Origin of the sequence: Desertibacillus haloalkaliphilus (genome assembly GCF_019039105.1) — a bacterium.
Lineage (GTDB): Bacteria > Bacillota > Bacilli > Bacillales > KJ1-10-99 > Desertibacillus > Desertibacillus haloalkaliphilus.
Genome location: NZ_JAHPIV010000019.1, coordinates 1 through 56,539 on the forward strand (window position 1 = coordinate 1; position 56,539 = coordinate 56,539).

General features: G+C 40.2%; 72 protein-coding genes and 2 other annotated features (1 of these 74 cut by a window edge). Of the genes, 2 read left to right on the plus strand and 70 right to left on the minus strand.

Annotated elements, in window-relative coordinates; all coding sequences use genetic code 11:
* Nucleotides 1-231: 231 nt before the first annotated feature.
* Nucleotides 232-459, minus strand: a complete 228-nt coding sequence (locus KH400_RS18360; protein WP_217227167.1) for a hypothetical protein — start codon at nt 457-459, stop codon at nt 232-234.
* A gap of 130 nt (nt 460-589) precedes the next feature.
* On the opposite strand from KH400_RS18360, the gene pdaB reads away from it, so the two are divergent.
* A complete protein-coding gene (pdaB, locus tag KH400_RS18365) occupies nt 590-1,351 on the plus strand; it encodes a polysaccharide deacetylase family sporulation protein PdaB (protein WP_217227169.1) in 762 nt (253 codons plus the stop codon).
* A gap of 28 nt (nt 1,352-1,379) precedes the next feature.
* On the opposite strand, the gene KH400_RS18370 is transcribed toward pdaB, so the two are convergent.
* Nucleotides 1,380-1,979, minus strand: a complete 600-nt coding sequence (locus tag KH400_RS18370) for a KinB-signaling pathway activation protein (RefSeq protein WP_217227171.1) — start codon at nt 1,977-1,979, stop codon at nt 1,380-1,382.
* A 147-nt stretch (nt 1,980-2,126) separates the two neighbouring features.
* Here KH400_RS18370 and gerD point away from each other — a divergent pair, with 147 nt between their 5' ends.
* On the plus strand, nt 2,127-2,741 hold the full coding sequence (gerD, locus tag KH400_RS18375; RefSeq protein WP_217227173.1) for a spore germination lipoprotein GerD: 615 nt from the start codon (nt 2,127-2,129) through the stop codon (nt 2,739-2,741).
* Between the two features lie 32 nt (nt 2,742-2,773).
* On the opposite strand, the gene salA is transcribed toward gerD, so the two are convergent.
* From salA to KH400_RS18715, 68 genes are all read right to left on the minus strand, one after another.
* The gene (salA, locus tag KH400_RS18380; protein WP_217227175.1) at nt 2,774-3,832 is read right to left on the minus strand and encodes an iron-sulfur carrier protein/transcriptional regulator SalA; all 1,059 of its coding nucleotides are present in this window, start codon (nt 3,830-3,832) and stop codon (nt 2,774-2,776) included.
* A gap of 93 nt (nt 3,833-3,925) precedes the next feature.
* Nucleotides 3,926-4,642 (minus strand): N-acetylmuramoyl-L-alanine amidase CwlD, encoded by a 717-nt coding sequence (cwlD, locus tag KH400_RS18385; protein ID WP_217227177.1) that lies wholly within the window; start codon nt 4,640-4,642, stop codon nt 3,926-3,928.
* Between the two features lie 65 nt (nt 4,643-4,707).
* Nucleotides 4,708-5,145 carry a YbaK family protein gene (locus KH400_RS18390; protein WP_217227179.1) on the minus strand — a complete coding sequence of 146 codons (438 nt, stop codon included), beginning with the start codon at nt 5,143-5,145 and terminating at the stop codon, nt 4,708-4,710.
* Between the two features lie 219 nt (nt 5,146-5,364).
* On the minus strand, nt 5,365-6,504 hold the full coding sequence (locus KH400_RS18395) for a mannitol-1-phosphate 5-dehydrogenase (RefSeq protein WP_217227316.1): 1,140 nt from the start codon (nt 6,502-6,504) through the stop codon (nt 5,365-5,367).
* A gap of 5 nt (nt 6,505-6,509) precedes the next feature.
* A complete protein-coding gene (locus KH400_RS18400; protein WP_217227181.1) occupies nt 6,510-8,597 on the minus strand; it encodes a BglG family transcription antiterminator in 2,088 nt (695 codons plus the stop codon).
* 101 nt (nt 8,598-8,698) lie between these two features.
* Entirely contained in the window at nt 8,699-10,615 is a 1,917-nt protein-coding gene (locus KH400_RS18405; RefSeq protein WP_312889265.1) for a PTS mannitol transporter subunit IICBA, read from the minus strand.
* Between the two features lie 335 nt (nt 10,616-10,950).
* Nucleotides 10,951-11,343: a 30S ribosomal protein S9 gene (gene rpsI, locus KH400_RS18410; protein WP_217227185.1), complete on the minus strand. Its 393-nt coding sequence runs from the start codon at nt 11,341-11,343 to the stop codon at nt 10,951-10,953.
* A gap of 20 nt (nt 11,344-11,363) precedes the next feature.
* Nucleotides 11,364-11,801, minus strand: a complete 438-nt coding sequence (gene rplM / locus KH400_RS18415; protein ID WP_217227187.1) for a 50S ribosomal protein L13 — start codon at nt 11,799-11,801, stop codon at nt 11,364-11,366.
* 152 nt (nt 11,802-11,953) lie between these two features.
* Nucleotides 11,954-12,697: a tRNA pseudouridine(38-40) synthase TruA gene (gene truA, locus KH400_RS18420; RefSeq protein WP_217227189.1), complete on the minus strand. Its 744-nt coding sequence runs from the start codon at nt 12,695-12,697 to the stop codon at nt 11,954-11,956.
* A 14-nt stretch (nt 12,698-12,711) separates the two neighbouring features.
* Nucleotides 12,712-13,509: an energy-coupling factor transporter transmembrane component T family protein gene (locus tag KH400_RS18425; RefSeq protein ID WP_217227191.1), complete on the minus strand. Its 798-nt coding sequence runs from the start codon at nt 13,507-13,509 to the stop codon at nt 12,712-12,714.
* Nucleotide 13,510: 1 nt separating this feature from the next.
* Nucleotides 13,511-14,380: an energy-coupling factor ABC transporter ATP-binding protein gene (locus KH400_RS18430; protein ID WP_217227192.1), complete on the minus strand. Its 870-nt coding sequence runs from the start codon at nt 14,378-14,380 to the stop codon at nt 13,511-13,513.
* Nucleotides 14,356-15,195, minus strand: a complete 840-nt coding sequence (locus KH400_RS18435; protein ID WP_217227195.1) for an energy-coupling factor ABC transporter ATP-binding protein — start codon at nt 15,193-15,195, stop codon at nt 14,356-14,358. Before KH400_RS18435 ends, KH400_RS18430 begins: the two co-directional genes overlap by 25 nt.
* A gap of 382 nt (nt 15,196-15,577) precedes the next feature.
* The gene (gene rplQ / locus KH400_RS18440; protein ID WP_217227197.1) at nt 15,578-15,940 is read right to left on the minus strand and encodes a 50S ribosomal protein L17; all 363 of its coding nucleotides are present in this window, start codon (nt 15,938-15,940) and stop codon (nt 15,578-15,580) included.
* A gap of 70 nt (nt 15,941-16,010) precedes the next feature.
* The gene (locus KH400_RS18445; RefSeq protein ID WP_217227200.1) at nt 16,011-16,955 is read right to left on the minus strand and encodes a DNA-directed RNA polymerase subunit alpha; all 945 of its coding nucleotides are present in this window, start codon (nt 16,953-16,955) and stop codon (nt 16,011-16,013) included.
* Nucleotides 16,956-17,146: 191 nt separating this feature from the next.
* Nucleotides 17,147-17,539, minus strand: coding sequence for a 30S ribosomal protein S11 (rpsK, locus tag KH400_RS18450; RefSeq protein ID WP_217227203.1), 393 nt, complete (start codon nt 17,537-17,539; stop codon nt 17,147-17,149).
* Between the two features lie 19 nt (nt 17,540-17,558).
* Entirely contained in the window at nt 17,559-17,924 is a 366-nt protein-coding gene (gene rpsM, locus KH400_RS18455; protein ID WP_217227206.1) for a 30S ribosomal protein S13, read from the minus strand.
* A gap of 22 nt (nt 17,925-17,946) precedes the next feature.
* The gene (gene rpmJ / locus KH400_RS18460; protein WP_003322638.1) at nt 17,947-18,060 is read right to left on the minus strand and encodes a 50S ribosomal protein L36; all 114 of its coding nucleotides are present in this window, start codon (nt 18,058-18,060) and stop codon (nt 17,947-17,949) included.
* Nucleotides 18,061-18,157: 97 nt separating this feature from the next.
* Nucleotides 18,158-18,376 (minus strand): translation initiation factor IF-1, encoded by a 219-nt coding sequence (gene infA / locus KH400_RS18465; RefSeq protein ID WP_010896341.1) that lies wholly within the window; start codon nt 18,374-18,376, stop codon nt 18,158-18,160.
* A gap of 4 nt (nt 18,377-18,380) precedes the next feature.
* On the minus strand, nt 18,381-18,689 hold the full coding sequence (locus KH400_RS18470) for a KOW domain-containing RNA-binding protein (RefSeq protein WP_217227208.1): 309 nt from the start codon (nt 18,687-18,689) through the stop codon (nt 18,381-18,383).
* 17 nt (nt 18,690-18,706) lie between these two features.
* Nucleotides 18,707-19,453, minus strand: coding sequence for a type I methionyl aminopeptidase (gene map, locus KH400_RS18475; protein WP_217227211.1), 747 nt, complete (start codon nt 19,451-19,453; stop codon nt 18,707-18,709).
* A complete protein-coding gene (locus KH400_RS18480) occupies nt 19,450-20,103 on the minus strand; it encodes an adenylate kinase (protein WP_217227213.1) in 654 nt (217 codons plus the stop codon). The genes map and KH400_RS18480 overlap by 4 nt, the downstream gene beginning before the upstream one ends.
* A 71-nt stretch (nt 20,104-20,174) precedes the next feature.
* Nucleotides 20,175-21,467, minus strand: coding sequence for a preprotein translocase subunit SecY (gene secY, locus KH400_RS18485; protein ID WP_217227215.1), 1,293 nt, complete (start codon nt 21,465-21,467; stop codon nt 20,175-20,177).
* On the minus strand, nt 21,467-21,907 hold the full coding sequence (rplO, locus tag KH400_RS18490) for a 50S ribosomal protein L15 (protein ID WP_217227217.1): 441 nt from the start codon (nt 21,905-21,907) through the stop codon (nt 21,467-21,469). Before rplO ends, secY begins: the two co-directional genes overlap by 1 nt.
* A gap of 32 nt (nt 21,908-21,939) precedes the next feature.
* Nucleotides 21,940-22,128: a 50S ribosomal protein L30 gene (gene rpmD / locus KH400_RS18495; RefSeq protein WP_217227219.1), complete on the minus strand. Its 189-nt coding sequence runs from the start codon at nt 22,126-22,128 to the stop codon at nt 21,940-21,942.
* Between the two features lie 12 nt (nt 22,129-22,140).
* Nucleotides 22,141-22,638, minus strand: a complete 498-nt coding sequence (gene rpsE, locus KH400_RS18500) for a 30S ribosomal protein S5 (protein WP_217227221.1) — start codon at nt 22,636-22,638, stop codon at nt 22,141-22,143.
* Between the two features lie 20 nt (nt 22,639-22,658).
* On the minus strand, nt 22,659-23,021 hold the full coding sequence (rplR, locus tag KH400_RS18505; RefSeq protein ID WP_217227223.1) for a 50S ribosomal protein L18: 363 nt from the start codon (nt 23,019-23,021) through the stop codon (nt 22,659-22,661).
* Nucleotides 23,022-23,048: 27 nt separating this feature from the next.
* Nucleotides 23,049-23,585: a 50S ribosomal protein L6 gene (rplF, locus tag KH400_RS18510; RefSeq protein WP_217227226.1), complete on the minus strand. Its 537-nt coding sequence runs from the start codon at nt 23,583-23,585 to the stop codon at nt 23,049-23,051.
* A 31-nt stretch (nt 23,586-23,616) separates the two neighbouring features.
* Entirely contained in the window at nt 23,617-24,015 is a 399-nt protein-coding gene (gene rpsH / locus KH400_RS18515; protein ID WP_217227229.1) for a 30S ribosomal protein S8, read from the minus strand.
* Between the two features lie 29 nt (nt 24,016-24,044).
* Nucleotides 24,045-24,230 carry a 30S ribosomal protein S14 gene (rpsN, locus tag KH400_RS18520; protein WP_217227231.1) on the minus strand — a complete coding sequence of 62 codons (186 nt, stop codon included), beginning with the start codon at nt 24,228-24,230 and terminating at the stop codon, nt 24,045-24,047.
* Between the two features lie 30 nt (nt 24,231-24,260).
* Nucleotides 24,261-24,800, minus strand: a complete 540-nt coding sequence (gene rplE, locus KH400_RS18525; protein WP_217227233.1) for a 50S ribosomal protein L5 — start codon at nt 24,798-24,800, stop codon at nt 24,261-24,263.
* 26 nt (nt 24,801-24,826) lie between these two features.
* Nucleotides 24,827-25,138 carry a 50S ribosomal protein L24 gene (rplX, locus tag KH400_RS18530; protein ID WP_217227318.1) on the minus strand — a complete coding sequence of 104 codons (312 nt, stop codon included), beginning with the start codon at nt 25,136-25,138 and terminating at the stop codon, nt 24,827-24,829.
* A gap of 61 nt (nt 25,139-25,199) precedes the next feature.
* Nucleotides 25,200-25,568: a 50S ribosomal protein L14 gene (gene rplN / locus KH400_RS18535; protein ID WP_217227235.1), complete on the minus strand. Its 369-nt coding sequence runs from the start codon at nt 25,566-25,568 to the stop codon at nt 25,200-25,202.
* 38 nt (nt 25,569-25,606) lie between these two features.
* The gene (gene rpsQ / locus KH400_RS18540; RefSeq protein WP_217227237.1) at nt 25,607-25,870 is read right to left on the minus strand and encodes a 30S ribosomal protein S17; all 264 of its coding nucleotides are present in this window, start codon (nt 25,868-25,870) and stop codon (nt 25,607-25,609) included.
* A 20-nt stretch (nt 25,871-25,890) separates the two neighbouring features.
* Nucleotides 25,891-26,094 carry a 50S ribosomal protein L29 gene (gene rpmC / locus KH400_RS18545; RefSeq protein WP_217227239.1) on the minus strand — a complete coding sequence of 68 codons (204 nt, stop codon included), beginning with the start codon at nt 26,092-26,094 and terminating at the stop codon, nt 25,891-25,893.
* Nucleotides 26,084-26,518, minus strand: a complete 435-nt coding sequence (rplP, locus tag KH400_RS18550) for a 50S ribosomal protein L16 (protein ID WP_217227241.1) — start codon at nt 26,516-26,518, stop codon at nt 26,084-26,086. Before rplP ends, rpmC begins: the two co-directional genes overlap by 11 nt.
* Nucleotides 26,519-26,520: 2 nt before the next feature.
* Nucleotides 26,521-27,180 carry a 30S ribosomal protein S3 gene (rpsC, locus tag KH400_RS18555; protein WP_217227243.1) on the minus strand — a complete coding sequence of 220 codons (660 nt, stop codon included), beginning with the start codon at nt 27,178-27,180 and terminating at the stop codon, nt 26,521-26,523.
* A gap of 3 nt (nt 27,181-27,183) precedes the next feature.
* The gene (gene rplV / locus KH400_RS18560; RefSeq protein ID WP_217227245.1) at nt 27,184-27,525 is read right to left on the minus strand and encodes a 50S ribosomal protein L22; all 342 of its coding nucleotides are present in this window, start codon (nt 27,523-27,525) and stop codon (nt 27,184-27,186) included.
* A gap of 20 nt (nt 27,526-27,545) precedes the next feature.
* On the minus strand, nt 27,546-27,824 hold the full coding sequence (gene rpsS, locus KH400_RS18565) for a 30S ribosomal protein S19 (RefSeq protein WP_217227247.1): 279 nt from the start codon (nt 27,822-27,824) through the stop codon (nt 27,546-27,548).
* A gap of 57 nt (nt 27,825-27,881) precedes the next feature.
* Nucleotides 27,882-28,712, minus strand: coding sequence for a 50S ribosomal protein L2 (rplB, locus tag KH400_RS18570; protein WP_217227249.1), 831 nt, complete (start codon nt 28,710-28,712; stop codon nt 27,882-27,884).
* A 28-nt stretch (nt 28,713-28,740) separates the two neighbouring features.
* A complete protein-coding gene (gene rplW / locus KH400_RS18575; protein WP_217227251.1) occupies nt 28,741-29,031 on the minus strand; it encodes a 50S ribosomal protein L23 in 291 nt (96 codons plus the stop codon).
* Nucleotides 29,031-29,654, minus strand: coding sequence for a 50S ribosomal protein L4 (gene rplD / locus KH400_RS18580; RefSeq protein ID WP_217227253.1), 624 nt, complete (start codon nt 29,652-29,654; stop codon nt 29,031-29,033). Before rplD ends, rplW begins: the two co-directional genes overlap by 1 nt.
* A 25-nt stretch (nt 29,655-29,679) precedes the next feature.
* The gene (gene rplC, locus KH400_RS18585) at nt 29,680-30,309 is read right to left on the minus strand and encodes a 50S ribosomal protein L3 (RefSeq protein ID WP_217227255.1); all 630 of its coding nucleotides are present in this window, start codon (nt 30,307-30,309) and stop codon (nt 29,680-29,682) included.
* 91 nt (nt 30,310-30,400) lie between these two features.
* Nucleotides 30,401-30,709, minus strand: coding sequence for a 30S ribosomal protein S10 (gene rpsJ, locus KH400_RS18590; protein WP_217227257.1), 309 nt, complete (start codon nt 30,707-30,709; stop codon nt 30,401-30,403).
* A 352-nt stretch (nt 30,710-31,061) separates the two neighbouring features.
* On the minus strand, nt 31,062-32,252 hold the full coding sequence (tuf, locus tag KH400_RS18595; RefSeq protein ID WP_217227259.1) for an elongation factor Tu: 1,191 nt from the start codon (nt 32,250-32,252) through the stop codon (nt 31,062-31,064).
* A 119-nt stretch (nt 32,253-32,371) separates the two neighbouring features.
* Nucleotides 32,372-34,453 carry an elongation factor G gene (fusA, locus tag KH400_RS18600; RefSeq protein WP_217227261.1) on the minus strand — a complete coding sequence of 694 codons (2,082 nt, stop codon included), beginning with the start codon at nt 34,451-34,453 and terminating at the stop codon, nt 32,372-32,374.
* Between the two features lie 47 nt (nt 34,454-34,500).
* A complete protein-coding gene (gene rpsG, locus KH400_RS18605; protein WP_217227263.1) occupies nt 34,501-34,971 on the minus strand; it encodes a 30S ribosomal protein S7 in 471 nt (156 codons plus the stop codon).
* 39 nt (nt 34,972-35,010) lie between these two features.
* A complete protein-coding gene (rpsL, locus tag KH400_RS18610) occupies nt 35,011-35,430 on the minus strand; it encodes a 30S ribosomal protein S12 (RefSeq protein WP_217227265.1) in 420 nt (139 codons plus the stop codon).
* Nucleotides 35,431-35,540: 110 nt separating this feature from the next.
* On the minus strand, nt 35,541-35,789 hold the full coding sequence (locus KH400_RS18615; RefSeq protein ID WP_217227267.1) for a 50S ribosomal protein L7ae-like protein: 249 nt from the start codon (nt 35,787-35,789) through the stop codon (nt 35,541-35,543).
* Nucleotides 35,790-35,874: 85 nt separating this feature from the next.
* Nucleotides 35,875-39,501, minus strand: a complete 3,627-nt coding sequence (gene rpoC, locus KH400_RS18620; RefSeq protein WP_217227268.1) for a DNA-directed RNA polymerase subunit beta' — start codon at nt 39,499-39,501, stop codon at nt 35,875-35,877.
* 163 nt (nt 39,502-39,664) lie between these two features.
* On the minus strand, nt 39,665-43,216 hold the full coding sequence (gene rpoB / locus KH400_RS18625) for a DNA-directed RNA polymerase subunit beta (protein WP_217227269.1): 3,552 nt from the start codon (nt 43,214-43,216) through the stop codon (nt 39,665-39,667).
* A 271-nt stretch (nt 43,217-43,487) separates the two neighbouring features.
* Entirely contained in the window at nt 43,488-44,087 is a 600-nt protein-coding gene (locus tag KH400_RS18630; protein WP_217227271.1) for a class I SAM-dependent methyltransferase, read from the minus strand.
* A gap of 153 nt (nt 44,088-44,240) precedes the next feature.
* Nucleotides 44,241-44,603 carry a 50S ribosomal protein L7/L12 gene (gene rplL, locus KH400_RS18635; RefSeq protein ID WP_217227272.1) on the minus strand — a complete coding sequence of 121 codons (363 nt, stop codon included), beginning with the start codon at nt 44,601-44,603 and terminating at the stop codon, nt 44,241-44,243.
* A gap of 68 nt (nt 44,604-44,671) precedes the next feature.
* A complete protein-coding gene (gene rplJ, locus KH400_RS18640; protein WP_217227274.1) occupies nt 44,672-45,169 on the minus strand; it encodes a 50S ribosomal protein L10 in 498 nt (165 codons plus the stop codon).
* Nucleotides 45,170-45,207: 38 nt separating this feature from the next.
* Nucleotides 45,208-45,334 (minus strand) — a sequence feature (ribosomal protein L10 leader region).
* A 78-nt stretch (nt 45,335-45,412) separates the two neighbouring features.
* Complete coding sequence (gene rplA, locus KH400_RS18645) at nt 45,413-46,153, minus strand: 50S ribosomal protein L1 (protein ID WP_312889269.1); 741 nt, start codon at nt 46,151-46,153, stop codon at nt 45,413-45,415.
* Nucleotides 46,154-46,229: 76 nt separating this feature from the next.
* Entirely contained in the window at nt 46,230-46,655 is a 426-nt protein-coding gene (gene rplK / locus KH400_RS18650; RefSeq protein ID WP_217227279.1) for a 50S ribosomal protein L11, read from the minus strand.
* Between the two features lie 153 nt (nt 46,656-46,808).
* Nucleotides 46,809-47,342, minus strand: a complete 534-nt coding sequence (gene nusG, locus KH400_RS18655; protein ID WP_217227281.1) for a transcription termination/antitermination protein NusG — start codon at nt 47,340-47,342, stop codon at nt 46,809-46,811.
* Nucleotides 47,343-47,421: 79 nt separating this feature from the next.
* Nucleotides 47,422-47,616 carry a preprotein translocase subunit SecE gene (gene secE / locus KH400_RS18660; RefSeq protein ID WP_217227320.1) on the minus strand — a complete coding sequence of 65 codons (195 nt, stop codon included), beginning with the start codon at nt 47,614-47,616 and terminating at the stop codon, nt 47,422-47,424.
* Nucleotides 47,617-47,739: 123 nt separating this feature from the next.
* Complete coding sequence (rpmG, locus tag KH400_RS18665) at nt 47,740-47,889, minus strand: 50S ribosomal protein L33 (protein WP_217227283.1); 150 nt, start codon at nt 47,887-47,889, stop codon at nt 47,740-47,742.
* A 252-nt stretch (nt 47,890-48,141) separates the two neighbouring features.
* Nucleotides 48,142-48,792 (minus strand): RNA polymerase sporulation sigma factor SigH, encoded by a 651-nt coding sequence (sigH, locus tag KH400_RS18670; protein ID WP_217227285.1) that lies wholly within the window; start codon nt 48,790-48,792, stop codon nt 48,142-48,144.
* 72 nt (nt 48,793-48,864) lie between these two features.
* Nucleotides 48,865-49,377 (minus strand): NYN domain-containing protein, encoded by a 513-nt coding sequence (locus KH400_RS18675; protein WP_217227287.1) that lies wholly within the window; start codon nt 49,375-49,377, stop codon nt 48,865-48,867.
* A 1-nt stretch (nt 49,378) separates the two neighbouring features.
* Nucleotides 49,379-50,128, minus strand: a complete 750-nt coding sequence (gene rlmB / locus KH400_RS18680; RefSeq protein WP_217227289.1) for a 23S rRNA (guanosine(2251)-2'-O)-methyltransferase RlmB — start codon at nt 50,126-50,128, stop codon at nt 49,379-49,381.
* Nucleotides 50,129-50,144: 16 nt separating this feature from the next.
* Nucleotides 50,145-50,552: a Mini-ribonuclease 3 gene (locus tag KH400_RS18685; protein ID WP_281418748.1), complete on the minus strand. Its 408-nt coding sequence runs from the start codon at nt 50,550-50,552 to the stop codon at nt 50,145-50,147.
* Between the two features lie 6 nt (nt 50,553-50,558).
* Nucleotides 50,559-51,962 carry a cysteine--tRNA ligase gene (gene cysS, locus KH400_RS18690; protein WP_217227293.1) on the minus strand — a complete coding sequence of 468 codons (1,404 nt, stop codon included), beginning with the start codon at nt 51,960-51,962 and terminating at the stop codon, nt 50,559-50,561.
* Nucleotides 51,963-52,010: 48 nt separating this feature from the next.
* Nucleotides 52,011-52,667 (minus strand): serine O-acetyltransferase, encoded by a 657-nt coding sequence (gene cysE / locus KH400_RS18695; RefSeq protein WP_217227323.1) that lies wholly within the window; start codon nt 52,665-52,667, stop codon nt 52,011-52,013.
* 146 nt (nt 52,668-52,813) lie between these two features.
* Nucleotides 52,814-53,026: a binding site (T-box leader), on the minus strand.
* A gap of 9 nt (nt 53,027-53,035) precedes the next feature.
* The gene (gene gltX / locus KH400_RS18700) at nt 53,036-54,493 is read right to left on the minus strand and encodes a glutamate--tRNA ligase (protein WP_217227295.1); all 1,458 of its coding nucleotides are present in this window, start codon (nt 54,491-54,493) and stop codon (nt 53,036-53,038) included.
* A 93-nt stretch (nt 54,494-54,586) separates the two neighbouring features.
* Nucleotides 54,587-55,060, minus strand: a complete 474-nt coding sequence (gene ispF / locus KH400_RS18705) for a 2-C-methyl-D-erythritol 2,4-cyclodiphosphate synthase (RefSeq protein WP_217227297.1) — start codon at nt 55,058-55,060, stop codon at nt 54,587-54,589.
* The gene (ispD, locus tag KH400_RS18710; RefSeq protein WP_217227299.1) at nt 55,057-55,749 is read right to left on the minus strand and encodes a 2-C-methyl-D-erythritol 4-phosphate cytidylyltransferase; all 693 of its coding nucleotides are present in this window, start codon (nt 55,747-55,749) and stop codon (nt 55,057-55,059) included. Before ispD ends, ispF begins: the two co-directional genes overlap by 4 nt.
* Nucleotides 55,750-55,776: 27 nt before the next feature.
* Nucleotides 55,777-56,539, minus strand: the 3' portion of a protein-coding gene (locus KH400_RS18715) for a PIN/TRAM domain-containing protein (RefSeq protein ID WP_217227301.1). Its footprint extends 338 nt past the window's final position; 763 of the gene's 1,101 nt are visible here — the last part of the coding sequence; its start codon lies off the right edge, out of view; it ends in the stop codon at nt 55,777-55,779.

Below are 56,539 nucleotides of genomic sequence, written 5' to 3' on the forward strand. Positions count from 1 at the left end.
TAGCTCAAAAATAATAATTGACGAGATATCATGTATCTCTTTTTCGCTTGGCTTTTTGTTCAGTTTTCAAAGAACAACCATGTCGTGTTGACGACAATTAACAATTTACCATAACTAGTATGAGATGTCAAATTGTTTTTAATAATTTTTTTTGATTGAATGAACTATTTGTCAATCATCCTATCAACAAGCTTGACCAAAGTCAACTTTTATTATACATACTATTTTAAGTTAATACGATTTTTTGTCGTATTTATAACGGATATATTTTGCGCAATCTTTCGGTGATGCAACACGACGGTAAATCCCAAACGTAATCTGATACTTCTCTTCCATTGCTCGCTTGACTACATCATCGATTCTCGGATCCGTTAAATCTAATAACAGTTCCTCCATCTCCTTCTTTAACAAATACTCAATCTCTTGCGCCTCTTTATGATTCAAAAGAAATCCTAGCACATTCATCACCCCTTGACATTATCTTAAAAAAGTAACTCCTATGATTATTTTCCACAATGTCCAATTTTATTCATATACATTTTCCCTGTGCATAAAGTTATCTTAGAGGATTTGGACAGGGAGGTTACTTATGAAATTTATTTGGGTTTGGAATGGGAAAAAGATAAAACAGCTATCAATTATTCTTATTGCCGCCTTTTTTACCGCAGGATTACTTTACGTCGAGCGCGATCAATTGATGGTCTTCTCTACTTCAGAAGGCCCACAGGCATTTTACAAAGCTGATATTGAAGAAAAAAAAATTGCTCTTACCTTCAACATTAGTTGGGGAGATAATCGAACACTTCCAATTTTAGATGTATTAAAGGATCGAGACGTAGAAAACACAACTTTTTTCCTTTCAGGTGCATGGGCTGAACGGCACCCTGATGTCGTTGAACGCATCGTAGAGGATGGCCATGAAGTTGGAAATCACGGGTTTCAGTATAAAGACTATCCTGGATGGGATGATCAGAAAATCCGCCGTGACATACGTACAAGTCATGACATTCTATCTGAAATGATTGATGATAATCCGACATTACTACGGCCACCAAACGGAAATTTTGATAAGGATGTTTTAAACCTTGCCGATGCCGAAGGATATACAATTGCACACTGGAGCATAGATTCTAAAGATTACACAAATCCCGGTGTTGATCAAATTGTTGACAATGTTTTACAACAGGTCGATCCTGGTGAAGTCATTTTAATGCATGCATCTGACTCAGTAAAACAGACACATAAAGCTCTACCAATTATCATTGATCAACTCAAAAATGAAGGATATGAGTTCGTTACGATAAGCGAATTAATTGCAAGTACAGACACAAAAACTGAAGAAATCGACTAAAAAAAGAAGGTTGATCTTCTATTAAAGATCAACCTTCTTTCTGATTAACTCCAGTTAAACGATGTAAAATTAAAAGTTGCCATGTATTTGCTGCAAGCAATGGCGCAAAATATAACCATAGCCACTTAGGGTCATTAACTGTAAGTGCAGGCACCCATTCAACCGTTGTGATTACGATGATAAAAAACAACGCGGGAATAAAGGCTCCTTGATGAGTATCTTTACTTTTCAAGTAAGCAACAATCAAACCATAAATCAATAAAAAGGCAGGTGTAATCATATAGCCAAAGATTGTCTCAGTTTCAGTGGCAAAGGCTACATAACGAAAATATACTAAATCAAAAATCACAAATGCGATAAGTAAAACTTGTACACGATTCCAGAGTCTATGCGACTTAAAAAGACCTAACGCTAAACGATGAACGGTTAAATAGGCGAAGAAGCCCATCTGACTAATTAAACTAAACGTTGCACTAATTCCAAGCAACCAGATCAGTCCAACAAAGAAATTCATAAAACCTTCGCCTGTATAGGTCGACCAGTCAATCACAAGTCCGACAATAACCCCACTTATTGAACCAACTAAAAGTGTTGAAAAAAATAAATAAACAACTTTACGACTATTCACGTTGTTGTTCCTCCAAAATTATTACTTTATTGCAATTTCGATTGTACCAATGACAGCTCTAAAAAGCTAGGCACAGTCAGTCGCAATGTATAATTTTTCGCTAAATATTTCATATTAATGACAAAATGGTTGAAAGGAGCAGAGGGTATGCGAAAAATTGTGAAACTGCTCATCATTTCTACTTTATTCTCAGTAATTGTCGGGTGTGCCGCAGCAGATGATGGAGGGAATAACGGCTCACCAGATTATGAAAGCACGAAAAATATGATGGTTGATATGTTGAAAACTGATGATGGAAAGCAGGCAGTTCAAGAGGTTATTAGTGATGAAGAGGTACAAAAAGAATTGATTATGGATCAAGCCCTTGTAAAACAAACGATCCAAGACACATTAACATCTGAAGAGGGAAAGCAATTTTGGCAAGAAACGATGCAAGATCCTGAATTTGCAAAAACATTTGCTGAAACAATTCAAGAAGAAAATGAACGTTTGTTAAAATCACTTATGAAAGATCCTGAATACCAAGCAATGATGACCGACATTCTAAAAGCACCAGAGATGGAAGAAGAATTTTTAGAGATTATGAAGACAAAAGAATATCGCCAACAAGTTATGACTGTCATGTCAGACGCCTTCGAAAGTCCATTTTTCACCGCCAAAGTTAATGAAATTCTTTCAAAAGTAGCTGAGGAACAAATGAAAAAAGAGGACGAAGGAGGAGAAGGCGAAGGTAGCGGTGACGGTGGAGGTGGCGGCAGTTAAAGCAAAAGCTCCTCAAATGAGGAGCTTTTTTCTTATTTCTGGTCTTTTTCTATAATTCGTTCTGCAATCTGACTATAAATTTGACCAATTGGGTGTTCCTTACCATAAACGGATGGAGCAAAATCCTTTTCATCAATTTCTGGTTGTCCTAATGGTATTTGGCCAAGTACTTCTGTTTTCAACTCTTCTGAAAGCCGCTCACCGCCACCTTGTCCGAACACATATTCACGTTCTCCAGTAAGCTTGCTTTCAAAGTATGACATATTCTCAACGACACCTAGGATTTCATGGTGTGTCTTAATCGCCATTGCTCCTGCTCTAGCCGCTACAAATGCAGCTGTTGCATGTGGTGTCGTCACAATGATCTCCTTGCTGTGCGGAAGCATCGTATGAATATCTAACGCAACATCTCCAGTTCCCGGTGGAAGGTCAAGGATTAAGTAATCTAATTCTCCCCACTCTACTTCACTAAAAAAGTTATTTAACATTTTACCTAGCATCGGACCACGCCAAATAACTGGAGCATTATCTTCGACAAAGAAGCCCATAGAAATAACCTTAACACCAAATCGCTCTACAGGGTGAATTCGTTCTCCGACCACTTTAGGGCGCTCTTCAATCCCCATCATATCCGGTACACTGAAACCATAAATGTCAGCGTCAATAATACCGACCTTCTTCCCAAGGCGGGCAAGCGTTGTCGCTAAGTTCACTGACACTGTTGACTTACCAACACCACCCTTACCACTCGTTACAGCGATAAAGGTTGTTTTTGTCCCTTCAGATAGTAACGAATCTCCTCCAGGTTGTGACTGAGTATCGGCACCACCATGCTTTTTCACTTCTTCATCTGATAATTGTTCAAAGCGTAATCCAACAGACTCAGCCCCCGCTCCTTTAACAGCGTTTACAATTTGCTGTTGAAGCTGCATTTGCTCTGGTGTTCCTGTTCTTGCTAATGCGATCTTCACGCTGACATTGCTGTCTTTAATTTTCATCTCACGAATGCCATCAGTTTCAACAATGCTTTTATTTAAATCGGGGTCGATTACGTCCTTTAACGCATCCAAAACTTGTCCTTCAGTTAACATCTAGACACCATCCTTTGTCAATTCAATTACATCCCTAGTATAGCATAACATGATGTTTGAATACTTTAGGAAGTCTTTGAATTCAACGTAAAATTATGAGGATGGTATAGGTTCATCGGTATGATAGCGTAAAATCCCCTGATAAATCGAGGCGGCAACTTTTTGCTGATATTCGGTCGTTTCCAGCAATTCTGCTTCACTTGGGTTCGATAAAAAGCCAACTTCAATAAGTACCCCAGGTATTTGGGCTCGTTTTAATAAGTAGACACTTCCAATTGGCTTTGCGGAGCGATTTGTATTTTCTAGGTTTCGTCTAATCTCGTCTTGTACAAATTTTGCCAAAGGTTCATTCTCTTCTATCGCTCGATTATAGAAGGTCTGTGCACCTCTCCATTTCGGTGAAGGTATCGCATTAAGATGGACACTAACGAACATATCACCATCCGACTCATTCACTAATTGAACACGTCGTTTTAAATCTTGGACTTTACGATTGCGGATCCCTTGCAAATCTCCATCAGCAAGGTCTTGGTCTTCCTCTCTGGTCATTAACACCAATGCCCCTGCTTCCTGTAAATAATCACGTAATTGAAGACTAATATCCAATGTAACATCCTTTTCTAGTAGACCACTTTTAGATACTGCCCCCCCATCAACACCACCGTGGCCAGGATCCAAAATAATCACTTTACCCGATAACGGTAAGCGCCATGTAGACCAAGAATCATTACTTAAAAACTGATATTGTATAATGAATAACAAGGTGACAACCCCGAGAGCAAAAGCTCCACCTTTCAGCCACTTCTCCATCTCTTCCCCTCCTATATAGCTTCTAATTATATATATAGGGACAAGGGGAATTTTATGAAATGAATTTAATGAAGGCGGAGCCTATATCTTTTTTCACCCTCACTAAAGCCTTTTTCCCACCAGTGATACACATACGTCTCAACAGCGACAAATAGCGAATCCGCAACAAAATCTGCTTGATATGTCCACCCTTGTAATAGCTCAAACAGTGAACTAATTAACTCATGAATATCAGGAAAACACCGCTTCCGCACCTGATTCATCGTTTCACCGTAATAACCAAAACGGCTAAATTCAGCACCTAATAAATAGGCATCAATCGCTATATCAATACATGGATCTTCTAAGAATGGATGACGTAAGTATTGGGTTGGAAATAAATATTTAAAATGCTCTTTCACGCCTTCACTTATTTCTTTTAATGACAACTCTCGGAGGACTTTCCGTTCAAATAACCAACGCTTCTTTCTTTGCTTCTCCGCAAACGTTGTAATAACTGTCATCCCTACTCACCTCTTCCTTTTTTCGTTTAGTATCAAGCAAATATTCCAACCTCATGCAATGGAAATACTGTTGAAACTAACCAGTAAAGGGAGCTCAAGATTTTTAGGTGGGGCAGTATACAAAGTGCAGATGTAAAGGTACAGAAAAATTTTAAAGAGGATAGGACAACAGGTTCGTTTTTACCTTTTGTCCCATCCTCAATCTTTCCAAGTATACTATTATCCCTTTAATATTTCATATTGGCGAATCACTTCTTTTGTAATTTCACTATCTTCGTTAAGGTTACTTACAGACTTCAAGACAGCTGCTACTCCGTTCTCCTCAATCATCCCCTGCAGCTCAACTGCTTGCTTATCCTCAGGGTCATCAAACATTAGTGCAGCAGCAATCGCCTTGGCTAAATTTGAATAGGATAGCCCTTCTTTGTATGCCTCTGTTATTGGACGAACCAATCTGTCTTCAGGCCCTAACTTACGAATTGGTGCTCTTCCTACTCTCGTTACACTATCATTCAAATAAGGGTTTTTAAAGCGGTCAATGTTCTTATTAATATAAGATAAATGCTCTACTTCATCCATTGCATAGCGTTTAATTAAATAAGCACCCGTCTCCTTAAGAGTCTCTTCGACCTGATTTGCAATCTCTGGATCTGCTAACGTTTTATCTATCGTTTCCTTACCTTCAATGTATCCGAGGTAAGCAATAACTGCGTGACCCGTGTTTACAGTAAATAATTTTCGTTCAATAAACGGGGCAAGATCCTCAACAATTTTCATGCCTTTGACAGGAGGAATACTTTCCTTCGTTTCTACAACCCATTCATAGTAAGGCTCAACTAACACATCTAGTGAATCTTGATTTTGAATTGGCACAATACGATCAACAGCGGAATTAAAGAAGTAGACCCTTCCTTCCAATAATCCCTTTATTTCTTCGTTTAGATGATCTAATATATGCTTCTTTAAAATGTCAGTTGCTCCGATTTGATTTTCACATGCAATCACATATAGCTTTTCTTCGGTTTTAACAACGCGCTCCGCTATCCCACGAGCAATTAATGGTGCAATTCGTGGCAAAATGTCTGGACCAATAGCTGTCGTTACGTAAGTTGCGTCTTGAATCGTTTTTACTACCTCATTCTCTTGGGTCATATTATTTAATCCAGACACATGATCAACCTGCATTACCTCTTCCTGTTCAGTCGCTAATTTTACTTGATAACTGTTTTCCTCATTTAATTTGTTAATGATCTGTTCGGCTATATCAATAAATGTTACATGATAGTTAGACTGAGAAAATAATGCTCCTATAAAACCTCTACCTATGTTTCCTGCTCCAAAGTGGACGGTTTGCTTCAACATCATCATTCCTTTATCAAGTTATTTTGTAGGTAATCTAAAAACAAATCTTCCAACTTCTTTCGTATCATTGCTTTGTTTGAAGATGAATATATGATCATCGTCGCATCACTTTCAATCAAGCTTGTACTGATGATACTAAGTATTTCCTTTTCTCTACTACTCATGCTCTTAGGTGCCAACATGAGAAGAACCGTTTTCATTTGTATTTTCTCTCCATCCATCCCTTTAATTGTACTAGGCTGACCTAAATGAGCAACTTGGAATAGTAGTTCCTGAACACTTTCATCACTACAATGATACAGACCCATATTTGTGTTGGGTATACCTAGACCACCTTTGCGCTCTCTTTCCTCTAACTGCTTAATCACAGCATCCGTATTTTTAACTAAACCAACTTCTTCAGCTTCTCCGACCATGTCTCTTAGAACCTTCCAGTGGTCCCGAGCATCAGGTAATCGATAAACCCTTAGATTATTTAGAATCGCGTCCATACTCGAATGAACATCTTTAATTTCTTGCAACAGGTCATTTACATTTAACTGGTTTCTTCTCGTTACGGCCTCCTGCGGTTTCTCAGGGTTTAAATATTGTTTTTTGCTTGTTACACTCTCTAAGTTCGTCTGTAAATAATTTCGAATAAAACCGATATCTTTTTCACTTAACAACGGGCTTACAAGAATATAATCAACATCTGTAAATGGAAGTCGAATCGTTGAAATGACAATATCATATTCATTAAGATTTGCAGATTGAAAATCTTTAATCGACAAAATATCGATAGCAGCAATCTCGACTAACTCTTTCTTGATACGGCTAGCGAGCATTTTAGAGGCTCCAATGCCTGTAGGACAAACAACCACAGCCTTGATCCTCACGTTCTCTTCATTCATTAGCAGAGCCGAACCAAAATGAAGAACGATAAAAGCAACTTCCTCGTCTGGAAAGCTAATGTCCGTAAACTCCTTTTCGAGACTTTGTCTTACTGCTATAAATAAAACAGGATACTTCTTTTTGATTTCTTCTGTTAAAGGGTTAAACAAATCCATCTTCTGTTTTAAGCGGAAGATCGAAGGCTCCATATGTGCCAATAAGCCTTGATACAAAGAAAAATCATCCGATAAATCGACAAGAAGCTTGGATGAGACATCCTGGATAACATTTTGAATCATCCGGCTTAGTAATATACTGTCATAATATACGACATCTTCTACACCGACCTTCGAACCTGATAATATCATGGTCAAGAAAGCGATATCGCTATCAATGATCTCAACCGATAGTTTTTCTTGCAGCTTCTCACAAATCATTTCCATTAACTTATGTTCATAGGTACGCTCTTCGTCTGATTGCGGTTTGTTCTCCAAGTCAAAATTGTTCTCCGTTCGCTGAATGGCTATACAAATATGTACAATAAGTCCTACATAATCACTATCAATTAGTTTGAGTTGTCCCTTGTTCAGCCTTTGACTAACAACTTGATCAACGACAGCTAGGTATTGTGGAGAAAAATAACCTAACACTTGTTCAGCAATTTGATCTCCTTTTTGCATCAAATATAAGCTTTCAATTAAATCCTCATAAAAGTAGACTAAAAAATAGCTAGCAAGAGCATGGCGTTTGTTAGCTTCAGTTCCTATTAGCTCTATTCCTACCCCTCTTTTTCTCGTAAGGATAATTGAAGAATGACTCAACCAACCTGCCAAATCATCCATATAAGTCGTTAACGTTGCTGAGCTAATTCCTAACTGATTCGCAAGCACTTGCTTTTTAAACGTAGGCCCTTCATGAAATAAGATTAGTAACAAACTCAACTTTCTTTTTTCAGGGCTTTCATCTGTTGGACTAACACCCGTTAAATGTTGCATTAATCTATAAATATGTTCATTTTTGCCTTTAATAAAGTATCGATCATGATCGGTACGTTCTAGCGTTAACTCAAATTGTCTTAAAACCTTATCAACAGATTTTAAATCCCTTTGAATTGTTCTCACACTAACGTTTAAGAATGAAGCTAGAGTGTGAACGGTATGGTTTTTTGACGTTCGAACAATTAAATCGATGATAGCCTTTTCCCTTGACGTAATAAACATTCTTTCCACTCATTTCTTTTATAAGCGCTTTTATTACATTAGAAAACCGTGTAAAAAGAAGAACAGAAAGGCAGGAGTCCCCGCCTTTCTTATTTGTTTGTTTATTTACTATTGATGATATCCTTTAATTCTTTTGCGGTTTTAGCTTGTACCATTTGATCTACATTCTCTTGTTCTGAACAAATGACTGCGATTCCTGAAAGGATCTCTAAGTGTGTTCCATCTTTTCCAGCAATTCCGAAGATCATTTTGGCTTTTTCCCCGTTAAATTCTACTCCATTTGGTACTTGAATAACTGTAAAACCAGATTTGATCACGGCTTTTTTCGCCTCTTCAGTCCCATGTGGAATTGCTACATTATTGCCCATGTAAGTTGTTGTAATTCCCTCTCGTTCAATCATTGCATCAACATAGCTATCTTCTACGTATCCAGCCTTAACTAACGCTTCTCCCGCAAATCGGATCGCTTCTTCTTTTGTAGCAAACTCCTGACCGATAAAGATGTTCTCCTCTAGCAATAGATCATCATCTTCATCCATGTTTGGTTCGACATCAACTGCATCTTTCTCAGATTCCTCGACAAGCTCGGCTTGTTCTTCAGTGATACCACCTTGTAGAGTTGCGATTAGTTTGTCGTATTCAGGGCTTGATAAGAAGTTATCAACTGAAATGTGGTATGCATCTGGTAGTTTGCTCGTAGCACGAGGTGTCAATTCTTCCTGAGTAATGACAACTTGAGCATCAGCTGGAAGGTTACTAATTGCTGTATTCGTAACCGATATATCCAATCCAGCTTCTTTAACCTTTTTACGAAGTAATGAAGCCCCCATCGCACTTGAACCCATACCAGCATCACATGCAAAAACAATTTTATTAACTTCTCCTGGTAGCTTTCCTGGATTCTCAGCAGATACCTGCCCAGCTACAGAGCTTTTCTTACCTTTCATTTGTTCCATCTTCTGCGCAGCTTGATTAATATCCTCGTCTTGTTTCTTGCTTGTTTTCAACACGATTGCTGAAATTATGAATGATACCGCACCTGCTACGATGACAGCTGCAAAGTTTGCTACATAAGCCATTCCTTCTGGAGGAGTGACCGCTGTAATCGCTAGGATACTTCCTGGAGATGCCGGTGCAACCAGTCCTCCACCTAATAAGACTAATGTAAAGACTCCACTCATTCCACCAGCGACAACAGAAACAAGAAGCATTGGTTTCATTAGAACATACGGGAAGTAAATCTCATGAATTCCACCAAAGAAGTGAATAATCGCTGCTCCTGGGGCTGATTGTTTAGCAGTACCTCTACCAAACAACATGAAAGCTAAAAGTACGCCTAGACCAGGTCCCGGATTTGACTCTAGCAAGAATAAAATTGACTTTCCAGCCTGCTGTACCTGCTCCAAACCGATTGGTGTTAGCACACCATGATTAATCGCGTTATTTAAAAATAAAATTTTCGCGGGTTCGATTAAAATACTCGTTAATGGCAATAACCCCGCATCAATCAGCCAGTCAACACCTGTAACAAGTACGGCTGTAAAAGCATTAACCGCCGGACCAACTCCTAAGAGCGCCAGTACGGCAAGGATACCACCAAGAATTCCAGCAGAAAAGTTGTTAACGAGCATCTCAAATCCAGACCTTACTTTTCCTTCAATCGCTTGGTCGAATTTTTTTATGACATAAGCTCCTAATGGTCCCATCACCATGGCACCTAAAAACATCGGAGTATCTGGTGCCCCAACAATGACCCCCATTGTAGCAATTGCACCAACTACTCCACCACGTTGATCATGAACAAGCTTACCGCCCGTGTAACCGATTAATAAAGGTAACAGGTAGGTAACCATTGGACCAACTAAGGCAGCAAGGGTTTCATTCGGAAAGAAACCTGTTGGAATAAATAATGCTGTAATTAATCCCCAAGCTATAAAAGCACCAATGTTCGGCAAAACCATTGAGCTCAGGAAGTTACCAAACTTCTGTACTTTAACTTTAATATTTGATTGCGCCACTTTATTTCTCCCTTTCATAAAAAATGATAATAACTAACTGTTTTAATCATAGGTTACATAATGTAACTGGTTCAACCATTATGAAAGCTAACTTTGTCGCGAATGTACTGACAAACCTATTGTTTCTCAAATGCGAGTCCCTATTCTTCTAATTCAAGAAATCAATTGTAGTCATCAGCGTTTTTTTACTCCGTGCTTTTACTTCTAGTTCCAATCTAAGGCGGCGCGAGTAAGCCAACTTTGCCGATTGTCCATCCTTGCGGCGCACTCCGTACCCTTTTCATAATAAAAAAGACCCCCAAACCAAAAGGTTTGAGAGCCTTGAAACGCCTGTATTAACGTTTTGAGAACTGAGGTGCACGACGTGCTGCTTTAAGACCGTATTTCTTACGTTCTTTCGCACGAGCATCACGTGTTAAGAAACCAGCGCTCTTTAGTGCTGCGCGGTACTCAGGATCAGCTTGTAATAATGCACGAGCTACACCGTGACGGATTGCTCCAGCTTGTCCTGTGTATCCTCCACCATTAACAGTAACTAGAACATTGTATTGTCCTTCTGTTTCAGTTTCAACAAGTGGTTGCTTAACGATTAATTTTAAAGTTTCTAATCCAAAGTATTCATCTAACTGACGACCGTTAATAACGATGCTTCCATCACCAGGAACTAAACGTACACGAGCAACAGAATTCTTGCGTCGACCAGTACCGTAGTATTGTACTTGTGCCAAAGTAATACCCTCCTTATAAATTATCCACGAAGTTCGTAAACTTCTGGTTTTTGTGCTTGATGGTTATGCTCACTGCCTGCATAGACATGTAATTTCATACCTTGTTTACGTCCAAGTGTATTCTTAGGTAGCATACCTTTAATAGATTTCTCAAGTAATCGCACTGGGTTCTTTTCACGTAACTCACCAGCAGTGATTGACTTAATTCCACCTGGATGTCCAGTGTGACGGTAGTAAACTTTATCTTTAGCTTTATTACCTGTTAACTCAATTTTTTCTGCATTAATAATAATAACATGATCTCCTGTATCCACATGTGGAGTAAATGTAGGTTTATGTTTACCACGAAGGATAGAGGCAACTTCACTTGAAAGACGACCTAAAGTTTGACCTTCAGCGTCAATTACATACCATTTACGTTCAACTTGGTTTGGCTTTGCCATATATGTCGTACGCATGATTTTCCCTCCTAAAACGTTCACTTTCAAATTTTATTTATATCCGTTGTCTTTTGAAACATTCCGAAACCCGGGGCTAGTGGGTTTTTAGAATTACCATAGTTCATATTATAACATTTAAACACCCATGTCAATGTTTTGTTACACAAGGATCAGTTGTTATATTCAACCCGCCATAAATATAACCCTTGACCTGGTGCTGTTTTTCCAGCTGACTCTCTTCTCTTAGCTTCTAAAATATTTTTTATATCATCGGGATGCCTTTGTTTATTCCCTACTTCTAGCAATGTTCCAACTAGAATTCTCACCATATTATACAAAAAACCATTACCAACAAAACGCATGACTAACTCGTCTTCCGTTTCATACAGTTCAACCTCATAGATTGTTCGAACTTTGTCTATGACCTCTGTTCGTGGCGTACAGAACGATGTAAAGTCATGAGTGCCTTTTAACAAGTCTGTAGCCTTCTTCATCGCCTCTACATCTAATGGGTACGGATAATGATACGTATAATGACGGCGAAATACATCACGTTCAGACCGACGTAAAATACGATACCGATATTCTTTTCGTTCCGCGCTATAACGAGCATGGAAATCTTTTGATACATAGGTAGCAGAATGAATAACAATATCATCTGGGGTGACGGCTTGAAGCGCTAGTGGCCAGCGCTCTTCTGGAATCGCAAGCGGTGAGTCAAAATGAATCACTTGCCCCACAGCATGAACCGAAGCATCTGTTCTCCCAGATGAATGTACAACAACCTTATTGCCCTTATGAATTTTTGTTAACCCATCCTGAACTGATTCTTGTACCGTTCTCGCATTCGGTTGAATTTGATAACCTGAAAATTGAGTCCCATCATAAGAAATCACACACTTAATTCGTTGCATGTCTTCCACCTGCTTTATAACCGTAAAATTAATAAAATAATAGCGATAACTAGGATAAAAATAAAGAGAACAGTATCATTTCTCCGCCATTGCAACTGGCGTAGTTTCGTCCGTCCCTCTCCTCCTCGGTACCCTCGCGATTCCATCGCCAATGCCAGCTCTTCAGCACGTTTAAATGAGCTTATAAATAAAGGGATCAGCAACGGGATTATTGCCTTTGCTCGTTCTTTAAAGGGCCCTGTCGTAAAATCTACACCGCGGGCCATCTGTGCTTTACTAATCTTCTCTGTTTCTTGTAATAACGTCGGGATAAATCGCAATGCAATTGACATCATCAGTGCCAACTCATGAGCAGGTAGCCCGACCCGCTTTAATGGATTCAACATAAACTCTAACCCATCTGTAAGGTCGATCGGTGTTGTCGTTAGTGTCAACAGAGAAGTAATCATCACAAGTAATAGTAAGCGCAAAGAAATAAACGCCCCTTGCATGATCCCTCCTTCATAGACCTCAAACCACCCGACTGTAAAGATTAATTCCCCTTCTTTTGTTAGTAAAAGATGAAGTAAAAAAGTAAATATAATAATAATAAAAATCGGCTTTAACCCTTTATAAATAAAACGAACCGGGACTTTTGAGAGCAAAATAGCAACCACAGCTACACTAGCAAGTATTCCATAAGATAGCCAATTGTTTGCTAAAAAGGTAATAATAACGAGTATGAAGATCGCTGCAAGCTTTGCTCTCGGATCGAGTCGATGGATCACTGATTCCTTAGAAACATATTGACCAATAATAATATTTTGAAACATATTAATTCCTCTTTTTGCTATCGAGTAAATGCTTAATTGCAACAGCGGCATCCTTCACTGTAAAACCATGCCGAGGTATGCTAATTTTAAACCTTTTTTCTAGTTGCAATAGAATCGCAATCGTTTCCGGAAGATCTAGTCCCACTTCATGCAACTGATCTGTTTCTTGGAATATCTCTTCTGGAGTGCCCTCCATATAAACACTCCCCTGCTTCATCATATAGATGTAATCAGCATACAGGGCAGCATCTAACATATTGTGAGTGACCAAAATTGTCGTCATTTTCTTTTCATGGTGAAGGTTATAGAACATCTCCATCATGTCCTTGTGCCCCTGCGGATCTAATCCAGCTGTTGGTTCATCTAAGATTAATACACTCGGTTCAGTTGCAAGTACCCCAGCAATCGCTACTCGCCTCATTTGTCCACCACTTAAGTCAAAGGGCGACTTCTCCAAAATGTCAGTTGAAAGCCCAACCTGTGGCAAGAGCCCTTTGGCTCTTCTCGTTGCCACTGATTCGCTAACACCAAAGTTTACAGGACCGAACGAGATGTCCTTTTCAACCGTCTCAGCAAACAACTGATGTTCCGGATACTGAAATACCATGCCTACTTGTCGACGAAGAGCTTTTAAGTCTTTATTTTTTTTATTTGCCTCAATACAAAAATCACCGATCGACACTTCTCCGTTCGTCGGCTTCAATAAACCATTCATATGCTGCATTAACGTTGATTTACCGGATCCTGTGTGCCCAATAATAGCAATAAAAGATCCAGACTTAATTGATAGATTGATATCATCAAGTGCGAGTCGCTCAAATGGTGTATTAATCATATACCTATGTTCTACATTTTTGAATGTAATGTCCATAATTCATCCACCAATTCCTCTTGTGTTAGCCCTGTAGATGACACTTGCACACCCAACAGTCGCAACTCTTCGCGGAGTTGAACCGTAAAAGGAAGATTTAGTCCAACTTCAACTAATGTTTCCCTATGTTCAAACACTTCTTCTGGGGTGCCTTGAAGCAAGATTTTTCCTTGCTTTAAAACAATAATTCGGTCAGCAAGCACTGCTTCGTTCAAATCATGAGTGATTGAAACAACAGACATCTGCTCATTTTTATTTAAGTCGAGCATTGTTTCAATCACTTCTTTTCTCCCTATCGGATCTAACATTGACGTAGCTTCATCTAAGACAAATAGCGACGGCTGCATAGCCAAAATCCCAGCAATGGCAACCCTTTGCTTCTGTCCACCAGATAAACGATGCGGTTCGTGGTCAATAAAGGCACTCATATTCACCTTCTTTAGGCTAGTATCGATGCGCTCATTCATTTCCTCCCGATTGACACCTAGGTTTTCAAGGCCAAAAGCAATATCATCTCTCACTAATGTAGCAACCATTTGATTATCAGGGTTTTGAAAAACAATTCCTACATGCTTTCTAATCTCCCATAGCGCCTCGGGGTCTGATGTGTCATAACCCTTAACTTGAACAGAGCCTTTATCGGGAAGAAGAAGACCATTCAACATTCTCGCTAAGGTTGATTTACCTGAACCATTATGACCAACAACTGCAACCCACTCACCCTCAGCGATTGATAGATCAAGTCCATCTAACGCCGGGACGTTAGCACCATTATACGTAAATGTAACATCATTTACAGCCACAAGTTCATTCATCAGCGCCTCAATCCCTTACAAAAACTTTGACAACTATAAAACATGAGGTCAACTAGCTCTCAAAAGTAACGTTTTCCTCTCATTTAATACGGATCTAAACCTAATACAAATTGGTGCAAATATGTCAACTCCACTAGCTCTCCTTTTAGGTCTTCCGCACCCCTTTTACACATAAAAAAAGGGCTTAGATTCAGTATCTGTCCTCAGATCCTAACCTTGCCCTTTAATAAGTACAAAAGTGTTTAAAAAAGGGCTAAAGACACTTACAATCAGGCGCTGACTCAAAGGATAACCGACTGCTTTTGAAAAGCACTCATAGTCGAACACGCAAAGATGTATAGTGAATTTTAGCACCTTTTTAAACAACCTCTATCAATCGTTGTTATACTAGCTCAATAATAGCCATGTTTGCACCGTCACCACGACGAGGACCTACTTTAAGAATACGTGTATATCCTCCCTGACGATCTTCATAACGAGGTGCAATATCAGAGAATAACTTTTGAATTGCATCTTGACCTGCATCTTCATCAGCTACTTCACGACGGATAAATGCTGCAGCTTGGCGTCTTGCATGAAGATCTCCGCGCTTCCCAAGTGTAATCATCTTTTCAACAATTGAGCGTAATTCTTTTGCTTTTGCTTCCGTTGTTTCAATTCTTTCATTGATAATTAAATCAGTAGCTAAGTCACGAAATAATGCTTTACGAGCTGCACTATCACGTCCTAATTTTGCGTATGACATTAGAGTTTCCCTCCTTTTTTCGGAATAGTATAGATCATACCTCAATCAAACACATGAAATTGAAGAATATCTATTCTTCTTTTCTTAATCCTAAACCAAGTTCTCCAAGTTTTTCTTGGACTTCTTCTAATGACTTGCGCCCTAGGTTTCTAACCTTCATCATGTCTTCTTCTGACTTATGCGTAAGCTCTTGAACTGTATTAATTCCAGCACGCTTTAAGCAGTTGTAAGAACGAACAGAAAGATCAAGTTCCTCAATTGTCATTTCAAGAACTTTTTCTTTTTGATCTTCTTCTTTTTCAACCATGATTTCAGCATTCTGTGCTTGATCAGTTAGACCTACAAAGATGTTTAAGTGTTCAGTTAAAATTTTTGCACCAAGAGAAACAGCTTCTTCCGGACGTATACTTCCGTCAGTCCATACATCAAGGGTAAGTTTATCATAGTTTGTTATTTGACCTACACGTGTATTTTCAACTTGATAGTTCACACGTGAAACGGGTGTATAAATCGAATCAACTGGAAGAACCCCAATCGGTTGGTCTTCATCTTTGTTTCCATCTGCAGGAACATATCCACGGCCACGTTTAGCTGTTAAGCGCATGCGAAGGTGAGCTCCTCGTCCTAAAGTAGCAATATGAAGATCAGGGTTTAAGACATCAACATCACTATCATGTGTAATGTCATTAGCTGTAACAATCCCTTCGCCTTGCACATCAATTTCTAATGTTTTTACATCATCAGAATAAATTTTCAGTGCTAATTGCTTTAAATTAAGAATAATTGTCGTTACATCTTCTACAACACCTTCAATGGTAGAGAACTCATGTAAAACCCCATCGATTTGTACATTCGTTACTGCAGAACCAGGAAGTGATGATAAGAGGATACGACGTAAGGAGTTTCCTAAAGTTGTTCCATACCCACGTTCAAGCGGCTCAACAACAAATTTCCCATAATTAGCATCTTCGCTTATCTCAACCGTTTCAATATTTGGCTTTTCTATTTCAATCATTAAACAAACCCTCCTTCAAAACGTCGAACTCCGGTAGACTGTCAGGATAGCCTAACCGGAATTCCCCATTAGGCAGTTCCCAACCGTATACAACCTAATTAGTCAATAATCGTAAGAACCGTTCAAACAGGGAAATCTCGTCTTACCCATTATTGACACTTTAAGGAAATCTATACAAGAAGTATGAAAAATTATACTCTACGACGTTTTGGTGGACGGCAGCCATTATGAGGAACAGGCGTAACATCACGAATCATGCTTACTTCAAGCCCAACAGCTTGTAGTGAACGGATTGCTGCTTCACGACCAGCGCCAGGACCTTTAACTGACACTTCAATATTTTTCATTCCTTGTTCCATTGCTGCTTTACCAGCTGTTTCTGCAGCCATTTGTGCAGCAAACGGCGTTGATTTACGAGAACCTTTAAAACCTAGGCCACCCGCACTTGCCCAAGAAATTGCATTCCCTTGTACATCAGTAATTGTAACAATCGTGTTGTTGAATGTAGAACGGATATGAGCGATCCCTGACTCAACATTCTTTTTCTGACGACGTTTTGGACGTGTGTTTGTTTTTTTAGCCATTCGATTTTACCTCCTTTACTTATTTTTTCTTGTTAGCTACAGTACGACGTGGACCTTTACGCGTACGTGCATTGTTTTTAGAATTTTGTCCACGAACCGGTAAGCCACGACGGTGACGAATACCACGATAAGAACCGATTTCGATTAGACGCTTAATGTTAAGTGAAACTTCACGACGAAGGTCACCTTCTACTTTATACGTGTCAAGTACTCCACGGATTTTACCTAGTTCTTCTTCAGTAAGATCGCGTACACGTGTGTCTTCAGATACACCCGCTTCTGCAAGTACTTTTTGAGCCGTTGTTTTACCAACACCGAAAATATATGTTAATGAGATAACTACTCGTTTATCACGAGGGATATCTACACCAGATATACGTGCCATTTAGTGCACACCTCCTTAATTTTTATCCTTGTTTTTGTTTGTGTTTAGGGTTTTCACAAATCACCATAACCGTACCTTTACGGCGGATAACTTTACACTTTTCACAAATAGGTTTGACTGATGGTCTTACCTTCATGTTCTTTTACCTCCTTATACTATGGAGCGCCGTCATTAATATTTAATGGTGGTTAGCCGATAAGATTAACGATTCATTAACCTCACATAATTTATAATTACTTATAACGATAAGTGATTCGACCACGTGTTAAATCATACGGAGAAAGTTCAACTGTTACTTTATCACCCGGTAGAATACGGATAAAGTGCATACGAATCTTTCCAGATACATGTGCTAAAATCTTATGACCGTTTTCGAGTTCTACACGAAACATCGCATTTGGAAGTGGTTCAATAACAGTTCCTTCTACTTCAATAACATCTTCTTTGGCCATGAATTTACTCTCCTTCCTTCAGTAAACCGTTTTGTTGATTTAAATATTTTGTCAGTGCATAACGCAACTTACCATTGGTAACTCGCCCGGTTTCCTCAATGCTATTCTTTACTTCTGGTGAAACATGATCAGTAAGCTCTAGATGGCTAAGATTTTTTCGCTTAGCGCGATCAACTTTGCGTTTATCACCATCTGCAATTTGAACAAAACGTCCATCGCTAATAGAGATAACCACACTATAATCACCTGCATCTCGACCTTTTAAAACTTTGACAACCTGACCGACTTCAGGACTCGATTCAGGATCCTTCATGTAAACATCACCTTCAATTAGGCTTTTGTTAAAATTTCATAACCAGATTCAGTAATAGCAATTGTGTGTTCAAAGTGTGCACAATTTTTACTATCAGTCGTTACTACTGTCCAGTTATCAGCTAGTGTACGCACATGACGACTACCAGCATTAACCATAGGTTCAACCGCTAAAACCATCCCAGGTTTTAAGCGCGGCCCCTTACCTGGAGGACCAAAGTGAGGAATTTGTGGATCCTCGTGCAGTTCTTGACCAACACCATGACCAACATATTCTCGAACAATCGAAAAACCATATGGTTCGACAAAGCTTTGAATCGCATGAGAGATATTTGATAATCTTTCACCCGGCTTTGCTTCTTCTAACCCTTTATACAATGATTGTTCGGTAATGTCCATTAACTTTTGGTCTTCTTCAGATATATCACCAACTGCATACGTCCATGCAGAATCTCCGTGATACCCTTTATAGTACGCACCGACATCTAGGCTAATAATGTCGCCTTCTTTGAGAACTTTTTCACCAGGGATTCCGTGTACCAATTCTTCGTTTACTGAAGCGCAAATACTGCCAGGAAATCCACCATAGCCTTTAAAAGATGGACTCGCATCATGTGAGCGAATCACTTTCTCTGCAATGGCATCTAATTCTTTCGTAGTGATACCAGGCTGAATATGTTTCTTTAACTCCTGATGTGTAAGAGCAACAATTTTCCCTGCTTCTCGCATGATGTCTAATTCCCGATTTGTCTTACTAATAATCATGCATGTAATCCTTTCAGAAGTTCATCAATATCTTCGAATACTTTATCGATGTCTTGATCTCCCTCGATGTTACGAAGATAACCTTTATCTGAATAGAAGTCAATTAACGGTTGTGCTTGCTGCACATTAACCTCTAATCGTTTCTTAACAGTTTCTGGTTTATCATCATCACGTTGAATCAATTCACTTCCGTCAACATCACATTTACCTTCAACTTTTGGCGGGTTAAAGATTACATGATACGTTCTACCTGATGTAGGCGAAACGCGACGGCCAGTTAAACGTTCCATTAAGATTTCTTCTGGAACATCTACATTGATCACATAGTCAAGCTTGCGATTTAAAGAAGACATGATTTCTTCAAGTGCTTCAGCTTGGGCCACTGTACGTGGAAAACCATCTAACAGAAAGCCTTTTTCACAATCGCTCTTTTGCAAACGATCACGAACAATCCCAATCGTTACTTCATCAGGAACTAACTCACCAGCATCCATATAAGACTTTGCCTTCAAACCAAGTTCTGTTTCCTCTTTAATAGCCGCACGAAACATGTCACCGGTTGATATATGTGGAATACTATATTTCTCAACAATTCTTTCAGCCTGTGTACCTTTACCAGCACCAGGAAGACCCATTAAAATTAAGTTCATTCTATCCCCTCCATCGCTCCGATTTAACAACTTAAGGTCATGGAAGGTAAGAACACCTCCCATATTCCTTATCACTTAATAAAGCCTTTATAATGACGTTTAATCAACTGACTCTCAATTTGTTTCATTGTGTCTAATGCTACACCAACGACAATCAATAATCCAGTACCACCAATTTGTACAGCTGGTGGAAGATCCATAATTCTTGTAAAGAATACTGGAATAATCGAAACAACAGCTAAGAAAAGAGCTCCAACAAGTGTTAAACGATATAAAATGCGCGTTAAGTAGACTTGAGTTGTTTTACCGGGACGAATACCAGGGATATATCCACCTTGCTTCTTAAGATTTTCAGCCATCTGCTCTGGATTAACTTGGATAAACGTATAGAAATAAGTGAATCCAATAATTAATGCAGCGTATATGACCATTCCCAGTGGTTCAGTATAATCAAATACTCTCGTAACCCAACTTGTGACTGCATTATCTTCACCGAAGAATCCTGCAATCGTTGGTGGGAAAATAAATAGTGACAAAGCAAAAATAACTGGAATTACCCCCGCAGCATTAACCTTCAAAGGTAAATGCGTCGATTGTCCACCGACGGGATTTCTACCAACTAGGCGCTTCGCGTATTGAACTGGAACCTTACGAAGTGCTTGCTGCACGTAAATTACACCAACAATAATCGCTAGTACTGCAAGTACTAATAGTAAAACCGTTACAATACTTAAAAATAGCTGTTCGCCGGCATCTTCAATTTGGGTAGCATATATCTGGTTTACTCCATTCGGAATACCTGCAGCTATCCCAGCAAAGATCAAAATAGAAATTCCATTCCCTACGCCTTTTGCTGTAATTTGTTCACCGAGCCACATTAAGAAGGCTGTTCCAGTCGTTAGGATTAAAGCGATGAACAAATACATTGATACACTAGGGTTTGGAATTAATCCTGGAAATAACGTGTTAAAACCAATTGACATCCCAAGTGCCTGAAGAAAACCTAAAACGATCGTTCCATATCGGGTAAACTGAGCTAGCTTTCGCCGCCCTGCTTCTCCTTGTTTCGCCCATTCAGCAAATTTCGGTACGACATCCATTTGTAAGAGCTGTACAATGATTGATGCTGTAATGTAAGGCATGATACCCATAGCAAAAATCGAGTAGTTACCTAATGCTCCACCACCAAATGTATTTAAAAAACCGAATGCATTTGCTTGGTCATGGAAGTCTAGGACTTCTCGATTTGAACCGGGAACTGGTATGAAGCTCCCAATTCTAAATACAATGAGCATAAGCAGGGTGAATATGACTTTACGTCGTAAATCACCCACGCGCATAATATTGGAGATCGTTCGGAACATTAAATCACCTCAGTTTTTCCACCGGCAGCCTCAATAGCTTCTACTGCAGAAGCTGAGAATTTGTTAGCTTTTACAGTAAGGCTCTTCTCAAGCTTACCGTTACCGAGGATCTTAATTCCATCCTTTGCACTGCTTACAATACCTGTTTCAAGAAGTAGTTCTGGTGTAACTTCCGTGTTTGCATCGAAGCTATTTAACTTTTCAACATTCACAATCGCAAATTCCTTACGTGTAGGGTTTGTAAATCCACGTTTCGGTAAACGACGGTAGATCGGATTTTGTCCACCCTCAAATCCCGGACGTACTCCTCCACCTGAACGAGCTTTTTGCCCTTTATGACCACGTCCAGAAGTTTTGCCGTTACCTGATGCAGGACCACGCCCCACTCGATTGCGCTCTTTACGAGAACCTTCTGCAGGCTTCAACTCATGAAGTTTCATTTTGGCACCTCCTTATTGTATAGATTTATATCTTAAGCTTCCGTTTCTTTGACAGTTAATAAGTGTCCAACCTTATTAATCATTCCACGAATCGCAGCATTGTCTTCTTGAACAACAGTCTGATTAACTTTACGTAATCCTAAAGTATTAACAGTTGTACGTTGATCTTCAGGACGACCAATCAAACTACGAGTGAGGGTAATTTCTAATTTCTTAGCCATTTAATTTCCCTCCTATCCTAACAATTCTTCTACGGTTTTACCGCGTAGTTTTGCTACATCTTCTGCCTTCTTTAGTTCAGTTAAGCCTTGGATTGTAGCACGAACCATGTTAATTGGATTATTTGAACCTAATGATTTAGATAAGATATCACCAACACCTGCAAGCTCTAATACCGCACGCACAGGACCACCGGCGATAACCCCAGTACCTTCAGCAGCAGGTTTTAATAGTACATTTCCTGCACCGAAGCGTCCAACGATTTCATGTGGAATTGTTGTCCCTACAACAGGAACTTCAATCATATTTTTCTTTGCATCTTCAACGGCCTTACGAATAGCTTCTGGTACTTCTAATGCTTTACCCATACCAAAACCTACATGACCATTTTTATCTCCAACGACAACCAATGCAGCAAAACGGAATCTACGTCCACCTTTAACAACTTTCGCTACACGATTGACAGCAACAACTCTTTCTTCAAGTTCCAAAGTATTTGGGTCAAAACGCATGAATTATCCCTCCTTTGTTTTTAAAATTGCAAGCCAGCTTCTCGAGCTGCTTCTGCAAGAGCTTCAATTCTTCCGTGATATAAATATCCACCACGATCAAAAACGACAGCTTCATGTCCATTTTCTACCGCACGTTTAGCAATAAGTTCACCGACTTTTTGAGCCGCCTCTACATTTCCGCCGTTCTCAAGATTAAGTTCTTTATCTAAACTTGACGCTGATGCAACAGTTACACCTTTTACATCATCAATTAATTGAGCGTAAATATGTTTAGAAGAACGGAATACATTTAAACGAGGACGTTCAGCAGTACCTTGGATCTTACGACGAACATGAGCTTGTCTTTTCTTACGTGCCGCATTTTTGTTTGGCTTCGTAATCATTGAACGTCATTCCTTTCCGTTAACATTTTACTTACCAGTCTTACCTTCCTTACGGCGTACATACTCGCCTTCATAACGGATACCTTTTCCTTTGTAAGGTTCAGGTAAACGTACTGAACGGATGTTTGAAGCTAATGCTCCAACTCGTTCTTTATCGATTCCTTTAACAACAACTTTCGTGTTAGATGGAACCTCAATTTCAACGCCTTCTTCAGGAGTGATTTCAACAGGATGTGAGTAGCCAACATTTAATGTTAGTTTGTTACCAGACTTCGTCGCACGATAACCAACACCAATTAGTTCTAGAGCTTTTTCATACCCTTTTGTAACACCCTCAATCATATTATTGATGATACTACGTGTAGTACCATGAAGTGCACGGTGATCTTTGTGATCAGAAGGACGTTCTACAGTGATCACGTCATCTCCGATATTTACTTTGATATCTGCATGAATCGTACGAGCTAATTCTCCTTTAGGACCTTTAACTGTAATCGTACCATTATCCATAGTTACTGAAACTCCACTTGGAATTTCGATTGGTTTTAAACCTACGCGAGACATTCAATCCACCTCCATTCCTTAACAGTTAATCTTACCAAACGTACGCAAGTACTTCGCCGCCCATTTGTTGTTGACGAGCTTCCTTATCAGTCATTACACCTTTAGAAGTCGATACTAATGCAATACCTAAGCCGCCAAGTACACGTGGTACTTCTGTAGCTTTTGCATAAACGCGAAGACCTGGTTTACTAATACGTTTTAAACCTGTAATTACACGCTCGTTACTTGGGCCGTACTTTAAGAAAATACGGATAATCCCTTGTTTGTTATCTTCAATATATTCAACGTCACGGATGAAACCTTCACGTTTAAGAATTTCAGCTACTTCTTTTTTAATGTTTGAAGCAGGGATTTCTAACTTCTCGTGACGTACTGTGTTCGCATTTCTAATGCGAGTCAACATATCTGCAATTGGATCTGTCATGACCATCAGTTTTTACCTCCTTCCCGTGCTTAGGCTTACCAACTAGCTTTTTTGACGCCTGGGATTTGACCTTTATATGCAAGTTCTCTAAAACAGATTCTGCATAGCTTAAATTTACGAATGACTGAATGAGGACGTCCACAACGTTCGCAACGTGTATATTCTTGTACCTTGAACTTTTGTCGACGCTTTTGCTTAGCAATCATTGATTTCTTTGCCAAAGTTTTCCCTCCTCTTCGGCTACTCGCCGATTATTTTTGGAATGGCATTCCCATTTGTACTAATAATTCGCTTGCTTCTTCATCCGAATCAGCAGTCGTAACAATTACAATATCCATTCCGCGTACTTTATCAACTTTATCATAATCAATCTCTGGGAAGATTAATTGTTCTTTAACACCTAATGTGTAGTTTCCGCGGCCGTCAAATGCCTTCTTAGAAACCCCACGGAAGTCACGTACACGTGGTAAAGAGACAGAGATTAGTTTGTCTAAAAAGTCATACATACGTTCACCGCGAAGTGTTACTTTTGCACCAATTGGCATACCTTCACGAAGTTTGAAACCAGCAATTGATTTCTTCGCCTTTGTGATTAATGGCTTTTGACCAGAAATTAAAGTTAATTCCTCTACTGCTTTATCTAATGCTTTAGCGTTAGTAACCGCATCACCAACACCCATGTTAACGACGATTTTTTCGATTTTCGGAACCGCCATTACAGATGAATAATTAAATTTTTCCGTTAGAGAAGGGACGATCTCATTTTGATACTTCTCTTTTAATCGATTCATACGATTGACCTCCTTTCAACACCTGGTTACTTATCTAAAATTTCACCAGACTTTTTCGCAACACGTACTTTTTTGCCGTTCTCTTCTTTATAACCAACACGAGTTGGTTCTCCTGTTTTAGGATCTACAGGCATTACATTAGAAGCGTGAATCGCTGCTTCTTGATTCAGGATTCCTCCTTGAGGGTTATCTTGTGAAGGTTTCGCATGTTTTTTAACAATGTTTACTCCTTCAACAAGAACACGTCCTTTTTTAGGGAAAGCTTCTAAAATAACACCTTGTTTTCCTTTATCTTTACCAGAGATAACTTTAACCGTATCTCCTTTTTTTACATGCAATTTAGGCGTGGACATTATCGCACCTCCTTACAAGGCTTGTGATTTTCATTTATGAAACTAATTAAAGTACTTCAGGAGCTAATGAAACAATCTTCATAAATTGATTTTCACGAAGTTCACGAGCTACTGGTCCGAAAATACGAGTTCCACGTGGACTCTTGTCATCACGTACGATTACTGCTGCGTTCTCATCAAATTTAATGTAAGAACCATCTGTACGACGAGCACCACTCTTAGAACGAACAATTACCGCTCTAACAACGTCACCCTTCTTAACAACGCCACCTGGTGTTGCTTGTTTTACTGCACAAACGATAACATCACCAATGTTTGCAGTTTTACGACCAGAACCACCTAGCACTTTAATACATTGTACTTCACGAGCACCAGAGTTATCAGCCACTTTTAAACGACTCTCTTGTTGGATCATTCGAGCTTACCTCCCTTCAAATCAAACGCTCATTATCATTAGATGATAACAGACTCTTCTACGATCTCCACTAGACGGAAACGCTTGTCTTTTGATAACGGACGAGTTTCCATGATTTTTACAACATCGCCGATTTTAGCGCTATTGTTCTCGTCATGCGCCTTAAGCTTTTTTGAGTATTTTACTCGCTTACCGTAAAGTCTATCCTTTTTGTAAGTTTCAACAAGAACAGTAATTGTTTTGTCCATCTTATCTGAAACAACACGTCCGTTATAGACTTTACGATTATTACGTTCAGCCATTGTGCAAACCTCCTCTCATTTTAGCCGTTATTAATCCCAAGCTCTCTTTCACGCAACACGGTTTTTGCACGTGCAATTGCTTTACGAACTTCACGAATACGACCTGGGTTGTCTAATTGTCCAGTCGCTAATTGGAAACGAAGGTTAAACAACTCTTCTTTTAGTGACTTTGACTTTTGTTCAATTTCAGCAGTGGTTAAGTTACGAATATCATTAGCTTTCATTTGCGTCACCACCCACTTCTTCTCGTTTTACGAACTTACATTTAACAGGTAACTTATGAGAAGCTAAGCGCAATGCTTCACGAGCAACTTCCTCAGAAACACCTGATATTTCAAACATAATTTTACCTGGCTTAACAACAGCAACCCATCCTTCAGGAGCACCTTTACCTGAACCCATTCGTACCTCAAGAGGTTTTGCAGTATAAGGTTTAGACGGGAAAATTTTAATCCAAACTTTACCACCACGTTTCATGTAACGAGTCATAGCAATACGAGCCGCTTCAATTTGGCGGTTAGTGATCCAAGAAGCTTCTACTGCTTGTAATCCGTATTCTCCAAATGCAACCTCAGTACCGCCTTTAGCGCGTCCTCGCATTTTTCCGCGGTGTTCACGACGATATTTCACACGTTTTGGCATTAACATGATTATTTTCCTCCTTCCTCGTTGTTCGTTCCTTTCGTTGGAAGGACTTCCCCACGATAAATCCAAATCTTAATTCCTAATTTACCGTAAGTTGTATCAGCTTCAGCCGTACCGTAATCAATATCAGCACGTAGTGTATGAAGTGGTACAGTCCCTTCATTATACTCTTCAGAACGAGCGATATCTGCTCCACCTAAACGACCAGATACTTGTGTTTTGATCCCTTTTGCGCCTGCACGCATTGTACGTTGAATTGCTTGTTTCATTGCACGACGGAAAGAAATACGGTTTTCTAATTGACGAGCAATGTTTTCTGCAACAAGTTTTGCATCCATATCTGCTTGTTTGATTTCGAAGATATTGATGTGAACTCGTTTTCCTGTTAATTCATTTAATGCTTTACGTAAAGCTTCTACTTCTGAACCACCTTTACCAATAACCATACCTGGCTTAGCAGTTGAGACCGTAATGTTTACACGGTTTGCCGCACGTTCGATTTCAACTTTAGAAACAGAAGCATCTTTCAAACGCTTTTCGATATATTCACGAATCTTGATGTCTTCGTGTAGTAAATCAGCGTAATCTTTGTCTGCGTACCATTTAGACTCCCAGTCACGGATAACCCCGACACGAAGTCCTACCGGATTAACTTTTTGACCCACGTTTTATCCCTCCTTCTTTTCTGTTACAACTAATGTGATGTGACTAGTTCGTTTGTTAATTCTGCTCGCACGTCCCATAGCACGTGGACGGAATCTTTTTAACGTTACACCCTCATCAACAAAAGCTTCACTTACAACTAAATTGTTCGGTTCCATTTCGTAATTATGCTCTGCATTTGCAATCGCAGAATTCAACAGCTTTTCAACAACAGGAGAAGCTGCTTTTGGTGTGTGACGAAGAATTGCGATCGCTTCGCCTACTTGCTTGCCTCGAATTAAGTCTACCACTAAGCGAACTTTGCGAGGAGCAATACGCACTTGTTTAGCAACAGCTTTAGCTTGCATTGGTGAACCTCCTCTCTTCATTAACGTCTAGTTTTCTTATCGTCAGAAGCGTGACCTTTATATGTTCTAGATGGTGCAAATTCACCTAACTTGTGACCTACCATGTCCTCAGAAACATAAACTGGTACATGCTTACGACCATCATATACTGCAATAGTGTGTCCGATAAATTCTGGGAAAATTGTAGAACGGCGTGACCATGTTTTGATCACTTTTTTATCATTTTCCTCGTTCAATTTTTCAACCTTTTTCATCAAATGGTCATCGACAAAAGGTCCTTTTTTTAAGCTGCGACCCATGAATAAACCTCCCTTCGTGATTGGCCCACGGTTCCCTCGAACCGTAGAGCAATCCCGTTATTTTTTACGACGACGTACAATATACTTATCTGAATGCTTGTTCTTGCTACGAGTTTTGTAACCAAGAGTCGGTTTACCCCATGGTGACATTGGTGATTTACGTCCGATTGGAGCGCGTCCTTCACCACCACCGTGTGGGTGATCATTAGGGTTCATTGCAGAACCACGCACGTGAGGGCGTTGCCCTTTCCAACGAGAACGACCAGCTTTACCGATGTTCACTAGTTCGTGCTCAAGGTTTCCGACTTGACCTACAGTAGCACGGCAAGTTCCTAGGATGTAACGTGTTTCACCTGAACGTAAACGAACAAGTACATAGTCGCCTTCTTTACCTAGTAATTGTGCAGATGCTCCAGCAGAACGAACTAGCTGACCGCCGCGACCAGGCTTAAGTTCGATGTTATGAATAACAGTACCAACTGGCATATCTTTTAATTGTAGTGCATTTCCTACTTTGATATCTGCATCTGTACCCGAGTATACTTCAGTTCCTACAGTTAGTCCTTTAGGAGCTAAGATATATCTCTTCTCACCATCAGCGTAGTTGATTAGTGCGATGTTAGCTGAACGGTTTGGATCATACTCAATCGTAGCAACGCGTCCTGGAATACCATCTTTGTTTCGTTTGAAGTCGATCACACGATATTGACGCTTATGTCCACCACCACGGTGACGAATCGTCATTTTACCTTGGTTATTACGTCCGCCTTTTTTGTGTAAAGGAGACAATAACGACTTCTCCGGTTTGTCTGTTGTAATTTCACTATAATCTAAACCAGTCATACCACGACGTGCGGGGCTGGTTGGTTTATACTTCTTAATCGCCATTATCCATTTCCCTCCTTCTCTTTAAAAGTTACACACCTTCGAAGAATTCTAGTTCTTTGCTGTCAGGTGTTAGTGTTACAATGGCTTTTTTGCGACGAGGAGTATATCCTGAGTGACGTCCAAAACGCTTAAATTTGCCTTTATAATTCATTGTGTTTACATTAGCAACTTTAACCTCAAAGATTTCTTCGACAGCATCTTTAATTTGAGTTTTATTCGCTCGAACATCAACTTCAAATGTGTATTTCTTATCAGCCATTAGGTCAGTTGAGCGTTCTGTGATTACGGGGCGCTTAATTACATCACGAGCTGTTGTCATTACGAAAGCACCTCCTCTATCTTTTCAACTGCATCTTTTGTAATGACTAGTTTATCATGGTTTAAAACATCTAGTACATTAACAGCGTCAGCTGTAAGGATGGTAACTCCTGGGATGTTGCGCGCCGAAACAGCAACAGTGTTGTTGTAGTCACCTGTTACAACTAATGCTTTTTGATCTGCTGAAAGAGCAGTTAAAATAGAAACCATATCTTTTGTTTTAGGAGCGTCTAGTTGAAGTTCGTCTAAAACAACAATATCGTCCGCCTTAACTTTGCTCGATAGCGCAGATTTAATAGCTAATCGACGTACCTTTTTAGGTAATTTATAGCTATAGCTGCGTGGTGTTGGACCGAATACAGTACCACCACCTACCCATTGTGGTGAACGGATCGAACCTTGTCGAGCACGACCAGTTCCTTTTTGGCGCCAAGGCTTACGTCCTCCGCCACTTACTTCAGAACGACCTTTAGTATCATGTGTACCTTGACGTAATGAAGCTTGCTGCATTAACACAGCATCATGTAATACATTTTCGTTTGGTTCAATTCCAAAAATCGAATCATTCAATTCGATTTCGTCTACTTGTGAACCTGTTTGATTATAAAGTGTTACTTTAGGCATGATGGTTCCTCCTTTCTTCTAAACGTTACTTAGCTTTTACCGCACTTTGTACCGTCACATAACTCTTTTTAGCGCCAGGTACATTACCTTTTACTAATAGAAGATTACGTTCGGTATCCACTTTAACAATCTCAAGATTTTGAACTGTGATTTGTTCTCCACCCATACGACCAGGTAATGCTTTACCCTTAAATACACGTGCAGGGTCTGTAGGTCCCATTGAACCAGGTCCGCGATGGTAACGAGAACCGTGACTCATCGGTCCACGAGATTGGTTGTGTCGCTTAATTGAGCCTTGGAATCCCTTCCCTTTAGAAGTTCCTGTTACATCAACAGCGTCACCTTCGTTAAAAATATCAACTTTGACTTCTTGACCAACTTCATATTCGTTGAGTTCTACTCCACGAAATTCCTTAACGTAGCGCTTAGGAGTCGTGTTTGCTTTACTCGCATGGCCTTTTGCAGGTTTGTTAATTCCTGATTCTTTTTTATCATCAAATCCAATTTGGATCGATTCATACCCATCAGATTCAACTGATTTCTTTTGAAGAACGACATTCGGCGCTGCCTCAATAACAGTTACTGGTACTGCATCACCGTTTTCAGCAAACACTTGCGTCATGCCAATCTTTCTCCCTAAGATTCCTTTGGTCATAAGTCACACCTCCTGTTATATCTAATTGTTTTTGCCATTATTTAAATTGTATTACTCGATCATACTAACAGTAGGATCGTCATACGATTAATTATAGTTTGATTTCAATATCAACGCCTGATGGTAAGTCAAGACGCATTAATGCATCAACAGTTTGCGGCGTCGGATTAACGATGTCGATTAAACGCTTATGAGTGCGCATTTCGAACTGCTCGCGAGAATCCTTGTATTTGTGCACCGCACGTAAGATTGTGTAAACCGATCTTTCTGTCGGAAGCGGAATTGGTCCTGATACACTTGCACCTGAACGTTTCGCTGTGTCTACAATCTTTTCAGCTGATTGATCTAACACTCTGTGATCATATGCTTTTAAACGAATGCGAATCTTTTGTTTTGCCATTGTAGCCCCTCCTTTATCGCCCATTTTTAAAATAGACATACTCCGTGAAAATTTCCTCACACCAAGCCATGGCAATGGGGCCGGGTGTGTCAGCAACCTTCCACATCATCGATGTCAGTGACCAACGCTCTCTATTATATAAAATTTCATGCATAATTGCAAGCTTTTATTATAGTTCGCTTTCGATCACACTTGAATTATTATAGCGGGATCCGAGTCGAAATGCAAGTCTTATTTGAAACTATAAAAATTTCCAAGTGACTTGTTATCATCAACGCACTATAGAATACGTATAATAGTATAAAAAGAGTACCTTGAATATATCAAGATACTCTTTGTAACGAACTAATAATTACTTAGTGATGCTTGAAACAACACCAGCGCCTACTGTACGTCCACCTTCACGGATTGAGAATTTAGTACCTTCTTCAATCGCGATTGGTTGGATAAGTTGTACAGTCATTTCAACGTTGTCCCCTGGCATAACCATTTCAACACCTTCAGGAAGTTGAATGATACCAGTTACGTCAGTTGTACGGAAGTAGAACTGAGGACGGTAGTTAGAGAAGAATGGAGTGTGGCGTCCACCTTCTTCTTTAGATAGAACATAAACTTCAGCTTTGAAGTCCGTGTGTCCTTTAACTGAACCAGGCTTAGCAAGTACTTGACCACGTTGAATATCTTCACGAGATACACCACGTAGAAGTGCACCGATGTTATCACCAGCTTCAGCATAGTCAAGAAGCTTACGGAACATCTCAACACCTGTTACAGTTGTTTTACCAACTTCTTCTTGCATACCGATGATTTCTACTTCGTCACCAACGTTAAGTTGTCCACGCTCAACACGACCAGTAGCAACTGTACCACGACCAGTGATTGAGAATACGTCCTCAACCGGCATCATGAATGGCTTATCTTTGTCACGGTCTGGAGTTGGGATGTACTCATCAACAGCAGCCATTAATTCAATGATTTTTTCTTCGTACTCAGCGTCTCCTTCAAGAGCTTTAAGAGCAGAACCTTTGATTACTGGTACATCATCACCAGGGAAGTCGTATTCAGAAAGAAGGTCACGTACTTCCATTTCTACTAATTCAAGTAGTTCTTCGTCGTCAACCATATCACATTTGTTCATGAATACAACTAGGTATGGAACACCTACTTGACGAGAAAGAAGGATGTGCTCACGAGTTTGTGGCATTGGGCCGTCAGCAGCAGAAACTACTAGGATCCCACCGTCCATTTGTGCAGCACCAGTGATCATGTTTTTAACGTAGTCTGCGTGTCCTGGGCAGTCAACGTGTGCATAGTGACGAGTATCTGTTTCATACTCAACGTGTGCAGTAGAGATTGTGATTCCACGCTCACGCTCTTCTGGAGCACCATCGATTGAGTCGTAAGCCATAGCTTCACCTTTACCTGAATTCTTAGCAAGTACAGTTGTAATTGCTGCAGTTAAAGTTGTTTTACCATGGTCAACGTGTCCGATTGTACCAATATTGGCATGCGTTTTCGAGCGATCAAATTTTTCTTTAGCCATCTTTTATTTCCTCCCTTAATAGACATTAAATTTTATTGTAAGAAAGGTGCATTCTCTTCTGAGCTTCACCTTTCTTAGCTTACAATATTATATTTTAAGAAACAATCACTTTACGCCAATTATTGGCCAGTGTGCTTCTTAATAATTTCTTCACCAATGCTCTTTGGCACTTCTTCATAATGATCAAAGAACATTGTGTAGTTACCACGTCCTTGTGTTTTCGAACGTAATGATGTCGCATAACCGAACATCTCAGAAAGAGGTACAAATGCACGTACTACTTGTGCGTTACCTCGAGCTTCCATACCTTCTACTCGACCACGACGTGATGTAACATCACCCATGATGTCACCCATATATTCTTCAGGAACAACGACTTCAACTTTCATCATTGGTTCAAGTAGAACTGGGTCACAGTATTGTTTAGCGTTTTTAAGCGCCATTGATCCAGCGATCTTAAACGCCATCTCGTTTGAGTCAACATCATGATATGAACCATCAAATAGAGTTGCTTTAATATCAAGTAATGGGAACCCAGCTAGCATACCATTTTGCATTGATTCTTCGATACCAGACTCAACTGAGCCGATGTATTCGCGTGGTACCACACCACCAACGATATTATTGACGAATTCAAATCCTGCGCCTTCTTCGTTTGGTTCGAACTCAACCCAAACGTGACCATACTGACCACGACCACCAGATTGACGTACGAATTTACCTTCAACCTTCGCAGACTTGCGGATTGTTTCACGGTAAGATACTTGTGGCGCACCAACGTTCGCTTCAACTTTGAACTCACGCTTCAAACGGTCAACAATGATATCTAGGTGAAGCTCACCCATACCAGAAATAATTGTTTGTCCCGTCTCTTCATTAGTTTCAGTGTGGAACGTTGGATCCTCTTCTGCAAGCTTAGCAAGAGCCATACCCATTTTATCTTGGTCAGCTTTTGACTTTGGCTCAACAGAAAGAGAGATAACTGGATCAGGGAATTCCATAGACTCTAAGATAACTAGGCTTTTCTCATCACATAGAGTATCACCAGTACCTGTGTCTTTTAGACCTACAGCACCTGCAATATCCCCTGCATATACTGTTGAAATCTCTTCTCGAGAGTTCGCGTGCATTTGTAGAATTCGCCCTACACGCTCACGCTTGTCCTTCGTGGAGTTTTTAACGTAAGAACCTGAAGAAAGTGTTCCAGAATATACTCGGAAGAATGTTAACTTACCTACATATGGATCTGTCGCAACCTTAAATGCTAATGCAGAGAATGGAGCGTCATCGCTAGATTCGCGAATAACCTCTTCCTCTTCATTACCTGGAACGAAACCTTTGATCGCAGGTACATCTAATGGCGATGGTAAGTAATCAATAGTAGCATCTAGTACAAGTTGAACACCTTTGTTTTTGAAGGCAGAACCTACAAGAACTGGGTAGAATTCAACATCACAAGTACCCTTACGGATTGCTGCTTTGATCTCTTCCTTTGTTAATTCTTCACCATCTAGGTATTTCATCATTAGTTCTTCGTCAAGTTCAGCAACAGCTTCAATTAATTTTTCGCGATATTCATCAGCTAACTCTTTATAGTCATCTGGGATGTCGCGAGCATCTGTACGAGTACCAAGATCATCTTCATAATAGTAAGCTTGCATTTCAACAAGGTCGATGATTCCTTCGAACTCATCTTCAGCACCAATTGGTAATTGGATTGGGTGCGCATTCGCACCTAAACGCTCACGTAACGTACCTGCTGAATATAAGAAGTCAGCACCCATCTTGTCCATTTTATTAATGAAAACAATACGAGGTACGCCGTAAGTTGTTGCTTGACGCCATACTGTTTCTGTTTGCGGTTCTACACCTGACTGTGCATCTAATACCGCAACAGCTCCGTCTAATACACGTAATGAACGTTCAACCTCAACCGTGAAGTCTACGTGTCCTGGTGTATCGATAATGTTGATTCGGTTACCTTTCCATTGCGCAGTTGTTGCCGCGGAAGTGATTGTAATCCCGCGTTCATGCTCTTGCTCCATCCAGTCCATTTGAGATGCACCTTCATGAGTTTCACCGATCTTATGAATACGTCCAGTATAGTAGAGAATACGTTCAGTTGTTGTTGTTTTACCAGCATCGATGTGTGCCATGATACCGATATTACGTGTATTTTTTAAGGAGAATTCTCTTGCCATAGGTTATTTCTCCTTTCTGATTAAAAATAGTATTTGATTTCTAGTTCTTACCAACGATAGTGAGCAAATGCTTTGTTTGCTTCAGCCATACGGTGAGTATCCTCACGCTTCTTAACAGCAGCACCAGTGTTGTTAGCTGCATCTAGAATTTCGTTAGCTAAACGCTCTTCCATCGTTTTTTCACCACGAAGACGAGCATAGTTCACTAACCAACGAAGTCCTAGTGTTGTGCGGCGTTCAGGTTTAACTTCGATCGGTACTTGGTAGTTCGCACCACCAACACGACGAGCTTTAACCTCTAATACCGGCATAATGTTTTTAAGAGCTTGATCGAATACTTCCATAGGGTCGTTGCCTGAACGTTCTTTTACAAGTTCAAATGCATTGTAAAGAATCGTCTGAGCGACTCCACGCTTTCCATCAACCATGATACGGTTGATTAGGCGAGTAACTAGTTTTGAATTGTAAATTGGATCAGGTAATACATCACGACGAGCTACAGGTCCTTTACGAGGCATCGTTTCCCCTCCTTTCAATATTTAAACCATTTAGGTTATTTATTTAGCATCTTTTGGTCTTTTTGTTCCGTATTTAGAACGACCTTGCATACGATTTTGTACACCTGCTGTATCAAGTGCACCACGTACAATGTGGTAACGCACCCCTGGTAAATCTTTTACACGACCACCACGGATAAGAACAACACTGTGCTCTTGTAAGTTGTGACCAATACCAGGAATATATGCAGTAACCTCAATTCCGTTTGTTAGACGCACACGTGCATATTTACGAAGCGCTGAGTTCGGCTTCTTAGGTGTCATTGTTCCTACACGAGTACAAACACCACGTTTTTGTGGAGATGAAAGATCTGTTTGGACCTTTTTGAAACTATTGTAACCTTTATTCAATGCAGGTGAGTCAGACCCTTGAGTCTTCACCTTACGTCCTTTACGAACTAATTGGTTAATAGTAGGCATTTTTGTTCCTCCTTTCCTGTTAGTTTTAAGACCACTGTCCCAGGTGGTTCATAAATTTACAAAAGTAAAGTTTTTGCCAAGCGGATCGCCCCGCATTGGCAAAAACATGATTACTTTTTTAATGCAACAGTTGCTGCTCCAACATCAATTCCACATGCTTTTCCAAGCATCTTCATAGAATCTACATTGGTTATTGGGATCTCCTTTGTGTTAGAAAGGTTAATTACTTTTGCAACAACACGATAATCCGCATCGTCAGCAACAATAACTTCCTTAATGATCCCTTGTTCAAGTGCCTTTAATGTTTGTTTCGTACCTATTATAAGGTCTTTTGCCTGTGATACTTTTTCATAAGACATCGTCCATCCTCCAAAGCAACAGGTTTCTTAAGCGCACTTTGATATAATATCACCTTAAACCAACCTAAGTCAACACTTTATAAAATTATTCTTTAGTCAGTGCACCCTCTATCGTTTCAAGCTCACCTTCTTGTGTTGCTTCTTGATCATATTCGGTTAACACATCTAGGTTTCGGTAACGGTTCATACCGGTACCCGCAGGTACTAGTTTACCGATAATAACATTTTCTTTCAAGCCTAAGAGCTCATCACGTTTACCTTTGATCGCAGCATCTGTTAACACGCGTGTTGTTTCCTGGAAGGATGCGGCTGATAAGAACGAATCTGTTTCAAGAGATGCTTTCGTGATCCCAAGAAGTACAGGTCGACCAGTTGCTGGACGATCGCCACTTAAAAGTACTCCTTTGTTCTCGTCATTGAATTGTTGGATCTCAATTAATGAACCAGGTAGGATCTCTGTGTCTCCTGCATCAATGACACGGATCTTCCTCATCATTTGGCGTACCATTACTTCAACGTGTTTATCGCCAATTTCTACCCCTTGCATACGGTAAACTTTTTGCACTTCTCGTAGGAGGTATTCTTGAACACCTTGAAGTCCAGTGATATTCAGTAGTTCTTTCGGATCGATAGAACCCTCTGTAATTTCTTGGCCAGCTTTGATTTCATCATCAACAGCCACTTTTAATCTAGCGCCATATGGAATTGGATAGTTTCGTGTTTCCATTTGGCCTTGAACAACGACTTCGCGTTTATCATTTGCTTCATTGACATTAATCACGCGACCGTCAATCTCTGAAATGACCGCTTGACCTTTTGGATTACGGGCCTCAAATAACTCTTGGATACGTGGTAAACCTTGGGTAATATCGTCTCCTGCTACACCACCAGTATGGAATGTACGCATCGTTAACTGGGTACCCGGCTCACCAATTGACTGTGCCGCAATGATACCAACAGCTTCACCAACTTCTACATCGCTACCTGTTGCAAGGTTTCGACCATAACACTGCTTACAAACCCCGTGGCGTGTATCGCAAGTAAATACAGAACGGATCGTCACTTCCTCGACACCAGCATCTACAACCGTTTTCGCCATATCTTCAGAAATCAACTCACCTTTTTTCAAGATGACCTCATCTGTTTCAGGGTGACGGATCGTTTTAAATAAGACACGACCAACAAGTCGATCATATAAGTTCTCAATAACTTCGGTACCTTCAGTAATCGCCTTAACTTTTAAGCCCATATCAGTACCGCAATCATCTTCACGAACGATGACATCTTGAGCTACGTCAACAAGACGACGTGTTAGGTAACCTGAATCGGCTGTTTTCAGTGCTGTATCAGCTAGACCTTTACGTGCCCCGTGTGTTGAAATAAAGTACTCTAGTACTGTTAAACCTTCACGGAAACTTGATTTGATCGGCAACTCAATGATACGACCTGATGGATTTGCCATTAACCCACGCATACCTGCTAACTGAGTAAAGTTAGATGCGTTACCACGAGCCCCTGAATCACTCATCATAAAGATTGGGTTAGAACGATCCAACGTGCCCATTAGTTTATCTTGAATTACGTCTTTTGCTTCACTCCAAATTGAGATAACACGGTCATAACGTTCCTCTTCGGTAATTAAACCGCGACGGAATTGCTTAAGCACTCGTTCAACCTTCGCTTCAGCATCATCGAGGATTTCTCTCTTCTCTGGTAAGACCACAATATCTGCAACCCCAACAGTAATACCAGCTTTAGTTGAGTATTTAAACCCTAATGACTTCATACTATCAAGCATTTTAGATGTCTCAGTAATCTTAAATTTCTTAAAGACTTCAGCGATAATATCTCCTAGGAAACCTTTCTTGAACGGAAGGACAACATCTCGTTCAGCAAAGACTTCTTTAACATTAGAGTTTTTAGGAACGAGGTACTTCTCAGGTGTAGCTACCTCTAAGTTCGTTGCTGTTGGTTCATTTACATATGGGAATGATGCCGGTAAAATTTCGTTAAAGATCAACTTGCCGACAGTCGTTAGTAACAACTTGTCATTTTCATCTTCTCTAAACGTTGACTTTCCTAATGAATCTACCGGAATCGCTATTCGACTATGCAGATGGACATATCCATTTTGATAAGCGATTAATGCTTCATCAGTATCTTTAAAGACAGAACCTTCACCTTTTGCATCTTTACGCTCCATCGTTAAGTAATAGTTACCAAGAACCATATCCTGAGATGGTGTAACAACTGGTTTCCCATCCTTTGGATTTAAGATGTTTTGCGCTGCAAGCATTAAAATACGAGCTTCAGCTTGTGCTTCTGCTGATAAAGGTACGTGAACAGCCATTTGGTCACCATCAAAGTCAGCGTTATACGCTGTACACACGAGTGGGTGAAGCTTGATCGCACGGCCCTCAACAAGTGTCGGTTCAAATGCTTGGATCCCTAATCGGTGAAGAGTAGGGGCACGGTTAAGTAGTACAGGGTGCTCCTTAATTACTTCTTCAAGGACATCCCAAACTTCAGGTTGAATGCGCTCGACTTTACGTTTTGCACTCTTAATGTTATGAGCAAGTCCTTTACTTACAAGCTCTTTCATAACAAAAGGCTTGAACAACTCGAGAGCCATTTCTTTTGGAAGCCCACACTGATACATTTTCAACTGTGGTCCTACAACGATAACCGAACGACCAGAGTAGTCAACACGCTTACCAAGAAGGTTTTGACGGAAACGCCCTTGCTTCCCTTTTAACATATGCGATAGTGACTTTAATGGACGGTTACCAGGACCAGTTACCGGACGCCCACGACGGCCATTATCGATCAAGGCATCAACAGCCTCTTGAAGCATACGCTTTTCGTTTTGGACAATGATGTTCGGGGCGCCTAAATCTAATAAACGCTTCAATCGATTGTTACGATTAATCACACGACGATACAGGTCGTTTAAATCAGACGTGGCAAAACGACCACCATCTAATTGAACCATCGGACGCAATTCTGGCGGAATGACTGGTAAGACGTCTAAGACCATCCATGACGGATCATTCCCTGAATTACGGAACGCTTCTAATACTTCAAGGCGCTTAATTGCACGCGTACGTCTTTGACCTTGTGCAGTAACTAACTCTTCTTTTAAGGCATCAACCTCTTTATCAAGGTCAATGTCAGCTAGTAGTTTGCGAATGGCTTCTGCACCCATTTGCGCAGTAAACGAACGTCCGTACTTGTCATAGTATGAACGGTATTCTTTTTCAGAGAGTAGTTGCTTCTTCTCTAATGGTGTATCCCCAGCATCTGTCACGACGTAAGAAGCAAAGTAGATCACTTCTTCTAATGAACGAGGTGACATATCAAGAACAAGCCCCATACGACTTGGGATACCTTTGAAATACCAAATGTGCGATACAGGTGCGGCTAGTTCAATGTGACCCATACGTTCACGACGAACTTTTGCCCGTGTAACTTCAACACCACAACGGTCACAAACTACCCCTTTGTAGCGGACACGCTTATATTTCCCACAATGACATTCCCAATCTTTTGTCGGACCGAAAATTCGTTCACAGAACAAGCCGTCTTTCTCAGGCTTTAATGTACGATAATTGATCGTTTCAGGTTTTTTAACTTCCCCGCGTGACCATGAACGGATTTTATTCGGCGAAGCAAGACCTATTTTCATATATTCGAAATTATTTACATCTATCAAGGGGCCAACCTCCCTTTTCATCTTCAAGGTTCTAGAAGGTTATTCAGTTAGGACAATCCCTCAAGTAAACATTCATCACAATAACAGCCAGACGAGCTTCACATAGTTCTAGAGACCGCACTTGAGATAGTCGTTACTTGAATGGGACAGTCCCATTGAATAATTACTTTTCATTAACCGTCGCATCGTTCGAATCAATATTTAAGTTCAACTTCTCATTTGTTTGTTCTTCTTCATCATCAAGTTCTTTCATCTCAATTTCTTCTTCAGTACTTGAAAGCATTTTAACATCCATACCAAGACTTTGTAGTTCTTTAATTAGAACTTTAAATGACTCAGGTACACCTGGTTCTGGTACATTTTCACCTTTAACAATTGCTTCATACGTTTTCACACGACCAACAACATCGTCTGACTTAACGGTAAGAATTTCTTGTAACGTATAAGCAGCACCATAAGCCTCAAGTGCCCATACTTCCATCTCACCAAAACGCTGTCCACCAAATTGCGCTTTACCACCTAATGGCTGTTGCGTTACGAGTGAGTATGGACCAGTAGAACGAGCATGGAGTTTATCATCAACCATGTGCGCTAGCTTAATCATGTACATGATTCCAACTGAGACGCGATTATCAAACGGCTCACCTGTACGGCCATCATATAAGATTGTTTTTCCATCACGAGCCATGCCCGCTTCTTCAAGCGTATCCCATACATCTTCTTCTGTTGCTCCATCAAATACCGGCGATGCTGTATGGATACCTAGCTTACGAGCAGCCATTCCGAGGTGAAGTTCAAGCACTTGTCCGATATTCATTCGCGAAGGTACCCCTAGTGGGTTTAACATGATATCAATCGGTGTTCCATCTGGTAAATAAGGCATATCTTCCTCTGGTAGGATTCTTGAGATAACACCTTTGTTACCGTGGCGACCGGCCATTTTATCCCCTTCGTGAATTTTTCTCTTTTGAACAATGTATACACGCACAAGTTGGTTTACACCTGGCGGTAGTTCATCCCCATCTTCACGGTTAAAAATTTTCACATCTAATACGATTCCATCACCGCCGTGAGGGGCACGTAATGAAGTATCACGAACCTCACGAGCTTTCTCACCAAAAATTGCGTGAAGCAGGCGTTCTTCAGCAGTTAACTCTGTTACACCTTTTGGCGTTACTTTCCCAACAAGGATATCGCCGTCCTTCACTTCAGCCCCAACGCGAATAATGCCTCGCTCATCAAGGTTTTTAAGTGCATCTTCACCGACATTTGGTATGTCACGTGTGATTTCTTCAGGTCCGAGCTTCGTATCACGAGCCTCTGATTCATATTCTTCAATATGAACAGATGTATAGACATCATCTTTTACGAGACGCTCACTTAAGATAATCGCATCTTCATAGTTATAACCATCCCAAGTCATAAAGCCAACCATCACGTTTCGCCCAAGTGCCATTTCACCTTTTTCCATCGAAGGACCATCAGCTAAGATCTCACGATACTCAACAACATCTCCTTCACTAACAATCGGACGCTGGTTGTAACTCGTACCTTGGTTCGAACGAATGAATTTCTGAAGTTTATATTTATCAAGGTCACCTTTAATTTCTTTTCCGTCAACAACTTCTGTACGACGCACCCAGACCTCTTTTGCGGTTACACGTTCAACGACACCAGGGTGTTTGGCAACAATTGCAGCTCCAGAGTCTTTCGCAGATACATGCTCCATCCCTGTACCGACAATTGGTGACTCAGGTACAAGTAATGGGACAGCTTGACGCTGCATGTTCGCACCCATAAGTGCACGGTTAGAGTCATCGTTTTCTAAGAATGGGATACAAGACGTCGCTGCGGATACAACCTGCTTAGGTGAAACGTCCATATAATCGATACGATCCCGTGGGACAACGGTGTTTTCACCACGGAAACGAGCGATGATGTTTTCGTCAACAAACGAACCATCGTCAGCCACCTTCGCATTTGCCTGAGCAACCACATAGTTATCCTCTTCATCTGCCGTTAAATAATCAATTTGATCGATTAACTTTCCAGTCTCTGGATCAACACGACGATATGGTGTTTCCATAAAGCCGAATTCATTAACTTTCGCATACGATGAAAGTGAGTTAATTAGACCGATGTTTGGCCCCTCTGGCGTTTCAATCGGACACATACGGCCATAGTGAGAATAGTGAACGTCACGAACCTCAAAACCAGCGCGTTCACGAGTTAAACCACCTGGCCCTAAAGCTGATAAACGACGCTTATGTGTTAACTCTGCTAATGGATTCGTCTGATCCATAAACTGAGACAACTGCGAACTTCCAAAGAACTCCTTAATAGAAGCGATCACTGGGCGGATATTAATTAACGCCTGAGGTGTGATCATGTTTGGATCTTGGATCGACATTCTCTCACGAACAACACGTTCCATTCTTGAAAGGCCAATACGGAATTGGTTCTGTAACAATTCACCAACTGAGCGGAGTCGACGGTTTCCAAGGTGATCAATATCGTCAGTATCACCGACACCATGTAGTAAATTGAAGAAATAGTTAATTGATGCAATGATGTCACCAGGGGTAATATGCTTAACATCCTTTTCAATTAGACCATTTCCGATTACTTTAATCGTACGCTCACCTTCTTGGTCATCAGGTGAGTAGATAAGAATCGACTGCAAGTCAATATCTTCATCTTCAATAACTCCGCCAGACACATTCACACGACGGAAGCCAACATTGTTTTCTAAATATGGCAAAACGCGATCTAGAGTTCTACGGTCAAGTTGCGTTCCTTCTTCGGCAATCACTTCACCTGTCTCTGGGTCGACTAACGTTTCAGCTAAACGCTGGTTGAATAGACGATTTTTAATATGAAGTTTCTTGTTAATCTTATATCGGCCTACATTTGCTAGATCATAGCGTTTTGGATCAAAGAAGCGAGAGTCAAGCAAGCTCTTTGCATTCTCTACTGTAGGCGGTTCACCTGGTCGTAAGCGCTCATAGATCTCTAATAACGCCTTATCAGTATCATCAGTATTATCTTTTTCTAATGAGTTTCTTAAGTACTCGTCTTCACCAAGAAGATCGATAATCTCTTGATCAGCACCGAAACCAAGCGCACGTAAAAGAACCGTAACAGGAATCTTCCTAGTACGATCTATCCTAACGTAAACAATATCTTTCGCATCAGTTTCAAGCTCTAACCATGCTCCACGGTTCGGAATAACTGTCGCCGTAAAGCCTTTTTTACCATTTTTATCGATTTTTTTACTGTAATACACGCTCGGTGAACGAACAAGCTGTGAAACGATGACACGTTCTGCCCCATTAATAATAAACGTACCTGTTTCTGTCATCAGCGGGAAGTCACCCATGAAGACTTCTTGTTCTTTCACTTCGCCAGTTTCTTTGTTAATCAAACGTACCTTTACACGTAGTGGTGCAGCATACGTTACATCTCGTTCCTTCGATTCATCGACAGAGTATTTAGGTTCTCCTAGACTATAGTCTATAAACTCTAACACTAAATTGCCTGTGAAATCTTGAATCGGGGAGATGTCTTGAAACATTTCTCGCAATCCTTCATCAAGAAACCATTGATAAGAAGCTGTTTGGATCTCAATTAAGTTGGGAAGTTCCAACACTTCATTGATTCTAGCATAGCTTCTTCGTTGGCGGTGGCGTCCATACTGAACTAGTTGACCTGTCAACTGATTCACCCCTCAAATCTCGCGTTTTATTATATTCACCTTTACTTAGCAGTTTGGACAAATCAAGCACTAAATTAAACAAACTGCTAAACAAAAGAAAAAATGGTTTATGTAAAACCACAAATTCCCTTAAGCTATCGATTATAATAGTATAACCAGTTCCATCCACTTTATACTCTAAAGATACTATTGACAGATCAAGATTCCTTGATCTAGAAAATGGCAGTTATACGCATTTAATAACACTACCACAATACGGTTTAATAGTCAATTATTTTATCGCTTTTACAATATAGTAGCCCTTTTTCTTAGTGACTACCTCAACAATTGTAAACATTGATTCTAACTTCTCTATCGCCGATGGTGCACCTTGCTTCTTCTGAATAACCACCCATAGTTCACCACCATCCAACATATAATGATAGGCGTCTTCAAACAGTTGGTGAACGACTTTCTTACCAGCACGGATTGGAGGATTCGTCAAAATACTAGCAAAGTCGCGTTGTTTTACATTAGTAAACAGATCACTTTGCTCAATCGCTACGTTATTGACTTTATTGTTCTCGGCATTTTTTTTGGCTAACTCAATGGCTCTTTCATTAATGTCTACCATAAAAATGTTTCGCAATTGAAATTCCTTTGCCAATGCAATCCCTATCGGTCCATAACCGCAACCTACATCTAATATCGGCCCATCTTCGGCGGGCAATTGAAAATGCTCAATCAGTAACCGACTGCCAAAGTCTACTTCCTTTTTTGAAAAGACTCCTCGGTCTGAAGTGAAACTCAACGCATGACCTCGTAACTCATACGTCCATGTTTGTTCATCGCTTCCGACTTCAGGTTTTCTTGAATAATAATGTTGAGTCATCGTCTATCTCCCTTTCCTAGACCATAGCCTACCTACTTATTTATCACTAGTATTCCCGAAAGGGTATGTAATAAAAACCTTAGATTATCATAGATAAAAGGTAATAAAAAAAGCCCGCAATAGTGCGAGCTTTTTTTATTAGTTATCAAAAGACTACTTAAGTTCGATAGTTGCTCCAGCATCTTCAAGCTTAGATTTCATTTCTTCAGCTTCGTCTTTAGAAACAGCTTCTTTGATTGTTTCAGGAGCACCGTCAACTAGTGCTTTTGCTTCTTTAAGTCCAAGACCAGTGATTTCGCGAACAACTTTGATTACGTTGATCTTAGATGCACCAGCAGCCTCAAGAACTACGTCAAATTCAGTTTTCTCTTCAGCGCCACCTTCAGCAGCTCCACCAGCTACAGCTACAGGAGCAGCAGCAGTTACACCAAATTCTTCTTCGATTGCTTTTACTAGGTCGTTAAGCTCTAGTACAGTCATTTCTTTAATTGCTTCAATGATTTGTTCTTTACTCATTTTCATGTTCCTCCCTATTATCTCAGTTTAAAATTAGATTCCGATTCAATCGGTTGTATAAATAAATCTTACGCGCCTTGTTCTTCTTTTTGATCTGCAACAGCTTTTGAAGCCAATGCGAAGTTTCGCATAGGTGCTTGTAGCACACTAAGAAGCATAGAAAGAAGTCCATCTCGAGATGGTAGTTCAGCAAGTGCTTTAACATCTTCAACAGCTACAACTGAACCTTCCATAACACCCGCTTTAATTTCAAGGGCTTCATGCTCTTTTGCGAAGTTATTTAAAATTTTAGCTGGTGCGATTACATCATCTGCACTTGTAGCAATCGCAGTTGGCCCAACAAGTTGCTCATCAAGGTCAGTTAAACCAACCTCAGCAGTCGCACGACGAGCTAATTTGTTTTTGTAAACTTTAAATTCCACTCCTGCTTCTCGAAGCTGTTTACGAAGTTCAGTAACTTCAGCAACATTTAAACCGCGGTAGTCTACAAGAACTGAAGACTTACCATCACGTAGTTTCTCAGCGATTTCAGAAACTACCTGCTTTTTCTGTTCGATTACGCTCATACTTACACCTCCTATGGTCATTTCGATCATACCGTATAAGAGTCATATAAAAAGCCTCTATGCATAGACATAGAGGCATTGTATACAGAGTATCTGGATAACAACCTCGGTAGGGAATTAAGCCGGTAAGGCACCTACTGTCTACGGTATGAAAATTTCTATAAAATTTTCAAATGCTAATGAACTTGGATAAGCTCACAACACTTAAATAATTATATATAATTGATATCAAGAAGTCAATACTTATTTAACAGCAGACGCTACATTAATTTTCAAGCCAGGTCCCATTGTTGAAGCAACAGCAATATTCTTCATGTATGTTCCTTTTGCTGCAGCAGGCTTAGCCTTCACTAATGTATCAATGATTGTGTTGAAGTTTTCAACTAGCTTATCTGTGTCAAAAGAAACTTTCCCGATTGGTGCATGGATATTTCCAGCCTTATCAACACGGTACTCAACTTTACCAGCTTTGATTTCATTCACAGCTTTTTCAACTTCGAATGTAACTGTGCCAGTTTTAGGGTTCGGCATTAAGCCTTTTGGCCCTAACACACGACCAAGCTTACCAACTTGTCCCATCATGTCAGGAGTAGCTACGATTACATCAAACTCAAACCAACCTTGGTTGATTTTGTTGATGTAGTCTTCATCTCCAACGTAGTCAGCACCAGCTTCTTCAGCTTCTTTTGCTTTTTCGCCTTTTGCGAATACTAGTACGCGTTGTGTTTTACCTGTTCCATTTGGAAGAACAACAGCTCCACGGATTTGTTGATCAGCTTTTTTAGGGTCAACACCTAAACGAACTGCAACTTCAACTGTCTCATCGAAAGAAGCAGTTGCTGTTTTCTTAACTAATTCGATCGCTTCTTCAATTTGATATTGTGTCTCACGATCAACAAGTTTTACTGCATCTTGATACTTTTTACCTTTTTTAGCCAATTTCATTTCCTCCTCGAATGTGGTTTTAGCGGTAATACCTCCCACTAATAAAGGTTGCGAACCTAAAACTAGGTAAGGAGTAACTCCTCTGCTCGCAACCTTCTGTAAAAAAACCTAAACATTAGTCTTCAACAACGATACCCATACTACGAGCTGTTCCTTCAACCATACGCATTGCAGCTTCAACATCTGCTGCGTTAAGGTCAGGTTGTTTTAATTCAGCAATCTCACGTACTTTATCACGTTTGATTGTAGCAACCTTGGTAATATGCGGTTCACCAGAACCAGACTCGATACCAGCTGCTTTCTTAAGAAGTACAGCAGCAGGTGGGGTCTTTGTAATAAATGTAAAGGAACGGTCTTCAAATACTGTAATTTCAACCGGAATAATTAAACCAGCTTGATCAGAAGTACGAGCATTGAATTCTTTACAAAAGCCCATAATATTTACACCAGCTTGTCCTAGTGCAGGCCCTACTGGCGGCGCTGGATTTGCTTTTCCAGCAGGAATTTGTAATTTAACAACTTTAATTACCTTTTTAGCCACGCGACACACCTCCTTAGTCCGTGATGTGGTAACCGGGTTCTAAAAACCCTCCCACTCATTACCTTCCTAGTTGATTAGGCAAGGTGTTCAATATTCAGTATCAAACACAAGAATTTTATCACTTCTAAAAAAAGATATCAAGTCTTTTTAGAATTAAATCTTTTCCACCTGAGTGAAATCCAATTCTACTGGGGTTTCACGACCAAACATATTAACGTGAACTTTGACCTTTTGTTTCTCTGTTTCGATCTCTTCAATCGTACCGATAAAGTTCGCAAACGGCCCTTCCTTCACTTTAACAGATTCTTTTATATCAAAATCAATGTCTGCTTTTGGTTCATTAACGCCCATTTGTTTTAAGATTGAATCAACTTCCTCAGGTAATAGCGGGGTCGGTTTTGACCCAGCACCAGAAGAGCCAACAAATCCTGTAACACCTGGAGTGTTTCTCACAACATACCAAGAATCGTCAGTCATCACCATTTCTACAATGACGTACCCTGGAAACACTTTTCGAGTGACCGATTTACTCTTTCCATCTTTAACCTCAGTTTCTTCCTCAACAGGAACTAAAACTCTAAAGATTTTATCCGTCATTTCCATGGACTCGACACGTTTTTCTAGATTTGTCTTTACTTTATTTTCATACCCCGAATACGTATGAACTACATACCAATTTTTCTCCATGCCGAATAGGACAAATGTGTCCTTCCCTCCTCTATGGATTAATCTACTTGTTACTTCAATTGTTGAGTCAGCTAGAGACCTATCCTAGAATGGCTCTCACTAAAGAAGAGATCCCTAAATCTACAATTGCAAAGAAAACTGAAATAAAGAAAACTGTACCGATTACAATCCAAGTATATCTTGTTAGCTCCTTACGTGTCGGCCAACTTACTCTTTTCATTTCTCGCACAACGTCTTGTAGAAACTTACCAAAACTCTTCACACCACCAGCCATATCGCCACCTCCAGCACCTGTAAAATCAAGCATTGTCTTCATAGGCTATGTTCATCAAACCTCTATCTCATCCGTTCTCTTCTTAAAGATAAAAAGACAATAAAAAAAAGAACCGCTGCTACGTTATTTTGTTTCTTGATGAAGGGTATGAGCACTACATGTTTTACAAAACTTTTTCATTTCAATGCGGTCGGTGTGTGTTTGTTTATTCTTTTCTGTTGTATAATTGCGTGATTTACACGTCGTGCATGCAAGTATAATTTTATTCCGCATTGAATCACCCCCAAAATAGGAAAAACAATTCATTACATACTTTTCAAATTTACCATACGGTTATTTTAGTGTCAATGTAACGACGCTATAATTGCTTCTACCTGTGCAACAAGTGCAGTGGGGCGACATTCATCAGCCTTTGTTGGAAAGTAACCTATCAAAATAGCAATAGACTTGTCATCAAGTCTAACCAATTCCTAAACTTTCATTCATGTAACACAAAAAAAACAGAGGTAGGTCCTCCCTCTGTCTTTATAAACTAACGCCCTTTAGTTCAACATAACGTTCTAACTTTCTTTTTACACGTTGCAAGGCATTATCGATTGATTTGACATGACGATTTAAATCAACAGAAATCTCTTGATAGGAGCGCCCATCTAAATAAAGTCGCAACACTTTGCGCTCTAGGTCACTTAAGATTTCACTCATCTTCGTTTCGATATCATCGAATTCTTCTTGGTTTATAATTAATTCCTCTGGATCAGTTACTTTTGTTCCACAGATGACATCAAGGAGCGTACGATCAGATTCTTCGTCATAGAGTGGCTTATCAAGCGAAACGTACGAATTCAATGGAATATGCTTCTGCCTTGTTGCCGTCTTTATCGCAGTAATAATTTGCCTTGTAATACACAGTTCCGCAAAAGCTTTGAATGAAGAGAGCTTGTCCCCTTTGAAATCACGGATCGCCTTATATAAACCGATCATCCCCTCTTGGACGATGTCTTCATGATCAGCTCCAATTAAAAAATAGGATCTCGCTTTTGCACGGACAAAGTTCTTATATTTATTTATTAAATATTCGAGGGCAGCACTGTCACCCTCTCGAACTCGGTCTACGATATGCTCGTCTTCTATTTGCTCAAAATTAGGATGTACTTTCTCCTTGAGGTCCATGCTCACTACTATCCCTCCGACCTTCGCTTTGTAAGTTTAAAATCATTATATAGCAACGCTTACATGAGCGTCAACAGCTTAACGCTCGCCTCGACGCCATTTTTCAAAAATTTCAACAATTTCTTTTGAAAGCGGTAATTTTGTCGAAGGTTCGTGTTTTTTCGTCTTTTCGACAACCTTTCCAATTCCCTGTTCAATCGTCTTCATTTCGATTAGCAGTTCACGAGCTGATTTCCTTAATGCTCCATTTCCGAAAATCACCGATTGCTCCGTATAATCAGATGTCGCCACATACACACGCGTTTCGATGTTCTTTAGTTCTAACACAAGCTTTTCAATACGTTCATCCGCCGTCTCATTTTCACGCGTATAAATGACATCAACACGAAAGTTATGATATTTCTTGCCCACACCATAAACCATGTGGGCATCAAAGATAATAATGACCTTATAGCCGGTATACGCTTGATATTCCGCCATTTTTTCAACAAGAAGATCACGAGCACCTGCTAAATCATTTTCTTTAAGCTTGGTTAGCTCAGGCCAAGCACCAATGATATTGTAGCCATCTACTAACAAAACATCGCCCATACTATTCGCTTCCTAGCAAATGGCGTTTCCGATAAACCTCGTACATAAGTAGACTCGCTGCTACTGAAGCATTTAAAGATGTGACATGCCCTACCATTGGTATTTTTATTAAGAAATCGCACTTTTCCTTGACAAGACGGCTGATTCCTTTACCTTCACTTCCAATCACAAGGCCAACTGGCAAATCAAACGTAGACTCGCGATAATCTTCCTTTGCACTCGCATCTGTTCCTACAAACCAAAGACCACGCTTCTTCAATTCATCCATTGTCCGAGCTAGATTAGTCACACGCGCCACTGGTACATATTCAATCGCACCCGTTGACGCCTTGGCAACGACTTGCGTTAATCCAACCGCACGACGTTTCGGAATAATGACTCCGTGAGCCCCCACAGCATCCGCTGTACGAAGAATAGAACCGAGGTTATGTGGGTCCTCCACCTCATCTAAAACGATAAAAAACGGATCTTCATTCGCCTTTTCTGCCTTAGCGAATAAATCGTCAATCTCTGCATATTCATAGGCTGCAACAGAAGCAACCACCCCCTGATGGTTTGGCGTATTAACGAGTTGTTCCAGCTTCTTTTTAGGCACATGCTGAACAAGGACACCATTGTCTTTTGCCATTTGCACAACCTTACCCATTTGACCTTTGTTTGCACCCTCTGCGATCCAGATCTTATTAATCGAGTGCCCCGAACGTAAAGCCTCTAATATGGGGTTTTTCCCTACAATAAATTCTTTACTCATCCTTCCTCACTCCTTTCTACCCTTGCTCACTTTTTTCAAACATATAAGCAATGATTTCGTCCATTCTTTTATAATTATTATTTAAGTAATGATAGCCTAGCAGAGCTTCAAATGCCGTACTATAACGGTACGTATTTAGGTCGGTGTTCTTCGGCACAGATCCTGACTTCGCATTTCTGCCCCTCATCACAACGGCAACCTCTTCATCATTAAGCCATTCCTCATCAAGAAGACTGCGTATGACGACCGCTTGTGCTTTAGCTGACACATATTTGGTTGCTTCGGTATGTAGGCGGTTTGGTCTCACTTTACCAGAAGCGATCAGGTGATACCGCACATACGTATCTAATACAGCATCACCCATATACGCTAGTGCTAATGCATTAAGTTGTTTAACATCAATAGAAACTTCTTCTAACTTCATCATCACTTATGACCTCTTCCAACGCACACCTTGAGGTGTATCTTCTAAAATAATTCCTAATTCCTTTAAGTTATCACGAATCTCGTCTGCTGTTGCAAAGTCACGGTCTTTACGAGCTTGGTTACGCTTCTCTATTAGCTGTTCGATTTCTTCATCGAGAAGTTCATCACTGTCATTTGCAACCTCTATCCCCAATACATCTGCAAACTCCTGAAATTGTGCTATAAAGCTCTCTAACACTTGTTTTGATGATTGGTCTTCTCGCAAATAAACATTCGCCTCTTTAACTAAATCAAATAAAACAGCGATCGCATTGGCACTATTAAAATCATCATCCATTTCCTCGATAAACGCTGTTTTAAAGGCACTAATTTTTTGTTGCCACCCGTCAATATCTTCTCCAAGATCTGCACTTTCCTGCAAGCGATGCTGTAGGTTTGCAACAGTAGTTTTAATTCGTTCTAAGCCACTCTTTGCACTCTCTAGCAATTCAGCACTAAAGTTAATCGGACTTCGATAATGAGCCATTAACATGAAAAAGCGCACAACTTCTGGCGGATGTTGTTGAATAATGTCATGGACTAACACAAAGTTTCCGAGCGACTTCGACATTTTTTCATTATCAATCTTAATATAACCATTATGAAGCCAATAATTTGCCATTTTTGCTTCATTTAAAGCTTCGGATTGAGCAATTTCATTTTCATGATGGGGGAAGGTAAGATCTTGGCCACCTGCATGAATATCAATCGTGTCGCCTAAATATTTTTTTACCATTGCTGAACATTCAATATGCCAACCTGGTCGTCCTTTCCCCCATGGACTATCCCATGAAATTTCTCCGTCCTTAGCTGCTTTCCAAAGTGCAAAATCAAGTGGGTCGGCTTTTCGTTGGTCAACTTCGATGCGCGAACCTAACTGCAAATCTTCAATCGATTGGTCTGATAACTGTCCATAGTTTTCAAATTTTGCCGTTCTGAAGTATACATCCCCTTGAGATTCATAGGCATAGCCTTTTTCGATTAATCGTTCTATAAACTCGATAATCTCAGGCATTGTCTCTGTTACACGTGGATGATGATCAGCCTTTTTAACACCAAGAGCGCTCGTATCATCATGGTAAGCTTTAATAAACCGCTCTGCAATCGTCGGCACATCTTCCCCGAGTTCTTTTGCTGCTTTAATTAACTTATCATCAACGTCTGTAAAGTTCGAAATATATTGAACGTCATAGCCACGGTACTCTAAATAACGACGGACCATGTCAAATGAAATCGCCGGTCTTGCATTACCAATGTGAATGTAATTATATACAGTTGGACCACATACATACATTTTCACTTTCCCTTTTTCAAGCGGAACAAACGGCTCTTTTTTCCTCGTTAACGTATTATAAACTTCAATTGCCACCTTGGATCACTCCCTCTACATTATCCCTATCTTTGATATTTATTATATTTATAGACGATTAACTCGTTCATATTTTTTTGATTCTTCAAGTTCTGCTCGTAATTGCTCAATCTCTTCTTCTAGCTCACGAAACTTATCAGCGATTGGGTCTGGAAGCTTATGGTGATCTAAATTTTGTTTCACTTTCACACCATCTTGCATAACAATTTGACCTGGAATCCCCACAACCGTTGAGTTCGGAGGCACTTCCTTTAAGACAACAGATCCAGCACCAATTCTTGAGTTTTTCCCAATCGTAAATGAGCCAAGAACCTTTGCCCCTGAGGCAATAAGAACATTATCCTCAACGGTCGGATGGCGCTTCCCTTTTTCTTTTCCTGTACCTCCTAAGGTAACTCCTTGATAAATCGTTACATTATCACCAATCTCACATGTTTCCCCAATCACAACACCCATACCATGGTCAATAAACAAACGCTGACCAATAACTGCCCCCGGATGGATTTCGATCCCTGTAATAAAACGACTGACTTGCGATAATAACCGAGCTAAAAAGTAGATCTTTTTTTTCCAAAACCAGTGTGCAACTCGATGCGACCAAATCGCGTGGACACCTGAATAAGAAAAGACGACTTCTAACCGACTTCTAGCAGCTGGATCTTGCTCAAAAACGACATCAATGTCATTTAATAATGTTCGAAACATCATTACTCACTCTCCCCATATTTTACTTTTAGAGTCTGTTCAAAAAGGGTGTCTCCCTCGTTTGAACACGATCATTTAAAGCTTATTTTTCTCTATTAAAACCGGTTAGCTGTACTAAAAAAAAGCGTCACTGTGCCTTCATATAGCACAGAGACGCTTCCCACGCGGTTCCACTCTGTTTAAGTAGTAACTACTCCACTTCTTTACTATAACGGTTAAGTAACCGCCCTTACCTACTTACGTTCAATAAGGGACTCAAAGGTGCATGTTCAGAATACGTCTCTTAAACCACTTTCAGCCTAGATGGTTCTCTCTTATGAAGAGTTCGTAAACTTACTTTTCCTTTTCATCGTTCAAGTATTTAGTTGTTAGTTAAGTAATTGCTTCACACGGCTAGCGACTACCTCTTTGCCAAGCAACTCAATCGAGTTCGGCAACTCTGGGCCATGTGTCTGCCCTGTTGTTGCTACTCGAATTGGCATAAACAATTTCTTCCCCTTTTGTCCTGTCGCCTTTTGTGTTGCTTTAACTGCTGCTTTAATAGTTGTTGCTGTAAATTCCTCTAATTGTTCGATTTCAGTAACAAACTGAGCTAGAACATCATTGACTTGTTCACCAGCTAACACTTCTTTCGCATCAGCATCATAGTCAATATCTGTTTTAAAGAATAGCTCTGTTAGTTCAACAATCTCAGCACCATAATGCATTTGTTCCTGATAAAGTGAAATCAAGCTAGTTGCCCATTCACGTTGTTCTTCACTTAACTCCTCAGGTAATTTACCTGCTTTGATTAAATGAGGAAGGGCCAAGTCAACAACTCGCTCAAGGTCAGCTTCTTTCATATAACGGTTGTTCATCCAAGCTAGTTTATCAGTATCAAAAACAGCCGGTGCTTTTGAGACACGCTCAAGACTAAATTGCTCAATTAACTCATCTTTTGAAAAGATTTCTTCTTCTCCTACTGGAGACCAACCAAGTAATGCTAAGAAGTTAACAATCGCCTCTGGTAAATAGCCAAGCTCTTTATATTGTTCGACGAATTGAATAATCGACTCATCACGTTTACTCATTTTCTGACGATCAGGGTTTAAGATTAATGATGCATGAGCAAACTTCGGTGATTCCCAGCCAAATGCTTGATATAATAATACTTGTCGTGGGGCATTTGATAAATGCTCCTCTCCCCGAATGACATGAGAAATCTCCATTAAATGGTCATCAATCACAACCGCAAAGTTGTACATTGGGATCCCATCTTTTCTTGCAATAACAAAGTCACCAATGCCATCAGTATCAAAGCTAACTTTTCCACGAATCGTATCATCGACGACAATCGACTGTCCTTCAGGAACACGGAAACGAATCACAGGTTTAATCCCTTTTGCTTCATAGGCTTGTCGTTGCTCCTCTGTTAAGTTACGGTCACGTCCGCTATATTTAGGCATCTCTCCACGTGCAAGCTGGGCTTGGCGTTCTTCTTCTAGCTCTTCTTCAGTCATATAACAGTAATATGCTTTACCTTCATCTAAGAGCTTATCAATATATTTTGTATAAATATCTATACGCTCCATACAACTATATGGGCCGTAATCCCCACCAACATCGATACTCTCATCCCAGTCAATGCCTAGCCACTTAAGGCTGTCCATCAACTTTTCTTTTGCATCACCGACATTACGGGCTTGGTCTGTATCTTCAATACGCATAATGAAACTTCCGCCCTGATTTCTCGCGTATAGGTAATTAAATAGTGCAGAGCGTGCACCACCAATATGTAAATGCCCCGTGGGACTTGGAGCAAAACGCACTCGTACCTTATTTGACATCTATGACACCTTCCATTTCTTATATGTTGTACTTATTTTACCACCAAACGCCTAGTTATGGTCAACCTTTTCCCCGCTTTAAGGAATTCTCATTTAACTGCGCTCAAGAAGGATAACAGCTTGTGCAGCTATCCCTTCTTCACGTCCAGTGAAGCCAAGTTTCTCGGTTGTTGTTGCTTTAACATTGACTTGTTCAACCTCACCCTCAACTAACTCTGCTATCCGCTGTCTCATCTGATCAATGTATGGCGCCATTTTGGGCTTTTGGGCCATAATTGTACAGTCAAGATTCCCTAACTTATAGCCTTTGTTTGTAACGATCTCCCATACATGTGTAAGTAACTTTGCGGAATCGGCATCTTTAAAGGCTGGATCTGTATCCGGGAAGTGCTTGCCGATATCACCTTCGCCGATGGCGCCCAATGCAGCATCTGCAATTGTATGTAAAAGAACATCTGCGTCTGAATGACCTAATAACCCTAAATGGTGTGGAATCGTAATTCCGCCAATAATTAAAGGCCTACCTTCTACTAACTGATGAACGTCAAAACCTTGTCCAATCCTCATGGTTTCTCTCTCCGTTTCGTTTCCATAATCGCCTTCGCAAAAACTAAATCCTCAGGCGTTGTTAATTTTATATTTAAATAATCACCACTAACGATGGCTACAGCTTGTCCACTCTGTTCAACAAGACTTGCATCGTCTGTCCCAAGAAAGTTCGCTATTTCAGCTTCCTTATGCGCTTGCTTGATTAAAGACAGATGAAAAGCTTGTGGGGTTTGGATCGCCCACAAGCTTGATCGCTCCATTGTTTCAACAACAAAGTCAGCATCGACACGCTTAATCGTATCCTTAACAGGGACAGCTAAGGTTGCCGCTCCAATAGTCTTTGCTTTGTTAACGAGGTTGTTTAAGTGTTTCTCTTCAACAAATGGTCTCGCCCCGTCATGAACTAAAACAATCTCGCTCTCTTCTACAGCCTTCAAACCGTTATAAACACTTTGTTGACGCTCAGACCCACCTGCTACTATTTTAGTGGCTTTCGATAGTTTATGGGCAACTAAGAGTGACTTTACCTGCTCCGTTTCACGTTGATTGGCAACAACAATAATTTCTTTACAGTTTTCATCTGCTTCAAAAATAGCTAGCGTATGAATAATGACTGGCTTTCCTTCTAGTTCGATAAATTGTTTGTTTTGTCCAGCTTGCATTCGTTTCCCTTGACCTGCTGCTGGTATGACTACTGAGTAATTCATCTATTCTCACCGTTTCTATCACTTCATCTAAAGTGCTTTTTCTAACAATTTAGGCTTTGCAAAGATCATCCGACCTGCACTTGTTTGCAGAACACTCGTAACAATGACGTCTATTTGCTTTCCGATGTAATCACGTCCACCTTCAACGACAATCATCGTCCCATCATCTAGATAGGCTACCCCTTGATTATGTTCCTTACCGTCTTTGATAACTTGAACATTCAATTCTTCTCCTGGTAACACAACCGGTTTAACTGCATTTGCGAGGTCATTGATATTTAAGACGGGTACACCTTGTAACTCACAGACCTTATTTAAGTTAAAGTCATTCGTTACAACAACACCTGTCAGCAATTTCGCTAATTTCACGAGTTTACTATCAACTTCTTGAATTTCCTCAAAGTCACCTTCGTAAATTTCCACTTTTATCGGTAACTCTTTTTGAATCTTGTTTAAAATATCAAGACCGCGTCGGCCCCTATTTCTTTTTAATACATCCGAAGAGTCGGCAATATGTTGTAACTCCTCTAGTACAAACTCAGGGATAATAAGCGTCCCCTCAAGGAAACCTGTTTTACATATGTCAGCAATTCGTCCGTCGATAATCACGCTCGTATCTAAGATTTTCAATTCTGCACTCATGCTCTCAATAGAATCGTCACTATCCTTCTTCTTATCACGGCCAAGTTTATTGGCGACCGAAAATAGGTTAATAAGTTCATCACGTTTCTTAAAACCAATCTGAAACCCAAAATAACCTAAAAAGAAGGTAATAAAAATCGGTACAACA

Bases quoted from the DNA above. Each gene is read 5' to 3' on its own strand.
- rplM (WP_217227187.1), bottom strand. From the start codon at position 11,801: ATGCGTACGACATATATGGCAAAGCCAAACCAAGTTGAACGTAAATGG.
- rpsE (WP_217227221.1), bottom strand. From the start codon at position 22,638: ATGCGTTTTGACCCAAATACTTTGGAACTTGAAGAAAGAGTTGTTGCT.
- KH400_RS18445 (WP_217227200.1), bottom strand. From the start codon at position 16,955: ATGATTGAAATAGAAAAGCCAAATATTGAAACGGTTGAGATAAGCGAA.
- KH400_RS18630 (WP_217227271.1), bottom strand. From the start codon at position 44,087: ATGACTCAACATTATTATTCAAGAAAACCTGAAGTCGGAAGCGATGAA.
- rplW (WP_217227251.1), bottom strand. From the start codon at position 29,031: ATGACAACAGCTCGTGATGTAATTAAGCGCCCCGTAATCACAGAACGC.
- KH400_RS18675 (WP_217227287.1), bottom strand. From the start codon at position 49,377: ATGGGCGATGTTTTGTTAGTAGATGGCTACAATATCATTGGTGCTTGG.
- cwlD (WP_217227177.1), bottom strand. From the start codon at position 4,642: ATGGAGAAGTGGCTGAAAGGTGGAGCTTTTGCTCTCGGGGTTGTCACC.
- rpmJ (WP_003322638.1), bottom strand. From the start codon at position 18,060: ATGAAGGTAAGACCATCAGTCAAACCTATTTGTGAAAAGTGTAAAGTT.
- rpsS (WP_217227247.1), bottom strand. From the start codon at position 27,824: ATGGGTCGCAGCTTAAAAAAAGGACCTTTTGTCGATGACCATTTGATG.
- rplJ (WP_217227274.1), bottom strand. From the start codon at position 45,169: ATGAGCGTAATCGAACAGAAAAAGCAGGTAGTTTCTGAAATCGCTGAG.
- salA (WP_217227175.1), bottom strand. From the start codon at position 3,832: ATGTTAACTGAAGGACAAGTTTTGGATGCGTTAAAGGACGTAATCGAC.
- rplV (WP_217227245.1), bottom strand. From the start codon at position 27,525: ATGCAAGCTAAAGCTGTTGCTAAACAAGTGCGTATTGCTCCTCGCAAA.
- gerD (WP_217227173.1), top strand. From the start codon at position 2,127: ATGCGAAAAATTGTGAAACTGCTCATCATTTCTACTTTATTCTCAGTA.
- rpsL (WP_217227265.1), bottom strand. From the start codon at position 35,430: ATGCCTACTATTAACCAATTAGTTCGTAAAGGACGTAAGGTGAAGACT.
- KH400_RS18470 (WP_217227208.1), bottom strand. From the start codon at position 18,689: ATGAAGGATCCTGAATCGAGTCCTGAAGTCGGTCAGGTTGTCAAAGTT.
- pdaB (WP_217227169.1), top strand. From the start codon at position 590: ATGAAATTTATTTGGGTTTGGAATGGGAAAAAGATAAAACAGCTATCA.
- ispD (WP_217227299.1), bottom strand. From the start codon at position 55,749: ATGAATTACTCAGTAGTCATACCAGCAGCAGGTCAAGGGAAACGAATG.
- rpsQ (WP_217227237.1), bottom strand. From the start codon at position 25,870: ATGGCTGAACGTAATAATCGTAAAGTCTATAACGGACGTGTTGTTTCA.
- rpsH (WP_217227229.1), bottom strand. From the start codon at position 24,015: ATGGTCATGACAGATCCAATTGCAGATATGTTGACTCGCATTAGAAAT.
- rpmD (WP_217227219.1), bottom strand. From the start codon at position 22,128: ATGGCTAAGAAATTAGAAATTACCCTCACTCGTAGTTTGATTGGTCGT.
- secY (WP_217227215.1), bottom strand. From the start codon at position 21,467: ATGTTCCGAACGATCTCCAATATTATGCGCGTGGGTGATTTACGACGT.
- tuf (WP_217227259.1), bottom strand. From the start codon at position 32,252: ATGGCTAAAGAAAAATTTGATCGCTCGAAAACGCATGCCAATATTGGT.
- rplL (WP_217227272.1), bottom strand. From the start codon at position 44,603: ATGAGTAAAGAACAAATCATTGAAGCAATTAAAGAAATGACTGTACTA.
- rplC (WP_217227255.1), bottom strand. From the start codon at position 30,309: ATGACCAAAGGAATCTTAGGGAGAAAGATTGGCATGACGCAAGTGTTT.
- ispF (WP_217227297.1), bottom strand. From the start codon at position 55,060: ATGAGGATTGGACAAGGTTTTGACGTTCATCAGTTAGTAGAAGGTAGG.
- rplP (WP_217227241.1), bottom strand. From the start codon at position 26,518: ATGTTAATGCCAAAACGTGTGAAATATCGTCGTGAACACCGCGGAAAA.
- truA (WP_217227189.1), bottom strand. From the start codon at position 12,697: ATGCAACGAATTAAGTGTGTGATTTCTTATGATGGGACTCAATTTTCA.
- rplQ (WP_217227197.1), bottom strand. From the start codon at position 15,940: ATGTCATACGCAAAATTAGGACGTGATAGTGCAGCTCGTAAAGCATTA.
- infA (WP_010896341.1), bottom strand. From the start codon at position 18,376: ATGGCCAAAGAAGATGTTATTGAAGTAGAAGGAACTGTTATTGAACCA.
- rplE (WP_217227233.1), bottom strand. From the start codon at position 24,800: ATGAATCGATTAAAAGAGAAGTATCAAAATGAGATCGTCCCTTCTCTA.
- KH400_RS18480 (WP_217227213.1), bottom strand. From the start codon at position 20,103: ATGAACTTAATTTTAATGGGTCTTCCTGGTGCTGGTAAAGGTACACAG.
- KH400_RS18615 (WP_217227267.1), bottom strand. From the start codon at position 35,789: ATGTCTTATGAAAAAGTATCACAGGCAAAAGACCTTATAATAGGTACG.
- rplR (WP_217227223.1), bottom strand. From the start codon at position 23,021: ATGATTACGAAGCCAAACAAAAATGCGGCACGTAAGAAAAGACAAGCT.
- rplD (WP_217227253.1), bottom strand. From the start codon at position 29,654: ATGCCTAAAGTAACACTTTATAATCAAACAGGTTCACAAGTAGACGAA.
- KH400_RS18685 (WP_281418748.1), bottom strand. From the start codon at position 50,552: ATGAAGTTAGAAGAAGTTTCTATTGATGTTAAACAACTTAATGCATTA.
- rpmG (WP_217227283.1), bottom strand. From the start codon at position 47,889: ATGCGGAATAAAATTATACTTGCATGCACGACGTGTAAATCACGCAAT.
- rpsK (WP_217227203.1), bottom strand. From the start codon at position 17,539: ATGGCTAAAAAAACAAACACACGTCCAAAACGTCGTCAGAAAAAGAAT.
- rpsM (WP_217227206.1), bottom strand. From the start codon at position 17,924: ATGGCACGTATATCTGGTGTAGATATCCCTCGTGATAAACGAGTAGTT.
- rpmC (WP_217227239.1), bottom strand. From the start codon at position 26,094: ATGAAAGCTAATGATATTCGTAACTTAACCACTGCTGAAATTGAACAA.
- nusG (WP_217227281.1), bottom strand. From the start codon at position 47,342: ATGGAGAAAAATTGGTATGTAGTTCATACGTATTCGGGGTATGAAAAT.
- fusA (WP_217227261.1), bottom strand. From the start codon at position 34,453: ATGGCAAGAGAATTCTCCTTAAAAAATACACGTAATATCGGTATCATG.
- KH400_RS18435 (WP_217227195.1), bottom strand. From the start codon at position 15,195: ATGAATGAACTTGTGGCTGTAAATGATGTTACATTTACGTATAATGGT.
- KH400_RS18430 (WP_217227192.1), bottom strand. From the start codon at position 14,380: ATGGACATTACATTCAAAAATGTAGAACATAGGTATATGATTAATACA.
- rpsJ (WP_217227257.1), bottom strand. From the start codon at position 30,709: ATGGCAAAACAAAAGATTCGCATTCGTTTAAAAGCATATGATCACAGA.
- KH400_RS18390 (WP_217227179.1), bottom strand. From the start codon at position 5,145: ATGACAGTTATTACAACGTTTGCGGAGAAGCAAAGAAAGAAGCGTTGG.
- KH400_RS18400 (WP_217227181.1), bottom strand. From the start codon at position 8,597: ATGTTTATTACGTCAAGGGAAAAGGCTATCATCGATTTAATTGTTCGA.
- secE (WP_217227320.1), bottom strand. From the start codon at position 47,616: ATGGCTGGTGGTGTGAAGAGTTTTGGTAAGTTTCTACAAGACGTTGTG.
- cysE (WP_217227323.1), bottom strand. From the start codon at position 52,667: ATGTTTCGAACATTATTAAATGACATTGATGTCGTTTTTGAGCAAGAT.
- rplF (WP_217227226.1), bottom strand. From the start codon at position 23,585: ATGTCTCGCGTAGGTTTAAAACCAATCGAAATTCCAAGTGGAGTTTCA.
- rplN (WP_217227235.1), bottom strand. From the start codon at position 25,568: ATGATCCAACAAGAGAGTCGTTTAAAAGTGGCTGATAACTCTGGTGCT.
- KH400_RS18425 (WP_217227191.1), bottom strand. From the start codon at position 13,509: ATGTTTCAAAATATTATTATTGGTCAATATGTTTCTAAGGAATCAGTG.
- rpsG (WP_217227263.1), bottom strand. From the start codon at position 34,971: ATGCCTCGTAAAGGACCTGTAGCTCGTCGTGATGTATTACCTGATCCA.
- map (WP_217227211.1), bottom strand. From the start codon at position 19,453: ATGATTATTAGTAAGACAAATCGGGAATTAGACATCATGCGAGAAGCA.
- rlmB (WP_217227289.1), bottom strand. From the start codon at position 50,128: ATGAGTAAAGAATTTATTGTAGGGAAAAACCCCATATTAGAGGCTTTA.
- rplB (WP_217227249.1), bottom strand. From the start codon at position 28,712: ATGGCGATTAAGAAGTATAAACCAACCAGCCCCGCACGTCGTGGTATG.
- rplO (WP_217227217.1), bottom strand. From the start codon at position 21,907: ATGAAACTTCATGAGTTGAAGCCTGCAGAAGGTTCTCGTAAAGAGCGC.
- gltX (WP_217227295.1), bottom strand. From the start codon at position 54,493: ATGTCAAATAAGGTACGAGTGCGTTTTGCTCCAAGTCCCACGGGGCAT.